The organism is Rhodococcus mengyinensis (assembly GCF_048381435.1).
GTDB classification, from domain to species: Bacteria; Actinomycetota; Actinomycetes; order Mycobacteriales; family Mycobacteriaceae; genus Rhodococcus_F; species Rhodococcus_F opacus_D.
The window spans coordinates 113,460-160,043 of sequence record NZ_JBLWIT010000116.1; the positions used below are offsets into that span (position 1 = coordinate 113,460).

46 protein-coding genes and 1 tRNA gene (1 of these 47 cut by a window edge) are annotated in these 46,584 nt (G+C 68.2%); 23 read left to right on the top strand and 24 right to left on the bottom strand.

All coding sequences use genetic code 11. The features are described 5' to 3' along the window. The 7 genes from pknB to ACNJ7E_RS26040 form a co-directional block, all read right to left on the bottom strand. On the bottom strand, positions 1–597 hold the 5' portion of the coding sequence (gene pknB / locus ACNJ7E_RS26010; RefSeq protein ID WP_280783097.1) for a Stk1 family PASTA domain-containing Ser/Thr kinase. It extends 1,323 nt beyond the left edge of the window; only the first 597 of its 1,920 coding nucleotides appear in the window; its start codon is at positions 595–597; the stop codon falls past the left edge of the window. Next, positions 594–1,982 (bottom strand): protein kinase domain-containing protein, encoded by a 1,389-nt coding sequence (locus ACNJ7E_RS26015; protein WP_418341272.1) that lies wholly within the window; start codon positions 1,980–1,982, stop codon positions 594–596. Before ACNJ7E_RS26015 ends, pknB begins: the two co-directional genes overlap by 4 nt. A 2-nt stretch (positions 1,983–1,984) precedes the next feature. Further along, on the bottom strand, positions 1,985–3,472 hold the full coding sequence (locus ACNJ7E_RS26020; RefSeq protein WP_280783099.1) for a penicillin-binding transpeptidase domain-containing protein: 1,488 nt from the start codon (positions 3,470–3,472) through the stop codon (positions 1,985–1,987). Continuing rightward, positions 3,469–4,923 (bottom strand): FtsW/RodA/SpoVE family cell cycle protein, encoded by a 1,455-nt coding sequence (locus tag ACNJ7E_RS26025; RefSeq protein ID WP_009476773.1) that lies wholly within the window; start codon positions 4,921–4,923, stop codon positions 3,469–3,471. The genes ACNJ7E_RS26020 and ACNJ7E_RS26025 overlap by 4 nt, the downstream gene beginning before the upstream one ends. After that, positions 4,923–6,389, bottom strand: coding sequence for a PP2C family protein-serine/threonine phosphatase (locus ACNJ7E_RS26030; protein ID WP_418341273.1), 1,467 nt, complete (start codon positions 6,387–6,389; stop codon positions 4,923–4,925). The genes ACNJ7E_RS26025 and ACNJ7E_RS26030 overlap by 1 nt, the downstream gene beginning before the upstream one ends. Further along, a complete protein-coding gene (locus ACNJ7E_RS26035; RefSeq protein ID WP_005249074.1) occupies positions 6,386–6,850 on the bottom strand; it encodes an FHA domain-containing protein FhaB/FipA in 465 nt (154 codons plus the stop codon). Before ACNJ7E_RS26035 ends, ACNJ7E_RS26030 begins: the two co-directional genes overlap by 4 nt. A 256-nt stretch (positions 6,851–7,106) precedes the next feature. Next, positions 7,107–8,411, bottom strand: a complete 1,305-nt coding sequence (locus ACNJ7E_RS26040; RefSeq protein ID WP_283334706.1) for an FHA domain-containing protein — start codon at positions 8,409–8,411, stop codon at positions 7,107–7,109. A gap of 253 nt (positions 8,412–8,664) precedes the next feature. Here ACNJ7E_RS26040 and ACNJ7E_RS26045 point away from each other — a divergent pair. The 5 genes from ACNJ7E_RS26045 (at position 8,665) to ACNJ7E_RS26065 (ending at position 11,296) form a co-directional block, all read left to right on the top strand. After that, a tRNA-Leu gene (locus ACNJ7E_RS26045) sits at positions 8,665–8,750 on the top strand. A 280-nt stretch (positions 8,751–9,030) separates the two neighbouring features. Next, a complete protein-coding gene (locus ACNJ7E_RS26050) occupies positions 9,031–9,426 on the top strand; it encodes a DUF6292 family protein (protein WP_280783102.1) in 396 nt (131 codons plus the stop codon). Between the two features lie 54 nt (positions 9,427–9,480). Beyond that, positions 9,481–10,134 carry a hypothetical protein gene (locus ACNJ7E_RS26055; RefSeq protein ID WP_280783103.1) on the top strand — a complete coding sequence of 218 codons (654 nt, stop codon included), beginning with the start codon at positions 9,481–9,483 and terminating at the stop codon, positions 10,132–10,134. Next, entirely contained in the window at positions 10,131–10,592 is a 462-nt protein-coding gene (locus ACNJ7E_RS26060) for an RDD family protein (protein ID WP_280783104.1), read from the top strand. The genes ACNJ7E_RS26055 and ACNJ7E_RS26060 overlap by 4 nt, the downstream gene beginning before the upstream one ends. A 20-nt stretch (positions 10,593–10,612) precedes the next feature. Further along, positions 10,613–11,296 (top strand): AraC family transcriptional regulator, encoded by a 684-nt coding sequence (locus tag ACNJ7E_RS26065; protein WP_418341274.1) that lies wholly within the window; start codon positions 10,613–10,615, stop codon positions 11,294–11,296. Here the strand turns inward: ACNJ7E_RS26065 and ACNJ7E_RS26070 are convergent. Then, positions 11,286–11,681, bottom strand: coding sequence for a VOC family protein (locus ACNJ7E_RS26070; RefSeq protein ID WP_418341275.1), 396 nt, complete (start codon positions 11,679–11,681; stop codon positions 11,286–11,288). The genes ACNJ7E_RS26065 and ACNJ7E_RS26070 overlap by 11 nt on opposite strands. Before the next feature lie 111 nt (positions 11,682–11,792). Here ACNJ7E_RS26070 and ACNJ7E_RS26075 point away from each other — a divergent pair, with 111 nt between their 5' ends. Then, positions 11,793–12,188 (top strand): SRPBCC family protein, encoded by a 396-nt coding sequence (locus tag ACNJ7E_RS26075; RefSeq protein WP_198602106.1) that lies wholly within the window; start codon positions 11,793–11,795, stop codon positions 12,186–12,188. Between the two features lie 100 nt (positions 12,189–12,288). Here ACNJ7E_RS26075 and ACNJ7E_RS26080 read toward each other — a convergent pair whose 3' ends face one another. The 4 genes from ACNJ7E_RS26080 to ACNJ7E_RS26095 all read right to left on the bottom strand — a co-directional run bounded on the left by ACNJ7E_RS26080 (position 12,289) and on the right by ACNJ7E_RS26095 (position 15,961). Further along, complete coding sequence (locus tag ACNJ7E_RS26080) at positions 12,289–13,056, bottom strand: hypothetical protein (RefSeq protein ID WP_283334712.1); 768 nt, start codon at positions 13,054–13,056, stop codon at positions 12,289–12,291. Next, positions 13,053–13,721 carry a DUF8176 domain-containing protein gene (locus tag ACNJ7E_RS26085; RefSeq protein WP_280783108.1) on the bottom strand — a complete coding sequence of 223 codons (669 nt, stop codon included), beginning with the start codon at positions 13,719–13,721 and terminating at the stop codon, positions 13,053–13,055. Before ACNJ7E_RS26085 ends, ACNJ7E_RS26080 begins: the two co-directional genes overlap by 4 nt. Positions 13,722–13,792: 71 nt before the next feature. Then, on the bottom strand, positions 13,793–14,638 hold the full coding sequence (locus tag ACNJ7E_RS26090) for a glycoprotein (RefSeq protein ID WP_418341276.1): 846 nt from the start codon (positions 14,636–14,638) through the stop codon (positions 13,793–13,795). Between the two features lie 300 nt (positions 14,639–14,938). Continuing rightward, the gene (locus ACNJ7E_RS26095; protein ID WP_418341277.1) at positions 14,939–15,961 is read right to left on the bottom strand and encodes an FAD-dependent oxidoreductase; all 1,023 of its coding nucleotides are present in this window, start codon (positions 15,959–15,961) and stop codon (positions 14,939–14,941) included. A gap of 54 nt (positions 15,962–16,015) precedes the next feature. Between ACNJ7E_RS26095 and ACNJ7E_RS26100 the strand changes: the two genes are divergently transcribed. The 5 genes from ACNJ7E_RS26100 to ACNJ7E_RS26120 all read left to right on the top strand — a co-directional run bounded on the left by ACNJ7E_RS26100 (position 16,016) and on the right by ACNJ7E_RS26120 (position 24,480). Next, entirely contained in the window at positions 16,016–16,564 is a 549-nt protein-coding gene (locus ACNJ7E_RS26100) for a TetR/AcrR family transcriptional regulator (protein WP_280783111.1), read from the top strand. 306 nt (positions 16,565–16,870) lie between these two features. Then, entirely contained in the window at positions 16,871–21,469 is a 4,599-nt protein-coding gene (gene gltB / locus ACNJ7E_RS26105; RefSeq protein WP_418341278.1) for a glutamate synthase large subunit, read from the top strand. Continuing rightward, the gene (locus tag ACNJ7E_RS26110; protein WP_061040728.1) at positions 21,462–22,913 is read left to right on the top strand and encodes a glutamate synthase subunit beta; all 1,452 of its coding nucleotides are present in this window, start codon (positions 21,462–21,464) and stop codon (positions 22,911–22,913) included. The genes gltB and ACNJ7E_RS26110 overlap by 8 nt, the downstream gene beginning before the upstream one ends. Positions 22,914–23,093: 180 nt before the next feature. Beyond that, the gene (locus tag ACNJ7E_RS26115) at positions 23,094–24,008 is read left to right on the top strand and encodes a cutinase family protein (RefSeq protein WP_280783138.1); all 915 of its coding nucleotides are present in this window, start codon (positions 23,094–23,096) and stop codon (positions 24,006–24,008) included. Between the two features lie 22 nt (positions 24,009–24,030). Beyond that, on the top strand, positions 24,031–24,480 hold the full coding sequence (locus ACNJ7E_RS26120) for an acyl-CoA thioesterase (RefSeq protein WP_083849797.1): 450 nt from the start codon (positions 24,031–24,033) through the stop codon (positions 24,478–24,480). A gap of 32 nt (positions 24,481–24,512) precedes the next feature. Here ACNJ7E_RS26120 and ACNJ7E_RS26125 read toward each other — a convergent pair whose 3' ends face one another. After that, complete coding sequence (locus tag ACNJ7E_RS26125; protein ID WP_280783114.1) at positions 24,513–25,178, bottom strand: TetR/AcrR family transcriptional regulator; 666 nt, start codon at positions 25,176–25,178, stop codon at positions 24,513–24,515. A gap of 116 nt (positions 25,179–25,294) precedes the next feature. On the opposite strand from ACNJ7E_RS26125, the gene ACNJ7E_RS26130 reads away from it, so the two are divergent. Together ACNJ7E_RS26130 and ACNJ7E_RS26135 are read left to right on the top strand one after the other, a co-directional pair. Further along, positions 25,295–25,738: an SRPBCC family protein gene (locus ACNJ7E_RS26130; protein ID WP_280783115.1), complete on the top strand. Its 444-nt coding sequence runs from the start codon at positions 25,295–25,297 to the stop codon at positions 25,736–25,738. A 1-nt stretch (position 25,739) separates the two neighbouring features. After that, entirely contained in the window at positions 25,740–26,579 is an 840-nt protein-coding gene (locus ACNJ7E_RS26135; RefSeq protein ID WP_280783116.1) for an SDR family oxidoreductase, read from the top strand. A gap of 9 nt (positions 26,580–26,588) precedes the next feature. On the opposite strand, the gene ACNJ7E_RS26140 is transcribed toward ACNJ7E_RS26135, so the two are convergent. After that, entirely contained in the window at positions 26,589–27,497 is a 909-nt protein-coding gene (locus ACNJ7E_RS26140; protein ID WP_280783117.1) for an SDR family NAD(P)-dependent oxidoreductase, read from the bottom strand. A 31-nt stretch (positions 27,498–27,528) separates the two neighbouring features. Between ACNJ7E_RS26140 and ACNJ7E_RS26145 the strand changes: the two genes are divergently transcribed. The 3 genes from ACNJ7E_RS26145 (at position 27,529) to ACNJ7E_RS26155 (ending at position 29,088) form a co-directional block, all read left to right on the top strand. Then, entirely contained in the window at positions 27,529–28,026 is a 498-nt protein-coding gene (locus ACNJ7E_RS26145; protein ID WP_348539652.1) for a hypothetical protein, read from the top strand. A 61-nt stretch (positions 28,027–28,087) separates the two neighbouring features. Beyond that, the gene (locus ACNJ7E_RS26150; protein ID WP_005249047.1) at positions 28,088–28,381 is read left to right on the top strand and encodes a putative quinol monooxygenase; all 294 of its coding nucleotides are present in this window, start codon (positions 28,088–28,090) and stop codon (positions 28,379–28,381) included. 11 nt (positions 28,382–28,392) lie between these two features. Next, a complete protein-coding gene (locus tag ACNJ7E_RS26155) occupies positions 28,393–29,088 on the top strand; it encodes a dienelactone hydrolase family protein (protein WP_418341279.1) in 696 nt (231 codons plus the stop codon). Here the strand turns inward: ACNJ7E_RS26155 and ACNJ7E_RS26160 are convergent. After that, on the bottom strand, positions 29,003–29,635 hold the full coding sequence (locus tag ACNJ7E_RS26160) for a dihydrofolate reductase family protein (RefSeq protein WP_418341280.1): 633 nt from the start codon (positions 29,633–29,635) through the stop codon (positions 29,003–29,005). The two genes, ACNJ7E_RS26155 and ACNJ7E_RS26160, sit on opposite strands and share 86 nt — an antisense overlap. A 92-nt stretch (positions 29,636–29,727) precedes the next feature. On the opposite strand from ACNJ7E_RS26160, the gene ACNJ7E_RS26165 reads away from it, so the two are divergent. The 3 genes from ACNJ7E_RS26165 (at position 29,728) to ACNJ7E_RS26175 (ending at position 33,026) form a co-directional block, all read left to right on the top strand. After that, positions 29,728–30,087: a class I SAM-dependent methyltransferase gene (locus ACNJ7E_RS26165; protein WP_418341281.1), complete on the top strand. Its 360-nt coding sequence runs from the start codon at positions 29,728–29,730 to the stop codon at positions 30,085–30,087. Positions 30,088–30,264: 177 nt separating this feature from the next. After that, on the top strand, positions 30,265–31,728 hold the full coding sequence (locus ACNJ7E_RS26170) for a DUF7159 family protein (protein ID WP_418341282.1): 1,464 nt from the start codon (positions 30,265–30,267) through the stop codon (positions 31,726–31,728). Between the two features lie 71 nt (positions 31,729–31,799). Further along, positions 31,800–33,026, top strand: coding sequence for a DUF7159 family protein (locus ACNJ7E_RS26175; protein ID WP_418341283.1), 1,227 nt, complete (start codon positions 31,800–31,802; stop codon positions 33,024–33,026). Between the two features lie 7 nt (positions 33,027–33,033). Here ACNJ7E_RS26175 and ACNJ7E_RS26180 read toward each other — a convergent pair whose 3' ends face one another. The 4 genes from ACNJ7E_RS26180 to lysX are packed head-to-tail and all read right to left on the bottom strand — an operon-like array spanning position 33,034 to position 38,493. Further along, on the bottom strand, positions 33,034–33,633 hold the full coding sequence (locus ACNJ7E_RS26180; RefSeq protein WP_280783124.1) for a histidine phosphatase family protein: 600 nt from the start codon (positions 33,631–33,633) through the stop codon (positions 33,034–33,036). A 5-nt stretch (positions 33,634–33,638) separates the two neighbouring features. Beyond that, positions 33,639–34,457, bottom strand: coding sequence for an alpha/beta fold hydrolase (locus ACNJ7E_RS26185; protein ID WP_418341293.1), 819 nt, complete (start codon positions 34,455–34,457; stop codon positions 33,639–33,641). A gap of 14 nt (positions 34,458–34,471) precedes the next feature. Then, positions 34,472–35,152, bottom strand: a complete 681-nt coding sequence (locus tag ACNJ7E_RS26190) for a DUF998 domain-containing protein (RefSeq protein WP_418341284.1) — start codon at positions 35,150–35,152, stop codon at positions 34,472–34,474. After that, the gene (lysX, locus tag ACNJ7E_RS26195) at positions 35,149–38,493 is read right to left on the bottom strand and encodes a bifunctional lysylphosphatidylglycerol synthetase/lysine--tRNA ligase LysX (protein WP_418341285.1); all 3,345 of its coding nucleotides are present in this window, start codon (positions 38,491–38,493) and stop codon (positions 35,149–35,151) included. The genes ACNJ7E_RS26190 and lysX overlap by 4 nt, the downstream gene beginning before the upstream one ends. 110 nt (positions 38,494–38,603) lie before the next feature. Here lysX and ACNJ7E_RS26200 point away from each other — a divergent pair, with 110 nt between their 5' ends. Next, positions 38,604–38,831: an RNA-binding S4 domain-containing protein gene (locus ACNJ7E_RS26200; protein WP_005263380.1), complete on the top strand. Its 228-nt coding sequence runs from the start codon at positions 38,604–38,606 to the stop codon at positions 38,829–38,831. Here ACNJ7E_RS26200 and ACNJ7E_RS26205 read toward each other — a convergent pair. Both ACNJ7E_RS26205 and rraA read right to left on the bottom strand, forming a co-directional pair. Then, positions 38,822–40,177, bottom strand: coding sequence for a dipeptidase (locus tag ACNJ7E_RS26205; protein ID WP_418341286.1), 1,356 nt, complete (start codon positions 40,175–40,177; stop codon positions 38,822–38,824). The genes ACNJ7E_RS26200 and ACNJ7E_RS26205 overlap by 10 nt on opposite strands. Before the next feature lie 36 nt (positions 40,178–40,213). Next, entirely contained in the window at positions 40,214–40,684 is a 471-nt protein-coding gene (rraA, locus tag ACNJ7E_RS26210; RefSeq protein WP_005563989.1) for a ribonuclease E activity regulator RraA, read from the bottom strand. A 41-nt stretch (positions 40,685–40,725) separates the two neighbouring features. Between rraA and ACNJ7E_RS26215 the strand changes: the two genes are divergently transcribed. Continuing rightward, positions 40,726–41,571 (top strand): SDR family oxidoreductase, encoded by an 846-nt coding sequence (locus tag ACNJ7E_RS26215; protein WP_418341287.1) that lies wholly within the window; start codon positions 40,726–40,728, stop codon positions 41,569–41,571. Positions 41,572–41,607: 36 nt separating this feature from the next. Further along, entirely contained in the window at positions 41,608–42,285 is a 678-nt protein-coding gene (locus ACNJ7E_RS26220) for a TetR/AcrR family transcriptional regulator (RefSeq protein ID WP_005263375.1), read from the top strand. Positions 42,286–42,316: 31 nt separating this feature from the next. Here ACNJ7E_RS26220 and ACNJ7E_RS26225 read toward each other — a convergent pair whose 3' ends face one another. Then, positions 42,317–42,721 (bottom strand): hypothetical protein, encoded by a 405-nt coding sequence (locus tag ACNJ7E_RS26225; RefSeq protein ID WP_105417032.1) that lies wholly within the window; start codon positions 42,719–42,721, stop codon positions 42,317–42,319. A gap of 134 nt (positions 42,722–42,855) precedes the next feature. Then, positions 42,856–43,761 carry an oxygenase MpaB family protein gene (locus ACNJ7E_RS26230; RefSeq protein ID WP_283354711.1) on the bottom strand — a complete coding sequence of 302 codons (906 nt, stop codon included), beginning with the start codon at positions 43,759–43,761 and terminating at the stop codon, positions 42,856–42,858. A 115-nt stretch (positions 43,762–43,876) separates the two neighbouring features. Between ACNJ7E_RS26230 and ACNJ7E_RS26235 the strand changes: the two genes are divergently transcribed. Next, a complete protein-coding gene (locus tag ACNJ7E_RS26235) occupies positions 43,877–44,782 on the top strand; it encodes an IclR family transcriptional regulator (RefSeq protein ID WP_280783131.1) in 906 nt (301 codons plus the stop codon). Between the two features lie 41 nt (positions 44,783–44,823). On the opposite strand, the gene ACNJ7E_RS26240 is transcribed toward ACNJ7E_RS26235, so the two are convergent. Next, positions 44,824–46,584 (bottom strand): acetyl/propionyl/methylcrotonyl-CoA carboxylase subunit alpha (locus tag ACNJ7E_RS26240; RefSeq protein ID WP_418341288.1); only part of this gene is annotated, 1,761 nt, incomplete at its 5' end.

Below are 46,584 nucleotides of genomic sequence, written 5' to 3' on the forward strand. Positions count from 1 at the left end.
CACGTCGGAGCGGGCGTCGACCTGCTCGCCACGGGCCTGCTCGGGCGACAGATACTGGGCGGTGCCGATGACGGCGGCCGTCTGCGTCATGGGGCTGGACGCGTCGGAGATCGCTCGCGCGATGCCGAAGTCCATCACCTTCACCGCACCCGCACGGTTGATCATCACGTTGGCGGGCTTCACGTCGCGGTGCACGATGCCGTTGCGGTGGCTGAAGTCGAGCGCCGCGCACACGTCCGAGATGACTTCCATCGCGCGGCGCGGTGCCATCGGGCCCTCGCTGCGCACGATGTCTCGCAACGTGTCGCCGTCGACGTACTCCATCACGATGTATGGCAGCGGTCCCGCTTCGGTTTCCGCCTCGCCGGTGTCGTAGACGGCCACGATCGCCGGATGGTTCAGCGCCGCCGCGTTCTGCGCCTCGCGACGGAATCGCAGGTAGAACGTGGGGTCGCGGGCCAGGTCGGCGCGCAGGACCTTGATCGCGACGTCACGGCTGAGTCGGACGTCGCGGGCGAGGTGGACCTCGGACATGCCACCGAAGCCGAGAATCTCACCCAGCTCGTAGCGTGAGGAGAGGTTGCGCGGTGTCGTCATGGCAGTCCTTGTGGGGTCGGAGTAGTTGACTCCTCCGACGTGGTCGTCGTGGTCGTCGTCGTGGGGGCGGTGGTGGTCGTGGTGGTGGTGGTAGTCGTCGTCGGCTCTGTCGTCGTCGTGGTCGGCGGCGGGGTGGTGGTCGTCGTGTACGGCTGGGTGGTGGTCGTCGTGTACGGCGGCTCGGTGGTGGTCGTCTGTTCCTCGGTCGTGGTGGTGGTCGTCGGCCGCGGTGTCGTCGTGATCGTCCGCAGCGACGACGTAATCGCCGGCGACGTCGGTTCCTTCGTGCCACCACCGTCGAACAGGACGAGCGCGAGCCCGATGATCGCCGCCAGCAGGAGCAGACCACCCGCACCCCAGGCCACGGCCTTCTGGCCGCTGGTCAGCCCGCCCTTCTTGCCGTCACCGTTCGAGTCGTCCGGCGGCACCTGCCCGGTGACCGGTCCCGCGTACGCGGTCTGCGAGGGCGGCATCATCTGGGTTGCACCGGTCATCGGCGGCGGCAGAACCCGCGCCGCCCCGGTACCCGACACGCCGGGCGGCGGGGGACGCCTGCCCGCCCGGACCGCCGCGACCGCGTCGGCGAACTCTCCGCCACTGGCGTAGCGAGTGCTCGGATCCTTCGCGATCGTGATGTCGATGAGTTCGCGGATGTTCGGCGGCAGGTCGCTCGGCAACGGTGCCGGCGCCTCTTGGACGTGCTTCATCGCGACGGTGATCGCGCCGTCGCCGACGAACGGGCGACGTCCGGACAGCGCCTCGTAGCCGACGATGCCGAGGGAGTACACGTCGCTCGCCGCGGTCGCGTCCTGGCCGAGCGCCTGCTCGGGGGCGATGTACTGCGCGGTGCCCATCACCATGCCGGTCCGCGTGATCGGCGAGTTCTCCACGGCCTTCGCGATGCCGAAGTCGGTGATCTTCACCTGGCCGGTGGGGGTGATCAGGATATTGCCGGGCTTCACGTCGCGGTGCACGACTCCGGCGTCGTGCGCCACCTGCAGCGCCCGGCCGGTCTGCTCGAGCATGTCCAGGGCGTGCGGCACCGCGAGGCGGCCCACCCGCGAGAGGACGGCGTTGAGCGGCTCACCGTTGACGAGTTCCATCACCAGGTAGGCGGTGGAATCGCCGGTGGCGTCGCGGACCTCGCCGTAGTCGTAGATTCCGGCGATGCCGGAATGGTTCAGCTGCGCGGTGGTACGCGCCTCGAAACGGAACCGTTCGACGAACTCCGGGTCGGACGAGAACTCGGACTTCAGCACCTTCACCGCGACACGACGGTTGAGCCTGTTGTCCGTCGCTTCCCAGACCTGTCCCATTCCGCCCGTGGCGATGAGCCGGATCAGGCGGTATCGATTGGCGATCAGCGCGCCGTTGTTCAGTGCCACAATCAGCCCCCTTGTAGTCCGGCTGCGATGACGGCACGGCCGATAGGTGCAGCCACCGAGCCGCCGGTTGCGGCCAGTGCACGATCTCCGCCGTCCTCGACGATGACCGCAATGGCCACGGTCGGGTTCTGGGCGGGTGCGAATCCGATGTACCAGGCGTGGGGCGGGGTGTTCCGAGGGTCGGTCCCGTGCTCGGCGGTGCCCGTCTTGGACGCGATCTGGACGCCCGGGATCTTGCCTTCGCCGCTGGTGTTGTTCTCGGAACCGATCATCAGGTCGGTCAGGGTGGCCGCCACCTGGGACGACATCGCCTGGCCTTCGGACACCGGGTTGGTGGTCGCGAGGTTGGACAGGTCCGGCCCCTGCAGTTCGGACACCAGTTGCGGTTGCATCCGCACCCCACCGTTGGCGACGGTAGCCGCGATCATCGCGTTCTGCAGCGGAGTGAGCGCGACGTCACGCTGGCCGATGCTGCTCTGACCGAGTGCGGCGTCGTCGGGGATCGACCCGATCGTGCTGTCCGCGACGGGGAACGGGACGCCGGGCATCTGCCCACCGATGCCGAGCCCGCTTGACTGGTCGCTGACGGCGTCGGCACCGGTCTTCACACCGAGTTCGACGAACGCCGTGTTGCAGGACCGCGCGAACGCCTCACGCAGCGACGCGGTGGGGGCGCCGCCACACGTGGAGCCGTTGTAGTTCTCGAGCGTCGTCGACGTGCCGGGAAGGGTGATCTGCGGGGCCGCGGTCAGCTGGGTGTCGGGGGTGGTTCCGGCGGCGAGCGCCGCCGCGGTCACCACCACCTTGAACGTGGAGCCCGGCGGGTACGTCTGCGACACCGCACGGTTGATCAGCGGCTTCTCCGGGTCGGCGTTGAGGGCCTCCCACGCCTGGGTGGTCTCGGTGCCGTCGTGGCTGGCGAGCGAGTTGGGGTCGTAGCTCGGGGTGCTGACCATCGTGAGGATGCGTCCGGTGCTCGGTTCGATCGCGACGACCGAACCGGTGTAGCCCTTCGCCGTCAGCTCGTCGTACGCCACCTGCTGCATGACCGGGTTGATCGTGGTCACCACGTTGCCGCCGCGCGGGTCGCGCCCGGACACCAGGTCGAAGAAGCGACGCCCGAACAGCCGGTTGTCGGAGCCGTTGAGGACCGGGTCCTCGGCCCGCTCGAGACCGGTGCTGCCGTACTGCATCGAGTAGAAACCGGTGACCGGTGCGTTGGCCAGCGGGCTGGACGGTGCCGCCGGGTTCGGCGGGTAGGTGCGCAGATACTTGTAGCGGTCGTCGGTCGGGACGGACGCCGCGAGCACCTGGCCGGCCGCCGAGATCTGGCCGCGCTGACGCGAGTACTCGTCGAGCAGCACGCGCGAGTTCCGCGGATCGGCCCGCAGGTTGTCCGCCTTGATGACCTGAACGTAGGTGGCGTTGGCGAGGAGGGCGACCACCATCACCATGACGGCGATCGCGACGCGACGCAGAGGTGTGTTCATGAGCGCGGCACCATCTCGGTCGGGGCGTCGGCGATGGGTGCGGGGCCCTTCTTCTTCGGGACGGCCGGCTCACGGGCGGCGTCGGAGATCTTGATCAGGATCGCGAGCAGGAGATAGTTGGCGAGCAGCGACGACCCACCGTAGGACATGAACGGCGTGGTCAGACCGGTGAGGGGGATCAGCTTGGTGACGCCGCCGACCACCACGAACACCTGCACCGCGATCGTGAACGACAGCCCGGCCGCGAGAAGCTTGCCGAAACTGTCGCGGACGGCCAGCGCGGTGCGCAGACCGCGGATGACGAGGATGAGGAACAGCATCAGGACGGCGGCGAGCCCGATCAGACCGAGCTCCTCACCGATCGTGGCGACGATGAAGTCGGTCTTCGCGAACGGCACCTGGGCGGGTCGTCCGCTGCCGAGTCCCGTTCCGGCCACACCACCGGTCGCGAGCCCGAACAGCGACTGCGAGATCTGGTAGCCGGTGTTGTTGTAGTCGGCCAGCGGGTCGAGCCAGGTGCTGACCCGGACCCGGACGTGGCCGAACAGCTGGTAGGCGAAGAAGAAGCCGATTCCGAGCAGTCCGACGCCGATCAACAGCCACCCGACGCGCTCGGTGGCGATGTAGAGCATCACCAGCACGGTGCTGAACAGCAGCAGCGACGTGCCGAGGTCCTTCTCCAGCACGAGCACACCCACCGACACCATCCACGCGACGAGGATGGGGCCGAGGTCGCGGGCGCGGGGGAGGTCGATGCCGAACACGTGCTTGCCTGCGGTGGTGAACAGGTCGCGCTTCGCGACCAGCACCGACGCGAAGAAGATGATCAGAAGGATCTTCGCGAACTCGCCGGGCTGAATGCTGAAGCCGGGGAGGCGGATCCAGATCTTCGCGCCGTTCACCTCGGAGAAGCTGGACGGCAGGATCGCCGGGATGGCGAGGAACACCAGTCCGGCCAGGCCCAGCGTGTAGCTGTAGCGGGCCAGGAGGCGGTAGTCCTTGAGCAGCACCAGCACGGCCACGAAACCGGCGATGGCCAGCGTCGTCCACAGCACCTGCTGGTTGGCATCCGGCGAGGGGACGGGCAGCCCGAAGTAGGCGGCGGACTGTGCGTCGGCGAGGTCGAGTCGGTGGATCAGCACCAGCCCGAGGCCGTTGAGCAGCGCGACGATCGGCAGGATCAGCGGGTCGGCGTACGGCGCGAACCGGCGCACCGCGAGGTGCGCGATCAGAAACAGCGCCGAGTAGGCGGCGGCGTACTTGGCGAGGTCCCAGGTGATGCTCTGTTCCTGGCTGGCCTCGACCAGCACCAGCGAGATCGTCGTGATCAGGATCGCGAAACCGATCAGGATCAGCTCGGTGCCCCGGCGCGTCGACTGGACGGGGGCTGGCGCGAACCCGCCGGGGGGACTGGGAAACTGCGCCCCCGGTGATGCACTTGCGACCGACATCAGCTAGCCGTCCTGCAGTTCTGACCGGGAACCTGGGTCACGGTCGGCGCCGGGGTGGCGGTCGGAGTCTGGGGTGTGCTCGGCGCCGGTGCGGGCGGCACCTCGGCCGGGGGAACAGGCGCGGGCGGCGGCGTGGTCTCCGGGACGGGAGCCGGAGTCGGTGCCGGAGTGGTCGTCGTGGTGGTGGTGGACGACGCCGACTCGCAGACCGGAAGCAGATCGTTCTGAGCGAGCCGCGTCATCTGGTTGCGGACGTCGTCGAGCTTGCCCGAGGGCAGCCCGGCACGCACCTGCTCGCGGGCGGACGGCTGGAGGTCGTCGACCTCGAGGATGGTGCACCCGTTCGGTGATTCGGTCGGCGACATCAACGTCAGGTCGCCGGCATCGCTGACACAGCCGACGAGATTCGCTTCCTGCAGCGAGTAACCCAGCACCGAGCCGGGAACTCCGCGCAGCACGGTGACGCGTTCGCCGTCGGCGCCGACGTAGTAGTTGTTGCGGACCAGAGCCCGCCCCACGAAGGCAGCGACGGCGACCACGACGATCAGACCGAGCGCGAGCGCAGCCCACCACATGCGGTGACGCTTCTTCTTCGTCGGCGGTTCCTCGACCTGCGGGACCACCCGCTTCGGGGTGGCCCGCGGCGGCCGCATCGCGGCGGCGCGGCCCGCGGCCGTGTTGGGCGGCGGTGTGTCCTCTTCGTCGTCGGCGGAGGCGGCACCGGCGACGATGGGGTGGCTCTGCCCGTAATCGAGGTCGATGACGTCGGCGACGACGACCGTCACGTTGTCCGGGCCGCCGCTGCGCAGGGCGAGTTCGATGAGCCGGTCGGCGCACTCGTCCTGCGAGCCCTCACGCATCGTGTTCTCGATGGTCTCGTCGCTGACCACGTCCGACAGTCCGTCGGAGCACAGCAGGTAACGGTCGCCTGCGCGCGCCTCGCGGACCGTCAGCGTCGGCTCGATCTCGTTGCCGGTGAGGGCGCGCATGATGAGCGACCGCTGCGGGTGGGTATGCGCCTGCTCGGCGGTGATCCGTCCCTCGTCGACGAGGGACTGCACGAACGTGTCGTCCCGGGTGATCTGCGCGAGGGAGTCGTCGCGGAGCAGGTAGGCGCGGGAGTCGCCGATGTGGACCAGCCCGAGCTTGTTGCCGGAGAACAGGATTGCGGTGAGCGTGGTGCCCATGCCGTCGAGTTCGGGATCCTCCTCGACGTGGTCGGCGATGGAGTCGTTGCCCTCCCGGGTGGCGGCCTCGAGCTTGCCGAGAAGGTCTTCGCCGGGCTCGTCGTCGTCGAGATGCGCGAGGGCCGCGATCATCAACTGCGACGCGACCTCACCGGCCGCGTGACCGCCCATGCCGTCCGCGAGCGCCAGCAGGCGGGCACCGGCGTAGACGGAATCTTCGTTGTTGGAACGGACGAGGCCACGGTCACTGCGGGCGGCATAGCGGAGTACGAGGGTCACGGGCGCAACTCGATTACCGTTTTGCCGACCCGTACGGGGGTACCGAGCGGCACGCGGACAGATGTGGTGACCTTGGCGCGATCCAGGTACGTGCCGTTGGTCGAGCCGAGGTCTTCGACGTACCAGTCGGCGCCTCGCGGGGAGAGCCGAGCGTGGCGGGTGGAGGCGTAGTCGTCGGTGAGGACGAGGGTGGAGTCGTCGGCCCGGCCGATGAGGACGGGCTGGGTGCCGAGAGTGATGCGCGTGCCGGCGAGGCCGCCCTGCGTCACCACCAGATACTTGGCCGTCTTGGTCTTACCCAGCGACGGCAGCACGTTGCCGCTGCGCGAATATCGGGGCGGCACACGGACGCCGGATCCCGCGTAGATGTCGCCGCGCAACGCCCGCAGAACGGTCCACACGAAAAGCCACAGCAGAAGCAGGAAACCTGCTCGTGTGAGTTGCAGAATCAAACCTTGCACGGCAGTCCACCTCCTTCTGTGGCGGGAACGTTCGAGGTTCCAGCGTCTTTTTCTCGCAGCATCATATGGGCAACCCGCACCCTGGGATCAGGATACGGACAGCCCACAACGATACGGAGTCCCCACCGTGTTACGTCCGACACGGGCTCCGACGCGATGTCGGTCGAGTATCGAAGCCGTCTCGGTTGGGTCTCGGTGAGGCAGTTCGGGGTCGGGTATCGGCGGAACCTACTCGGAGTCCTAACTCGGTGGTGCCTCAGAGGATTCGGACCAGAATCTCCGAATGACCCGCCCGGATGATGTCTCCGTCGGCCAGCTGCCAATCCTGCACGGGGGCACCGTTGACGGTGGTGCCGTTGGTGGAGCCGAGGTCGGACAGCATCGCGACCTGGCCGTCCCAGCGAATGTCGATGTGGCGGCGCGACACACCGGTGTCGGGCAGGCGGAACTGTGCCTCCTGGCCGCGGCCGATGATGTTGTTGCCCTCACGGAGCTGGAAGTGGCGTCCACTGCCGTCCTCGAGCTGCAGCGTCGCCGTGAACGTGTGGCCGTCGGGCGCGTAGGCCTGCTGCCCGTAGCCGCCCTGGTCGTAGTCGGCGTAGCCCTGCTGGTCGTACGCCTGCTGGTCGTAACCGCCCTGCTGGTAGCCGCCGCGGTCGTAACCCTGGTCGTAGCCCTGCGGCTGCTGGTACCCGGCCTCCGCGTAGGAACCGTCCGGGTAGCGGGCGGGAGCCGCCTGCTGGTCGTACGCCTGCGGGTCGTAACCCTGCTGGTAGCCGCCCTGCTGGTAGTCGTAGCCGGCGTCCGCGGGCTGCTCGTAGCCGGGAGCCTGCGCACCCTGGTCGTATGCCTGGCCGTACGCGGCATCCTGGGGGTACCCGCCGCGCTGGTCGTCGGGGTACTGCTGCTGGTCGTAGCCGCCCTGCTGGTAGCCGCCGCGGTCGTAACCGTTCTGGTAGCCCTGCGGGTACCGCTGGTCCTGACCCGCATGGGCATGACCGTTGCGCGCGTACTGCGGGTCGGGATTGCGGTTGCCCGCTGGTTCGCGGCTGGGGTCGTAGCCTGAGTTCTGCGTCATGGGGCCAGCTCCTGGATTCGACGTGACGGGTACAAACGGTGCCTGTGGTCGCGGTGCGGGACCGCCTGGCGGTTCGGGTCGCCCCGGCGTGGCCGCCCCTGGGCGGCCGGCATCCGGATCCACCGAACCCCGGGTGCGGAACTGCCCGGTGTGCAGTGAAGGCGACGGTTCGAACGCGACATGAATGGGACCATACGTCTGCCAGCCCTGGTCGCGAATGAAGTCTTCGAGGTGTCGGGCGAAGGCCTTGACCGTCAAGTCTCTGTCGGCGGCAAGTTCTTCGTGGTCCGAGTTGTTGATGGCGATGACATAGCTGTTCGGCGCGAGCAGGTGCCCACCGTCCAACTGCTGGATTCGGTCGGAGGCTTCCTGCTGAAGAGCGGCCTCCACCTCCTGTGGCACCACGCCGCCGCCGAAGACCCGGGCGAACGCGTCACCAACGGCTCCCTGGAGCTTCCGCTCGAAACGTTGAACTATCCCCATCGGAACCTCCTCACGGTGCCTGGCTGTCGGGCCTACTGTCCTCGGTGCGGTGGCTGTGACGAGACATGTCCGTGTCGCGCCACTGCCGTGCGCGTATCCCACGGTACTGTCATTGCCTCGGGCCACGACACGGGTCTACGCCATTGCATGATATCGGTCTTTGCCTGGACGGGTGTTTTTGTGGCCTTTTCGGGTCCTGACCTGTACGAATCGTGATTTCTGGCGACCTCGTGTTAATGTTTCCGGGTCGCTCGGGCGAGTGGCGGAATGGCAGACGCGCTGGCTTCAGGTGCCAGTGTCCTTCGGGACGTGGGGGTTCAAGTCCCCCTTCGCCCACCACAAGCGGTTCTTCGGAATCGCGACATCGAGGCCACGAACTCATGAGTTCGTGGCCTTCGTGTTTTCCCCACAAAGGTGCGTGGGGTGGTGTATCCCCACCCCAGGGTGGCTACCGGGCGCCCCGTCGCAGCCCGACGATGGAGTAGAAGCCTCGTCGCGAACCACCGGCCCTTCGGACCCGCACCCGTCCTCCCGGCGGTCCGTGACGAATGACTCGAGTGTGAACCTGCCGTCCGGCTTCTTCCGCTGGGTTTCTGCGAACGTCGAGAGTGGGTTGTGTATGAGCATCAGCCAGGTCCGGGCCACCAGCTCGGCGAATGTCGGTGAGTACGTCGGTTCCGTCGCGACAACGGTGGGCGCCCAGTCGGTCGACTGGTGGTGCACCCCCGCTTTCGACGCGGTCGTGACCCTTTCCTGCGAGATCCCCTACTACCGTGGCCGGAAGGCCGTACTGGCCTGGAACCGCCACTTCGGGTGGTCGCTCGGGGTCCACGGACTCTCCCAGGGGAACGTGCTGGTCGTCGAGGGACTCGGGTTGGGACCGGCACCGGATCCCGCGCACTGCTCGGATCGGGTCGCCGAGTTGCTCACCGAACTCGCCGACTGGGCGCCCCGTCCGGCGTCCGGACAGCCCGCCCCGCGAATCGTGCACGGCCCTGGCGCTCCCCACGCCTGAGCTATAAATCTGGAACCCGTGCGTCGCGGGCGCCGACCGGCTTGGATATCGAGTATGGACGGCAGGAGAGCCCCTGATCCGCTGCGCCTCGCGGCCGGCGTCGCCGCGACCGCCGGCGGTGCGTTGCAGCGTGTGATCGGATTCGGCGTCGACACGGCGCGACTCCTGCCGGGAGTCGACCCGCTGCTGGTCACCCTCGAGGAACGCGGCACCCAGACGCTCCGCAGTGCCGACGAACTCGCGGATCGGGTGCTGCACGCAGTGCTGCGAAGAGTCGTGCAAGTCGCTCTTCAGGAGGTGGACCTCACCACGATCGTGCGTGATCACGTCGACCTGGACGTGGTCGCCGAAGGCATCGACATCCAGCGCATCATCGACCGCGTCGACGTGGATGCCATCGCCGCCCGGGTGGACATCCCGCAGATTCTCGATCGCGTCGACATCGACGCCGTCGCCGCGCGGATAAACGTGGATGCGATCGTCGACCGCGTAGACGTGGACTCCGTCATCGGGCGGGTCGATCTGGTGGTGCTCGCCGATACCGTGATCGAGGGCGTGGACCTGCCGCGCATCATCCGCGAGTCGACGGACTCGATGTCCAACGAGGCGGTCCGCGGGGTGCGGACCCAGGGCATGCAGGCCGACGACGCCGTCGCCGGGTTCGTGGGCAAGCTGTTCGGGCGCGGGCACGAACCGGACGATGCATGAGCACCCCGGCGCATCGCGCGGCCGGGATCGTCACCCGCGGTCTGGCAGCCGGCATCGACCTGGCAGTCGTGCTGGCCGTGATGGGCGGCATCTATGTCGGAGTGTTGTTCCTCCGGTTGCTGTTCTCGCCGCAGGAATTCTCGTTCCCCGATGCCAATGCCGTGCTCTCCGTGACCTTGTTCATCGGCGTGTCGGTGCTGTACCTGACGGCGTGCTGGGCCGTGAGCGGCCGCACCGTCGGTGCCGTGACGATGGGGCTGCGGGTGGTCAGCCGCAACGGTGAACTGATCGGCTGGCTGCGGGCCCTTCTCCGGGCGGTGCTGTGCGTGATGTTCGGGTTCGGATTGTTCTGGGCGGCAGTCGACGGCCGGCGCCGGTCCCTGCAGGACATCCTGCTGCGGACCGCAGTCGTCTACGACTGGGATCCGGATCTGCACGCCGTCGAGCCGGGCACCTGACGTCTGCCTAGCATGGGGTCATGTACGCGGAGCGGCGGTCGGTGTTCCCCGGCGCTGTGGTGTGGCAGAAGACCGCAGCCGGCGGTGAGGCGGCCATCCTGCCCGACGGCTGCATGGACCTCATCTGGATGAACGGTGGCGTCGTCGTGGCCGGCCCCGACTCCCGGCCGTATCTGAACCGCAGCCGCGAGGGCGACCGCTACGTCGGATTACGTTGTTCCCCAGGCACTCTCCCGGATCTTCTGGCGACGCCGGCGGAGGAGCTGGCCAACCTTCGGGTGCCGCTCGCCGAGGTGCTGACGGACCGCGCCACCACGGAATTCCTCGGCAGGATCGCCGACGCCGCCGACCCCGGCCGGGCGCTCGAGGAGTTCGCGAGGTCTCGCCGGCTCCTCGGGCCGCCGCCGGATGGCAGGATCCCCGCGATCGTGCGGCTTCTGGAGCAGCAGACATCCGTTAGCGAGGTGGCGGACCGGATCGGTGTCGGCGAGCGCCAACTGCACCGCCTGTGCCGACGGCAGTTCGGTTACGGGCCGAAGATGCTGGCCCGGATCCTTCGATTGCAGTCGGCGCTGGGGTTGGCGGGTTCGTCCATCCCCGCAGCTCAGGCGGCCGGCATGGCGGGTTTCGCCGATCAGGCCCACCTAATCCGTGAGGCACACGAGTTGACCGGCCGCACGTTCGGTCAGCTGGTCACGGTGTGAGCGTGGCAAAGAGGTCGACGGGGTTGCCGTCGGGATCGTCGACGGTGGCGTAACGCTGCCCCCACGGTGCGTCCCACGGCTTCTTCCGACCGTTGTAGCCGCATCCCGTGAACTCGTCGAACAGCGTGTCGACGTCTGCGGCGGTGCCGCAGTCGAAAGCGAGGGCGAGGCGATGCCCGCCGGTGGGTTCGGTCCAGTCGGCTGTGAACGAGCGGATGGTCTCGACCGTGTCCCACAGCACGCGGATCCCACCGGGAAACTCGAATTCGACGTGCGGTGCCTGATCGGCGTCGGCGGGAATGTCGAGTCCGAGCCGCCGGTAGAACGCGAGCGACGTGGGCAGGTCGTGGACGACCAGTTCGATGGCACTGAATGTTGCGGTCATACCGAGAACGCTAACGACCTCAGACTGACCCGCATTGAAGGTTTCGGACATCGAGCACCGGAGTCCGATTTCTTCAATCACCTGTGCCGTGGAGCGGGGATGCTGGGAGTCATGACCACCGAATCAACTCATGTGAGTGTGTTCATCGCTCGGACCGCCGCCGACGTGTACGCCTACGCGAGCGACCCCGCCAACCTCCCCGCCTGGGCGGCCGGCCTGAGCACCAACATCACCCGGGACGGCGACCGTTGGCTCGCGGACTCCCCGATGGGACAGGTCGCCGTGACCTTCGCACCCGCCAACGACTACGGCGTCCTCGACCACGACGTCACCCTCCCCAGCGGCGACACCGTCTACAACCCCGTGCGCGTCATCCCCGATGGCGACCACAGCGAAGTCGTCTTCACCATCCGGCGACGCGACGGCGTCACCGCCGAAGAATTCGCGCAGGACGCAGCAGCCGTCACCGCCGACCTGCAGAGGTTGAAGGGGTTGCTGGAGGCGTGAGGGGGCGCGGGCCTTCGCGTTTGCACACCGATTGGTCAAACGCGCTGCAATTGCGTGTGAAGCTGACTAAACCGTGGGCGGATGTGGGTAAGTGCCTCGCTCAGACCCGTTCCGGACGACCTTCGGCCACGGCCGACGCCGCCGCGGACACCCGCTCGTACGCGGCCCGGGTGTCCGATGCCAGCCGGCTGTGATCGATGACGATTCCCATGCCCAGATGTTCGTCGTAGGGGATGGTCTCGACGCCCCACACCTGTCCGCCCAAGTACTCGCGGAGAAGGTCGACGTCCACCTGCCAGCCGGTGGCGTCCTGATTCGACACGGTGACGACGGTGCGGGCGAGCCCGGGTTCGCCGAGCGTGTCACCGATCGACTGCAACGCGGAGCGCAGGCGGTTGAACGCGTCCGCCCGGCACGGCACGACGAGAACGATCGGTGACGGGGTGGCCAGCAGCGGCGCGAGGTATGCGGCGCGCAACCGGTGACCCAGGTCGTGGACGGCACTCACTCCGCGAGCGCGCAGTAACCCTGTGAGAGTGTGGAATTCGCCGTCCGACGCGGTCTGGTCCCCCAGGCGGTTCAGGATGCGGGTCCCGGCACTCGTGCGGGAGCAGTACCCGTCGAACACGTCGTCCGCGACGGGGCCGGCGGCCACCAGTTGCTCGAGGCCGCTCACGGAGAGCGCAGCGTCGGCGCCACGTTCGGCGACGTCGCCGCCCGCGGGTGTCGCGTCGACGGCCACGACCGCGCCGCCGCGAGCTGCCGCGGTGTTGGCGAGCCCCAGCGTCGTCGTGGTTGCGCCGGCTCCTCCGCAGGCCCCGAGGACGAGGGTCGACACCGGAAGTGGGTGCAGCAGTTGGTCGGTCACTTCGCGTCTCCAATGGATGTGATGTACGTGCGACCGTCGCGGCCGGCGGTGGTCACGACCTGCTCGTACTTCTTCGTCGACCCGTCCGGACGTAGTTCCGACAGCGTCACCGCGTAGCGGCCGGGTTCGGTTTCGGTGATGGCGAGGCAGTGATCGGTGCCCTCGGGCACCGAGTCGATGCCGCCCTGGATGGACTCGGCGGACCCCAGCGGCGCGTCGGGGGCGACCACCTCGCGGGCCTTCGTGCCACTGCGTGCGACGTAGTACGCGTGGTCGAAGGCCAGGATCGCGGCGACGCCGTCGGACGTCCCGCCGGGACCGTTACCGACAACCGTCGCGCCATCGCGGGATTCGACGCACCAGCCGGAATCGGTAGCGGCGACGGGAGTTCCGCTCGCATCACCGGACGTCGAGGCGAACACGGCGACCACACCGGCGGCGACGGCGATCACCGCGGTGGCGGCGCCGGCGACCACGAGCCTCTGATTACCGCGAGCAGGTGGTGCGGGATCGGGCTCGTCGCCCGCGGTCAGCCACGTCGGAGCCGGGGGTTGCTGCTCGGGTTCCGCGGCGGGAGCCGTCGACCCCGGTGCCGGGGCCGACGCGAACGGCGGGAACCAGTGCGAGAAGCGGTCGAGGGGTGCCCTGTTCGGCGGTTCTGTCACAGTTGAATCCTCCACACCTCATTCCCTCGCGCGGAGCCGACCCCGGGCGGGCTCCGCGCGAGGGAATCGGATCACACGTGCAGCGTCGTCTGGCTGCGCACGTTCACGCCGCCGATCGTGGTGGTGGCCGGCCCGCTGTCGGTCGACTGCAGCTGCGGCAGTTGCGGTGCGGGCAGGGACGCGATCGTCCGAACCAGCTCCCCGAATGCCGGGTTCTGGTGGGCCGCATCCGTGATCGCGGCGGCGACGCGGGTGACGTCGACGGGCGCAGACCAATTGGTGGGGTGCTCGGCGCGGGAATCGGCCGAGAATGCGGAGACGGTGGCTGCCGTCGGCGAGGACGGGTCGACGGCGATGCCCGCGGTGCCGGTGGCGTCGCCGACGCGCCAGCCGATGGTGCCGACGTATCCCTCGGGGTTGCCGTACTGGCGTCCGTTGACGGCCACGGGCACGGCGCCGACCAGTGTGTCGACGGCCGCGTTCACCTCGACGACCGGCTTCGGCACCGGAACTACGGGGGCGACGGGTGCCTGATGTGCCTTCGGCATGTCGTCGGGGTCGATCCACACGGTCGCCGGCTGGGCGGCCGGTGCCTCGTCCACGACACCCTCGGCGGCGGGCGCTGCCAGGTCGGGAGCAGCAGGCACGTCCGTCTCGGCACCCGGCACCGCCAGCGGAGCCTGCGGGGGAGCGGGCGTCGTCGCGGCCGGAGCCGCCGGGTCGGTGACGCCCGGCTGGGACGTGGTGGGCGGCGTCGTCGGGACCGTCACGCCGGGCTGCGACGTGGTGGGCGCGGCCGAGGGGTCGGTGACGCCCGGCTGCGACGTGGACGGCGGGGTGGTCGGAGCGGCGTGCGCCGTCGCGGCGCCGAGCAGTGCTGCGGCGGACACCGAAACAGCGGCTGCCAGAGCGTGCATGCGGATTCTCAAGTCTTTGACTCCTGAAGTCGAACGGACATGGTGATCGAACGGACTGGTGCTGACGAAGCAAACGCAAGAGTGGTGCAGTTCAGAGGCACCGAAAGAGGGAAGCGAGCACAGCAGAATGCGTCCACCGACCAGGTGGATGTGTTGTTTCCCCGATGAGATACGTCCGTGCTGCCGGCACACTGCCGCAGCCGTCGTCCACCGCCCCCATGACCGCCCCCGGTTCTTTCTTGTCCCCCTACCGCGGCAAAGTACCAGACGGGCAACCGTTCCCGCGCCCCAACATTCCGGTCAGGCCAGGCCCGCGGCCAGTTTCACCGACAGATCGCGCAGCGGACGAAGACGGCCGGTCATCGCGACGGAGGACATGGCGCGCGATCCACGCACCAGCCGCCGCGTCGCTGGCCGCCGTGCGCGGTCGTACCGGCGCAGTGCGGTGTGAATGTCGGTGTCGGCGGTGAGGAATCGGCCGAGCGCGACGGCGTCGACGAGGGCCTCGCAGGCGCCCCGGCCGAGGTTCGGCGCCATCGCGTGGGCCGCGTCGCCGAGCAGGGCCGCGTTGCCCGACACGTACGACGGCAGCGCGGGCGACTCGTACAGGTCGTGGTGGAGCATCGCGTCGGGGGTGGCGGCATCCAGTACTGCCCGGACATCGGCGTGCCAGTTCCCGAACCGTGACCGGAGGTAGTGGAGGCCGCCGGGGTGGCCAGCGTCGGTGCGGACGCACGCGAACCAGTTGACGAGATCGCCGTCGCGCGGGGTGATGCCGAAAAGTGCGTCCGTGTCCCAGGTTTCGCTGACGGTGTCGCGATGTCCGGGCACCCACCCGCGCCAGGCGGTCGCGCCTACGTACCGTGGCTCGAACTTCTCGCCGAACAGTTGTCGGCGGGTCGGGCTGCGCAGACCGTCCGCACCGATCACGACGTCGTGGTCCGTCAGCGCATCGAGGGCGGGTGCCGGTGTGCCGAACGAGATCATGCCGTCGGGCAGGGCCTCGGCCAGTGTGGCCAGCAGGGCGGGCCGCGACAGCAGGTAGGCGGTGCGGTTGCGGTTGTCGATGGTGCCGATCACGGATCCGTCGGGGCGCAGGAGCGAACCGCGGTGCTGGGGTGATCCCAGTGTGCGTACCCGATCACCTGCGCCGATCGCGTCCAGCGCGTCGAGGGCCTGCGGCCACATGCCGAGTGCGGTGCCCGACGTGGGCAGGGTGTCGGCACGCTCGAAGACCTCGACGTGCCAGCCGGCGCGGGACAGGTAGCGGGCGACGGCGAGTCCGCCGATGCCGCCGCCGAGGACTGCTGCGGAGTGCGTCATGACCACCACGCTACTACGGGTGTAGTGAATTTACTACCGTTGTAGTGTCGGGGTATGGCAGACAAACGGGAGCAGGTGCTCGACGCCGCCATCGCGCTACTCGGCACGAAAGGCGTCCGGGCTCTCACACACCGGGGCGTCGACGAGCTGGTCGGAATGCCGCAGGGGTCCACGTCCAACTATTTCCGTAGCCGGGGCGCGCTGCTCGAGGGGATCGTCACACGGCTCGTCGAACGTGACCGGGAGGACTGGCAGAAGTTCGCGCACCTCCGGCCCGACAGCAGAGACGCACTGGTCGAGGCGCTGGTCGCCTTTGTGAGTTTCTCCACTGGTCCGGACCGCGTGCGCACGAGTGCCCGCTACGCACTCTTCGTCGAGGCGTCCGTGACACCGGGCTTGGACGCGAAGATCGGGTCGGCACGCCGAGCGCTCGTAGAATGGGGCGCGGACATGCTGGAACTCGTGGGATCGCGGAACCCGGCTTCCGACGCAGTGGTGATCACCGACTACCTGGACGGTGTAATCCTTCATCAACTCACCGTCCCGGATCCCGATTTCGATCCGACTGCGGGAATTAGAGCGGTGCTCGGCGCGCTCACTTAACATGTACTCAGTGCAGTCGGACGAGGTCCGCCCTCGACAATGCCCAGTTCAGAGGGTAAATAGGCCAACCTAAGTTGTGTTTCGTCGGGGGTTCTGAATTATCGTTTTCGTTACACGTTGGACCCACGAAAGTCCGACCCGACCGAAAAGCCACGTCGCCCGGTGCGAGGACCACACCCAGCGTGCTGCAAAAGGGCGATAGCCGATCGGTGGTGCCGATCACGTCGTGACGGCACCTGCTTTGCAAGTTGATGGCCATCAGCGCTGCTGGTCGTCGGTGCATCTTTTGGCATACGAAGGCTAGGTATGAAGCAACTTCCAGGCCCCCAGGGGCTGTATCACCCGTCGAACGAGCACGATTCCTGTGGTGTCGCGTTCGTCGTGGACATGAAGGGCCGCCGCAGCAGGGACATCGTCGAGAAGGCGATCACCGCGCTGGTGAACCTCGAGCACCGTGGTGCCGCGGGCTCCGAACCCAACACGGGTGACGGCGCCGGCATCCTCCTCCAGGTCCCGGACAAGTTCTTCCGCGCCGTGGTCGACTTCCCGCTGCCCGCGGAAGGCACGTACGCCACCGGCATCGCGTTCCTGCCGCAGAGCAAGGCCGACGCGCAGCGCGCAGCCGACGCCGTCGAGAAGATCGTCGAGAGCGAGGGCCTGAAGGTCCTCGGCTGGCGTGAGGTCGCGACCGACGACTCGTCGCTCGGCGCCCTGGCCCGCGACGCCATGCCGACGTTCCGGCAGATCTTCATCGGCAGCGAGAACGACGCCCTCACCGGACTCGACCTCGAGCGTCGCGCCTACGTGGTCCGTAAGCGCACCGAGCACGAGCTGGGCAGCGAAGGCGCAGGCAAGGACGGCCCCGGTCGCGAGACCGTGTACTTCCCGAGCCTGTCGAGCCAGACGTTCGTCTACAAGGGCATGCTGACCACCCCGCAGCTCAAGGGTTTCTACCTGGACCTGCAGGACGAGCGACTCGAGTCGGCCCTCGGCCTCGTGCACTCGCGCTTTTCCACAAACACGTTCCCGTCGTGGCCGCTGGCCCACCCGTTCCGGCGCGTGGCCCACAACGGTGAGATCAACACCGTCACCGGCAACGAGAACTGGATGCGTGCCCGTGAGGCGCTCATCGACAGCGACATCTTCGGTGGCCGCGAGCAGCTGGAGAAGATCTTCCCGGTCTGCACGAACGGCGCCAGCGACACCGCGCGGTTCGACGAGGTGCTCGAGATGCTGCACCTCGGTGGCCGCAGCCTGCCGCACGCCGTGCTGATGATGATCCCGGAAGCTTGGGAACGGCACGAGAGCATGGACCCCGCACGCCGGGCGTTCTACCAGTACCACTCGTCGCTCATGGAGCCGTGGGACGGACCGGCGTCGGTGTGCTTCACCGACGGCACCGTCATCGGCGCCGTCCTGGACCGCAACGGCCTGCGCCCCTCGCGCCTCTGGGTGACCGACGACGACCTCGTCGTCATGGCCTCCGAGGTCGGCGTCCTGCCGATCGACCCCGCCACCGTCGTGAAGAAGATCCGGCTGCAGCCCGGCCGCATGTTCCTCGTCGACACCGCCGAGGGTCGCATCATCAGCGACGACGAGATCAAGTCGGAACTGGCCGCCGAGCACCCCTACCAGGAGTGGCTCGACCAGGGTCTGACCCACATGGACGACCTGCCGGACCGCCCGTACACGTACATGTCGCACGAACGCGTCGTGCTGCGTCAGCTGATGTTCGGGTACACCAACGAAGAGGTCAACCTCCTCGTCAAGCCGATGGCGCTGTCCGGTGCCGAGGCGCTCGGCTCCATGGGTACCGACACCCCGATCGCCGTGCTGTCCTCGCGGTCGCGGATGCTGTTCGACTACTTCTCGCAGCTGTTCGCGCAGGTCACGAACCCGCCGCTCGACGCCATCCGCGAGGAGGTCGTCACCAGCCTCGGCGGCACCATCGGCCCCGAGCACGACCTGCTGCACCCCACCGCGGAGTCCTGCCGGCAGATCTTCCTGCCGCAGCCGATCCTGCACAACGACGACCTGTCGAAGCTCATTCACGTCAACGACGACGGCGAATTCCCGAACTTCCGCAGCGTCATCGTCCGCGGTCTGTACCCGGTTGCCGAGGGCGGCGCGGGTCTGCGCAAGGCCCTCGACGACGTCCGCTACCAGGTGTCGGAGGCCATCGCCGGCGGTGCGCGCCTCGTCGTCCTGTCCGACCGTGAGTCGAACGAGACGTACGCGCCCATCCCGTCGCTGCTGCTGACGTCGGCCGTGCACCACCACCTGGTGCGTGAGAAGACCCGCACCAAGGTCGGCCTCATCGTCGAGGCCGGCGACGCCCGCGAGGTGCACCACATGGCGCTCCTCATCGGCTTCGGTGCGGCAGCGGTCAACCCGTACATGGCGTTCGAGACCGTCGACGAGGCGGTGCAGAACAACGAACTGCAGGGCATCAGCCTCGACAAGGCCATCCAGAACTACATCAAGGCCGCGGGCAAGGGTGTGCTCAAGGTGATGTCCAAGATGGGCATCTCCACCCTGGCGTCCTACACCGGCGCCCAGCTGTTCCAGGTCATCGGCCTGTCGCAGGAACTGGTCGACGAGTACTTCACCGGTTTGCAGTCCAGCCTCGGCGGCATCGGTCTCGACCAGATCGCCGCCGACGTCGCGGTCCGCCACTCCAACGCGTACCTGGACCGTCCCGAGGAGCGCGCGCACCGCGAGCTCGAGGTGGGCGGCGAGTACCAGTGGCGTCGTGAGGGCGAGTACCACCTGTTCAACCCGGACACGGTGTTCAAGCTGCAGCACTCCACGCGCACCGGGCAGTACGAGGTGTTCAAGGAGTACACGAAGCTGGTCGACGACCAGTCCGAGCGCCTCGCAGCGTTGCGCGGCCTTTTCGAGTTCAAGAAGGGCGTGCGCGAGCCCGTCCCGCTGGACGAGGTCGAGCCCGCCACCGAGATCGTCAAGCGCTTCTCGACGGGTGCGATGAGCTACGGCTCCATCTCCGCCGAGGCGCACGAGACCCTCGCCATCGCCATGAACCGCCTCGGCGGCCGGTCCAACTCCGGTGAGGGCGGCGAGAGCCCGGCCCGCTTCACCCCGGACGAGAACGGCGACTGGCGGCGGTCCGCGATCAAGCAGGTCGCGTCGGGACGCTTCGGTGTCACGTCGCACTACCTGACCAACTGCACCGACATCCAGATCAAGATGGCGCAGGGAGCGAAGCCCGGTGAGGGCGGCCAGCTGCCGGCGCACAAGGTGTACCCGTGGGTGGCCGAGGTCCGGCACTCCACGCCCGGCGTCGGGCTGATCTCGCCGCCGCCGCACCACGACATCTACTCGATCGAGGATCTCGCGCAGCTGATCCACGACCTGAAGAACGCCAACCCGCAGGCCCGGATCCACGTGAAGCTGGTGTCCGAGGTCGGTGTCGGCACCGTCGCCGCGGGTGTGTCCAAGGCACACGCGGACGTCGTGCTGATCTCCGGTCACGACGGTGGCACCGGCGCCACCCCGCTGACGTCGATGAAGCACGCGGGCGCCCCGTGGGAGCTCGGCCTCGCCGAAACCCAGCAGACGCTGCTCCTCAACGGTCTGCGCGACCGCATCGTCGTGCAGGTCGACGGCCAGCTCAAGACCGGCCGCGACGTGATGGTCGCCGCGCTGCTCGGTGGCGAGGAGTTCGGTTTCGCGACCGCCCCGCTGGTGGTGTCGGGCTGCATCATGATGCGGGTCTGCCACCTCGACACCTGCCCCGTCGGTGTCGCCACGCAGAACCCCGTTCTGCGCAAGCGGTTCAACGGCAAGCCGGAGTTCGTGGAGAACTTCTTCCTCTTCATCGCCGAAGAGGTGCGCGAACTCCTCGCCGAGCTCGGCTTCCGCACCCTCGACGAGGCCGTCGGACAGGTCGACGTCCTCGACACCACGAAGGCGCTCGAGCACTGGAAGGGCAGCAAGGCCGGCAACCTCGACCTGTCGCCGATCCTGCACGAGACCGAGTCGGCGTTCATGGACCAGGACCTGTACTGCACGGGCACCCAGGACCACGGCCTCGACAAGGCACTGGACCAGCAGCTGATCGTCCAGAGCCGCAACGCTCTCGACAAGGGCCAGAAGGTCACGTTCGAGTCGCCGATCACCAACGTCAACCGCACGGTCGGCACCATGCTCGGCCACGAGGTGACGAAGGCGTACGGCGGCGAGGGCCTGCCGGACAACACGATCGACATCACGTTCACCGGTTCGGCCGGTAACAGCTTCGGTGCGTTCGTCCCCAAGGGCATGACCCTGCGCCTGCACGGCGATGCCAACGACTTCGTCGGCAAGGGCCTGTCCGGTGGACGCCTCGTGGTGCGTCCGCCGCTGGAGACCGCGCCCGGCTTCGTCGCCGAGGACAACATCATCGGCGGCAACGTGATCCTGTTCGGTGCCACGAGCGGTGAGGCTCTGCTCCGCGGTGTCGTGGGTGAGCGATTCGCGGTCCGTAACTCCGGCGCCACCGCGGTGGTCGAGGGCGTCGGCGACCACGGTTGCGAGTACATGACCGGCGGAAAGGTCGTCATCCTCGGTGCGACGGGACGTAACTTCGGTGCCGGCATGTCCGGTGGCGTCGCGTACGTCTACAACCCGGACAAGGTGTTCGAGGACAACCTCAACACGGAACTGGTGGATCTCGAGGACCTGACGGGTGACGACTTCACCTGGCTGAAGTCCGCCATCGAGCGTCACCGCGACGAGACGGGCTCGGCGGTTGCCGCGCGCATCCTGTCCGACTGGTCGCAGCAGGTCAACCATTTCGCGAAGGTGATGCCCCGCGATTACAAGAAGGTGCTCTTGGCCATCGAGGCCGCGAAGAAGGATGGAAAGAACGTGGACGAGGCAGTGATGGAGGCAGCTCGTGGGTGATCCAAGCGGCTTCCTGAAGCACACGTCACGCGAACTTCCGGTTCGCCGGCCGGTGCCGTTGCGCCTGCTCGACTGGAACGAGGTCTACGAGGAGTTCTCGCCGGACACCCTGAAGACTCAGGCCAGCCGGTGCATGGACTGCGGTATCCCGTTCTGCCACAACGGCTGTCCGCTGGGGAACCTGATTCCCGAGTGGAACGACTTGGTCTACAAGGACCGGTGGCACGACGGCATCGAGCGTCTGCACGCGACCAACAACTTCCCGGAGTTCACCGGGCGGCTGTGCCCCGCACCCTGTGAGGCGTCGTGCGTCCTGGGCATCAACCAGGACCCCGTCACCATCAAGCAGGTCGAGGTCGAGCTCATCGACCGCGCCTTCGACGAAGGCTGGGTCAAGCCGGTGCACCCGACGCGTTCGACGGGCAAGAAGGTCGCCGTCGTCGGTTCCGGTCCCGCGGGTCTCGCTGCAGCGCAGCAGCTGACGCGCGCCGGGCACATGGTCACCGTGTTCGAGCGGGCCGACCGCATCGGTGGGCTCCTGCGGTACGGCATCCCCGAGTTCAAGATGGAGAAGCGGCACATCGACCGCCGCCTCGACCAGATGAACTCCGAGGGCACCGTCTTCAAGACGGGTGTCAACGTGGGCGTCGACATCACCGCGGACGCACTGCGCGAGCAGTTCGACGCCGTGGTGCTGGCCGGCGGTGCCACCGAGGCCCGCGACCTGCCGATCCCCGGCCGCGAGCTGGACGGCATCCATCAGGCGATGGAGTTCCTGCCGATCGCCAACCGCGTGCAGCTCGGCGACCTGGAGAAGCCGACCATCACCGCGGAGGGCAAGAAGGTCGTCATCATCGGCGGCGGCGACACCGGCGCGGACTGCCTGGGCACCTCGCACCGTCAGGGTGCCGAGAGCGTTCACCAGTTCGAGATCATGCCGAGACCGCCCGAGACCCGCGCCGAGCACACCCCGTGGCCGACGTACCCACTGATGTACCGGGTCGCGTCCGCGCACGAGGAGGGCGGCGAACGCCTCTTCTCCGTGAACACGGAACGGTTCGTCGGTGCCGACGGCAAGGTGACCGCACTGAAGGCCCACGAGGTCGAGATGAAGTCGGGCCGCTTCGAGAAGGTGGAGGGCTCGGACTTCGAGCTCGAGGCCGACCTCGTGCTGCTGGCGATGGGCTTCGTCGGACCCGAGAAGCCGGGCCTGCTCACCGATCTCGGCGTCGACCTCAACGAGCGCGGCAACGTCGCCCGCTCCGCGAAGTGGGCCACCAACGTCGACGGCGTCTTCGTGGCCGGCGACATGGGACGGGGTCAGTCGCTGATCGTGTGGGCCATCGCCGAGGGTCGCTCCGCGGCCGCCGCGGTCGATGCGTACCTCGAGGGCGAGTCGGCGCTGCCGTCTCCGATCGAGACCACCACCGCCCCGCAGCGGTAGCTGTAACTGCTCGTACAACCGCACCCCGGTAGGTTTTCCTACCGGGGTGTCGGTTTATCGTGCGGGGGTCACGTTCGGTCGGTAACGTTCATTTACCGATCGTGCATCTTTAGGTCACGTCGCCCTGGCAGCATCCCGTCTGCAGGACGGCGAAGGGGAGAACAGGTTGAGGCCATGGCTATGAAACGGGTTATTGCACTTCTGACCGCAGCGGCTGCTGCGGCAGCCATCCCGGTGGTATCGGGTGTGGTGGGCACGAGCGCAGTAGCGAACGCGGACCCCTGCCCGAGTCTGTACGTGGTCGCGATTCCGGGGACCTGGGAAACGTCCACCAAGGACAATGTCAGGCCGACGCCGGGTCTGCTGTCCGCGGTGACGAACGGTCTGCCGTCGTCGATCCGCACCGACTACGTCACGTACGCCGCCACGGCCTTCCCGTGGGAGTCCGAGGTGTACGGGCGCTCGAAGGCGCAGGCGGTCAGCAATGCCAAGGGCATGCTGTCGTCGATGTCGCAGCAGTGCCCCGACACCAAGCTGTCGATCATCGGATACAGCCAGGGCGCCGACGCCGCAGGTGATCTCGCTGCGGAGATCGGCACCGGACTCGGTGTCGTCCCCGCCGACAAGATCGCGGCCGTCGGACTCGTCTCCGATCCGCGGCGGTCGCCGACCGACGCCCTCGTCGGACCTCCCGTCGCCGGCAGCGGCGCCGGTGGTCCCCGCATCGGCGGGTTCGGCTGGGTCAGCCAGAACACGCGGACCTTCTGCGCGTACGGCGACCTGTACTGCTCCACGCCGAAGGAAGACTTCGTGACCAGGCTCGCCGGATTCCTCGCGCAGACGTCGGATCCGACGCCGACGCTGTTCGGCCGCTACCAGCAGGAAGCGCTCGCGATCTGGAACGACATCCTCGCCGTCGGCGGTGTGCCGGCCCTGATGGCTCAGCTGGACGAGCAGTCCAACGAGAAGCGCATCGACGAGCTGGAGCAGTTCTACAAGTCGCAGGCTCACCAGGACTACACCCGCTACGCCGTCGACGGGTCGGGCACGCCCGCCACGGCGTGGCTGAGGAACTGGTTGCGCGACATCGCGTGAGTTCGGCCGACGGCGGCAGGGGATGATGTCCGACGTGACTGACACCCCTGCCGCCGTCGTCGGCTACGACGCCTTCGTGACCGTCCGGTGGTCCGACATGGACGCCTTCCAGCACATCAACCACGCGCGGATGGTGACGTTGCTCGAGGAGGCCCGGATCGATTGGCTGCTCAGCGAGGGCAGTGAGAACTCGTCGCTCATCACGAGCGCATTCATCGCCGACATCCACGTGAAGTACCGGGGACAGTTGCGGCACTCCGACAGTCCCCTGCGAATCACGATGTGGATCGCGAAACACCGGGCGGTCGACTTCACGATCGGTTACGAGGTGCGGGGTGCGCGTACCCCGATCACCGATCCGCCCGCCGTCACCGCCACCACTCAGATGGCCGTGGCGGATGTCGATGCCCAGCGGCTACGCCGCATCACCGCCACCGAGCGGGAGTACCTGACCCGCTGGTCCCGCACGTGAGTGGGAAAGTGTGTTCCGGCACGCTTTCCCACTCACGTGCGGAGGTCGCCGGGCGCCGGTAGGGGACTGTCCGGGTCGAGGACCGCGCCGCGGCTGCGCATCGTGGTGTCGACCAGCGCCCACGCCCACGCGGCCAGCTGTTCGGTCAACGCGCCGACGTCGGTGCCGCCTGGGCGGTCGATCCACTCGGCGGACACCGACTCGACCATCCCGATCAGCGCGTTGGCCAGTGGTGTCGCGGTGGCGGGGGCGCCGAGGGCGTCCAGGTAGGGGTGGAGCATGTCGGAGACCGCGGTGCTGATGGCCCGCCGCACCTCTCCGGCGGCGGGGGAGAACGACATCAGGTAGCGGTACAGGTTGGCGTGTTCGGTCACCCAGTCGAGGTGGGTGCGGGCCGCGCGGGTGAGGATGGCGTGCGGTGCGCCGTCGACGGTGATCACGGGCGCGTATTCGAGGAGCATCATCGCCGCGACCCGCCGGGCGACAGCGTTCTTGAGGTCGGTGCTGTCGTCGAAGTGCCGGTAGATGCGGGTTCGCGCGACCTCGGCGTAGACGGCCATCGTCGCGACCGACACGTCGGGGCCTTCTTCGTCGATGGCGACGAGTGCCCGTTCGACGAACTCCGAGCGCCGCTTCTCGCGTTGGCCGCGCCACCGGGCAGCGCGCCCGTCACCGGCGTCTTGCTGGGGTTTCGTCATCGAATCGAATCGTAGTCTTCCCTGTTGCTGCGTTTCCGTATACCGTCGGCAGTATGCGGTACATCGATGTACCACACACTCTCCGCCTCGGACGTCGACACGTTGGGATACCCGTCTTGTCCATTCAGCTCTGCCTGTCCGGCCCCCGCAGCCCCGGGTGTTCGCCGATCGGCTTACGCAGCACCACGGTGATCGTCGTTCCGCCCGCGATGGCTTTCGAGTACCTCGGTGATTCGGACACCGTGGTCGCTGCGATCACGCTGCCGTCCCGCGCCCGGGTCGTCGCGTCGGATCCGGGTCGCCGGCTCGTCGTCGAGGCCGATCACGGCGTGCACGGATCGGTCTGGACGTTCGACGCGCTCAGCCCGGACGAAACGGAGCTCACCGTCGACTTCCGCTACCACCGACCCGGCAGACCGGCCGGACAACTGATCGGCGGTGTGGCCGCACCGGTGGTGTGGCAGGCACTGCGGCGCGCACAGGTGACGTTGAAGGCCCGGATCGAAACCCTCTACCACGAGCCCGCCGACCCGGCCGGTGTCGACCGAAGGAGAGCATGACGTGGAATTCTCGGCAGCGGGCAAGACGGTTCTGATCACCGGGGCGGCAATGGGGATGGGACGTCTGTTCGCCCGCCTCGCCGCCGCCGACCACGCGGGCACGGTGGTGTTGTGGGACATCGACGCCGACGCGCTCGAACGCACGGCGCAGGAACTGCGCGAATCGGGGTGCACCGTCAGCGCACACGTCGTCGACGTCGCCGACCTCGACTCCGTCCGCACGGCGGCCGCCGAGGTGCGGGGTGCGTTCGGTCGTCCCGACGTGCTCGTCAACAACGCCGGTGTGGTGCGAGGCAAGTACTTCTGGGATCACGACCACGAGTCGGACACGAAATTCGTGATGGACGTCAACACGCTTGCACCGATGTACGTCACCAACGAGTTCCTGCCCGCCATGATCGAGGATCGCGGCCGGGACTGCCGCATCGTGAACATCGCCTCGGCCGCCGGGACCGTGGCGACACCGAGGATGGCCGTCTATGCGGCGTCGAAGTGGGCTGTCCTGGGCTGGAGCGATTCGCTGCGACTCGAACTGGTCCAGGCGGGTCACGGGCACGTCAAGGTCACCACCGTGTGCCCGAGCTACATCTCCACCGGCATGTTCGACGGTGTGAAGAATCCCCTGTTCGCTCCGATCCTCAGCCCGGAGGACGTCACGGCCCGGTCGTGGAGGGCGATGAAACAGGGGAAGCCGCTGCTGATGCTGCCGCGGTCGCTGTATCTGTCGCGAGTGGCGAAAGCCGTCCTGCCCGTACGTGCCTGGGACCGTCTGGCCGACCGGCTCGGTGTGTACCACAGCATGGACGCCTACACCGGCCGGATGCAGGCCCCCACCCCCTGACGGTTCGGATCAGCCGAGGTCGAAGCGGGCGCCGAGCCGCATGCTGCCCGGGGCCAGGCGGCTCAGCACCCGCCCGAACTTGGCCTCGGGCGTGACGGGGACGACGGCCTTGTTGTGCTTGACGGCCCTCACGATCTGCGTCGCCACCCGGTCCGGGGTGAAACCGCGTCTGCGGTAGAGCTTGTCGGCCCGGTCCCGCATCTTCGCCTGCTCCTCCGGTGTTACGCCGGCGAAGTCGGTGGCCTTGACGATGTTGGTGTGGACCAGTCCGGGACAGATGGCGCTGACGCCGATGCCGTGGTTCACCAATTCCGCACGGAGACAGTCCGACAGCATGAACACCGCGGCCTTGCTCGTCGCGTACGCGGTGAGCCGCTTCTGCGGCGTGAACGCCGCGGCGGACGACAGGTTGACGATGTGCCCACCGGTTCCGCGGTCGATCATCTGCTGGGAGAACACGCGAGAGCCGTAGACGACACCCCAGAAATTCACGTCCATCACCCGCTCGAAATCCTTCTGCGGGGTCTTCGTGAACGTGCCCGAGTATCCGATCCCGGCGTTGTTGACCACGATGTCGGGGGTGCCGTGCTCGGCCTGCACCTTCTCCGCGAAGAGTTGCACCTCGTCCTCCACCGCGACGTCCACCTGATACGCGTGGGAGCCGCCACCGAAGATGGCCACCGCACCACCGCCCTTCATCTGGGCGGAGTTGATGAGATCGGAGGTCTGCTGCGCGGATTCGAGATCGCGGTCGGCGACCACCACGACGGCACCCTCGGACGCGAACGCCAGCGCCGTCTCGCGGCCGATCCCGCTGCCGCCGCCGGTGATCACGACGAGGGTGCCGTCGAGGTCCCGCAGGCGGTGATGCTTCCGCGAACCGCTGCGCCAGCCCCTGACTTCGCCGAGAAGATTCATGTGACCATCTTGTCCGAGTACGGTCGTTTGTGTGCTGATCTGGTACGTCAGCTATGGATCGAACATGGCGACGACGCGTCTGACCTGCTACCTGCGTGGTGGTTGCCCGGCCGGGGGCAACCTCGTGCACGCGGGCGCCCGCGACGGGAGCGCCCCGCGCGAGTCGATACCGGTGGTGATACCCGGCACGGTGTTCTTCGCGGGAGAGTCGCGGATCTGGGGCGGCGGCCGCGCGTTCTACGACCCCGACGCGCCCGGCTCCGTCGCGGCCCGCGCATTCCTGGTGACACAGGAACAGTTCGAGGACATCCACGCGCAGGAACCCGCCTGCTACGACCGCCTCGTCACTCTCGGCTCCCGCAACGGTGTTCCCATGTGCACGTTCACCACCCGGGCCCGCGGTGACGTCGTCGCCCGGAACGCACCGGCGCCCGCCTATCTCGCGACCATCGCGGACGGTCTCCGTGAAGCGCACGGCTGGGACGAACCGAAGGTCGCCGATTATTTGACGCGACTTCGGGTTTCCTAGCCGACCCAACTGTGCTTACGTGAGACGGGCCACACGAGGTGGCGTTCACGAAAGGGAGTCGATGTCCGATCTGCATGTCGTAGCGACCATTCCTGCCAAGCCCGGTTCCGAGGACACCGTCCGCGACGGACTGTCCGCGCTGGCGGCGGAGAGCCGCAAAGAAGAGGGCTGCATCTCGTACGAGGTGTTCGAATCAGCCGCGGTCGCGGGAACCTTCGTCACCGTCGAGGTGTGGACCGGTCAGGAGGCGGTCGACGCGCACATGAAGTCGCCGCACTTCCAGGCCGCGCTCGGGACGTTCGGTGAGCACCTCGCCGGGGCACCGGCGATCCACCCGTTGAAGCCGGTTTCCTAGAGTCGTAGTTCGTGACCACACCACTCACCAGCATTACCCCCGAAGGTCCTGTCCGCGGCGGTGTCGTCGTGATCCAGGAGGCGTTCGGCGTCACCGGGCACATCGTCGACGTCTGCCGTCGTTTCGCCGCCGCCGGATACCACGCGGTCGCGCCGCATCTGTTCCACCGGAGCGGCGATCCGGTGCTGGAGTACGACGACATGCCGTCGGCGATGTCGTTGATCGGTGAGCTCACCGCTGCGCACATCGACGAGGACGTCGACGGGGCCGTCGCGGCTCTGTCGGCGGCCTCGATCGACCCGCGGAATACCGCGATCGTCGGATTCTGCATGGGCGGAACGGTCGCGTTCCACACGGCGGCGCGCCTCGACCTCGGGGCGGCGGTGAGTTTCTACGGCGGTGGCGTCGCGAAGGGACGCTTCGGATATCCGTCGCAACTCGACGTCGCCGGGCAGCTCGGAACGCCGTGGCTCGGCCTGTTCGGCGACCGCGACAAGGGGATTCCGACCGAGGAAGTCGAGGAGCTGCGTGTCGCGGTCGCGCACGCCCCGGTGGACACCGAGGTCGTCCGCTACGCCGAAGCCGAACACGGCTTCCATTGCGACGACCGTCCTGCCGTGTTCAACGAGGCGGCCGCCCGGGACGGTTGGGCTCTAACGCTGCAGTGGTTCGGCACCCACGTAGACGTTGCCGCCGGAACCGACTGACCGCGGCCCCGCTCGGGTAAACCTCCCGGTGGACGACATCGAAGTGGGTGGGCTGAAAGGTGCCGCCGAACATCGGAGTTCCACGGCCGGCCACCACCGGATAGTGCTTGACGATCAGTTCGTCGATCTCGGGCAGGAGGGTGCCCGCGAGCTCGCCGCCGCCCGCCACCCAGACGCCCAGCGCGCTGTCCTCGGCCTTGAGCTTCCGGACCTTCGCGAGCGGGTCGGCGACGACCTCGACGGCGGGATCGGGGCTTTCGGTCAGAGTGCGGGAAGCGACGTACTGACGCAGGTGCGCGTACGGGCTCGTGATGCCGACGGCCAGGGCGGGCTCGTACGTTGCGCGGCCCTGGATCACGGTGTCGAACTGCTTGTTGGCGCCATCCACGCCGAACTGCTCCCGCAGGTGTGTCGGAATCGTCTCCGGGTATTCCTGCGCCATGAATCCGAGGATGTCGTCGAGCATCGGGAAGAAACCGATGTCGCCGTCCGTGCCGGCGATGAAGCCGTCGATGGTGATGCCGACGAAGTAGGTGAGGTCCCGCATGGTGTCCTTACTGGGGCGCTTCGGATAGGTGGTGTGTCGTGAGGGCTGCGGGCATTCCCTGCCGGGTGCTCTGGGCGGTCGATCGTCTCGACGTGAATCCTCGCGATCGGATCCTAGAGGTGGGCTGCGGGCCGGGTGTAGCGATTTCTCTCGTCGCCGAGAAACTCGACGGCGGACGGATCACCGCGATCGACCGATCGACGACGGCGATCGAACGGGCGGCGCGGCGCAACGACGCCCACGTCTCGACGGGGACGGTGGTGCTCCGGAACACCGACCTTGCCGGATTTCGTTGCGATCAGGCCTCCTTCGACAAGGCGTTCGCGGTCAACGTCAACGTGTTCTGGGTGCGTGACGCGACCGCTGAGATACGCGTCCTGTGGGAGGCGCTCCGACCCGGGCGGAATCCTGCACCTCGTGTACGGCGGAGCGGTGTCCGTACACGACCGTGACAAGTTGCGGCGTGTTGCGGATACCGCCGCGCGGGCTTTGGTTTCCGCAGGTTTCGACGTGGATGTCACGAACGGGAACCCGATGTGCGTCACTGGGGTACGGCAAAAAAGCGCCTGACGTGCCGTCCGGTCTGCTTCATGCGCGAGACCCGTGACCGAACCGTTATAGTCGGCGTCATGACTTCAGTTCTCGGTGTATCGGTAGGCGCCAGCGCGGTGCGCTTCGCGTGCCACGACGCCGTGACTCTCGAAACGCCGATCTTCCAATCGCGCTCGGTGACCGCAACACTCGAACGGCCGGAGGAACTGGCTGCCGAGTCCATCGGGACGGTCCTCGCCGAGCGCGACGAAGCCGACGAGGTGCAGGCCATCGGTGTCGCGTACCAGGACGAGGCGCAGGCCGGTGCCGTGCAGGCCGCGATGTCGCGGCTGCAGATCGGCAACTTCCAGTTGGTCCCCGAAGTGACGGCCGCGCTCCAGATGCTGGAGATGTCCGGAGAACTCGGCGACCACTCGACGCTCGTGTTCTATGACCTCGGCAGTTCGGGTCTCACCGTCACCGTGGTCGACCGGGACACCGGCATGGTGCTGAGCAGTGCGCGTTCGGACCAGATCAGCGGCGATCTCGTCGACCGGTTGATCTGTGACAATCAACTCGAGCTGCGCCGCTTCGCGCACCCTGCCGACGCGGCAGCCGCGCTTGCGCTGGCCGCGCGGTGCCGCGATGCGAAGGAGCAGCTGTCCACGAACGGCGCCGTGTGCATGCCGGGCGAGGGCGGGCTTCTTCTCCTGTCGCAGGACGGTTTCGATTCGCTCATCGTGGGCCCGGTCGAGACGTCGGCGCGCCTGACCCGCGAGGTTATTCGCCGCTCGGGACGCCTTCCTGACGCTGCGGTGCTGATCGGCGGCGGCGCGCATATTCCGTTGGTCACATCCGTGATGGAGTCCTGGCTCGACCTTCCGGTGATCGTCCCCGCGCAGCCCGAACTGGTGGCGGCCGAGGGTGCGGCCCTGCTGGCGCGCCCGACGTCCGACGAGTTCGTCGGGGCGGCGGCGCCGGAGCACCGGTTCGAGCCCGAGCCCGAGCCGGAGCCCGAGCCGGAGTTGGAGCTCGAGTCCGAGCTGGAGCCCGAGCCCGAGGCGCTGCTCGAGGAGCACGCGCCGGTTCGGAAGCGTCGTGGCCTCGTCCTCGCCGGCAGTGTGGTCGCCGTGGTCGCGGCGGTGGGTCTCGGACTCGGCGTCGGCACCGACCTCCTGCAGGGTTCCGAGCAGGACGCACAGCCGGCCGCCACGCAGTCGAACACGCAGGCACCGGCAGCGCGGCAGGTGATACCGCCACAACCCACGACGACCACGGATGTGGCCCCACCTTCGGAGGCCGCCCCGTCGGTGGTCGACGAGCAGCCGGTGATCCCGCCGCAGACCGAGGTGCGCACCACGTACCAGCCGCAGGCTCAGAGTTCGACTCAGGCGCCGGCCGCCCCCGGGAGCCAGAGTGTCGTGCCGTCCGACACGTCGGCGCCGCCGACCACACCCGAACCCGCTCCGCTCATTCCGGGTCTGCCGCAGATTCAGCTGCCGACCATTCCGCCGCCGGCACCGCTCCCTATGCCGGAGTTTCCCCGGATCCCCGGGCTCTGAGCCCATATAACGAAGCCGGGGGCCGCGAGGCCCCGACACGCGTTCCGTGATCAAACCGTTATAGTCGTTCCATGGTTTCAGTTCTCGGTGTATCGGTGGGTGCCAGCGCGGTACGCGTGGCGTATCCGGACGACGAGGGGGCCGTCATCCGGTCGTTTCCGGTGGACGCCGCCCTCGAGCACCCGGAACACCTGGTTGCCGATGCCATCGGAACGGTGATGGCCGAGCGCCCCGACGACGACGTGCAGGTGTTCGGTGTCGCGTACCGGGACGAGGCGCAGGCCGCCGCCGTGCGGGCCGCGATCGACTGCCGGCTGGTCCCGGAAGTGACGGCCGCGCTCCGGATGCTCGAGCAGTCGGGGCAGCTCGGCGACCATTCGACGCTCGTGTTCTGCGACCTCGGCAGCTCCGGCCTCACCGTCACCGTCGTCGACCGACTCACCGGCGTGGTGCTCGCGACGGCCCGTACCGACGAGATCAGCGGTGATCTCGTCGACCGGTTGATCCGCGACCACCAGCTGGGCGAGAAGCGCATCGCGCCACCGGCCGACGAGGCCGCGGAGTCGGCGCTCGACGCCCGGTGCCGCCGCGCCAAGGAAGAGCTGTCCACCAACACCGCGGTGTGTGTGCCCGGCGACGGCGGTCTACTCCTGCTCTCGCAGGACATTCTCGACTCGCTGATCGTGCGCCACGTCGAAGCGTCGGCGCGTCTGGCCCGCGAGGTGATCGAATCGTCCGGGCGTGCTGCGGACGCGGTGATTCTGATCGGGGGCGGCGCGCATATTCCGCTGGTCGCGTCTCTGATGGAATCGTGGCTCGCGCTCCCGGTGATCGTGCCGGCGCAGCCGGAACTGGTGGCCGCGGAGGGCGCTGCGCTGCTGGCGCAGGAACGCTCGGATACTTCGGACCGCGCAGGCACCGCGAGGTTCACGACACCCGTCATCCGCGGTGGCGCGCTGGCGGGCGGTGCGCTGGCCGTCGTCGCCGTGATCGGTCTCGGCCTCGGCGTCGGTGGCAGCCACCTGCAGAGCTCCGACGGTGACGCACGTCCGGTCGCAACTCAGCCGAGTGACGTGGACGTCTCTCCGTCGCCTGCGCCGGCACCGGTGTCGACGCCACCGCCGTCGGCCGCGGTGTCGGTTCCGGGCCCGGTCGAGGAGGAGGCGAGCGTGCCGGAACCCGCTCCCGCGCCTGCCCCCGCCCCGCATCCCCTCATTCCCGGTCTGCCGCAGATTCAGCTGCCGACCCTCCCGCCGCCGCCTCCGCTCCCTCCGCTGCCCCGGATTCCGGGCCTCTAGCGGCCGCTCACCGACGCAGCATGTCCCTGACGTGACCGGTCTCGTTGACCGACGCCACTCGCCGCTCTCCGCTGCGGGAGACGAGCACCCGGGTCACGGAGACGTACTCGATCGGGAAGACGAGGGGTCGGTCGAGCCCGAGCAGTTGCTGGAGGAACACGTTGATGACGCCGCCGTGGGCGAACACGGCGACGGTGTCCTCGTGGCCGGACTCGTCGACGATGCGGCCGAGGGTCTCGAAGACCCGGGTCCGGAATGCGTCGGCGTCGACGGACTTCGGGAACTCGCCGGCCCGAATCCGGGCGAAGGCCTCGGGTGCCCGCGCCTCCGCCTCGTGGAACGGGATGTAGTGGTCGAGGTCGTAGTCGTACTCCGCGAGGCCGACGTACTCGGTGACGGGCAGGTTGAGGGCCTCGGCGACCGGCGCAGCCGTCTCGAGTGCGCGGCGCTGCGGGCTGCTCACGATCCGGGCGATGCGGTACGGGGCCAGCGCGGCAGGCAGCCGCTTGGCCTGGGCGTGACCTTCCTCGGTCAGTGCGGGGTCCGCGCGCCCGTCGGACGCGGTGACGAGCTCGGGCAGCGCGTGGCGGATCAGTAGCAGTTGCACGTCGATCAGCTTGCCAGCTCCCGTACCAGTGCCGCGATCTGGCCGGGCTGATCGATCATGGATTGGTGGTGCGCGGGACGCACGACGCGGAACGCGGCACCGAGGAACTCCGCGAATTGTCGCTGCATGCGGATCCACGCCGACCCCCACGGTGTCGGACGTCCGGTGTGGGCGGCGGCCACGACGACGGGTGCCGTCATCGTCGTGGTCTCGCGCAGCGCGGCCAGCTCCTGCGCCAGCGCCGGGTACGACGCGTTCTCGACGATCGAGGATTCGAGGTACGCCGGCTCACGGTAGATCCGTTCGACCCACCGGCGGGTGCCCGGCGCGATCCCGTCGGGGGGTGTCGAGTGGTTCAGGATCCGGCGGACCGTGGGGCCGAGGAGTCGTTGCAGCCCCACCCTGCTGGCCGTTCGGGCCACCCGTCTGCCCATCGTGACGCGCCATCGGGTCGGGATCACGCGGTGCGGATGGGCCGTGACGGTGGCGTCCAGCAGGATCACGCCGCCGGTTCGGTCGGGGTACAGCCGGGCGAAGGCCTCGACGTAGATGCCGCCGAGTGAGTGGCCGACGAGCACCGCGGGGGTGGTCACGGACAGCGCGTCGAGAACCTCGGCGATTCTCCCGGCCTCGCCGCGGGCGAACGGCCGCTCGGCGGACGGGGGACTGAAGCCGTACCCGGGGCGATCGATCCGCACCACGAGGCAGCTCCCGGACAGCAGCTCGGTCACCTCGTCCCAGTCGAACCAGTTTCCGCCCAGGCCGCCGTAGAGGACGACGGGTGGACCCTCACCGTCGACCACTACGTGCACTCCCGCGACCATTTCCCCAGGACGTTTCACGTGGAACCATCCCTTTCGGGGGTGACGTGAATCACGCTGAGTGCCACGAAGATCAGCCATCCACAGAAGGCGAGTAGCTGGACACGCTGGCCGAGCCCGAGCCAGGCGTCCTGTTCGCCGCGCAATCCCGCGGCCGTCAGCGTCCATATCGTGCCCCCGACGAACACCGTCGCCACGGCCACGCCGGTAATTTTCAACCAGGCCGGCCAGCCGTAGCGGAACGCGGCCAACAGGAACGCGAGGGACGACACCACGCCTCCCGTCGAGGCGGACGCGCTGGTCACGGCGTGCAGATCATGGGTGACGGGCAGGTGTCCGGCGGCCTCACGCGCGGCGCAGGCGGGGTTGTTGGTGGCCGCGCAACTCAATGGCAGGCGCGAATCCGCAATGGTCGCGAGTGCGAACACGATCAGCGCGATCCACCCGACCGCCGTCGCCCAGCCCTGCGAGTACCGCGACAGTCCGAGCACCCCGGCCACGGCGACGATGCATCCGGTCACCAGGTCGCCGGTCCGGAACCAGATTCCGTACGGCTGGTCCGCGGCGGCGAGTTCGCTCGCGTACCCCCGCAGCGGATCGATGCCGGTGTCGAGGACGAATTCGAGCAGCCACGACGCGTAGCCGACGGCGCCGAGGATCAGCAACGCCGCGACGGCCACCCGGCCACGGGAGGTCATTGCCTCGGCTTGGCCAGGGGGAACGCGAGGGTTTCACGGATGCTGCCGCCGGTGATGAGCATGACCACCCGGTCGACGCCCATGCCGAGCCCACCGGTCGGGGGCATGGCATGTTCGAGGGCCTGCAGGAAGTCCTCGTCGAGTTCCATCGCCTCCTCGTCACCGCCGGCGGCGAGCATCGACTGCTCGGTGAGCCGGTTCCGCTGATCCACCGGGTCGGTGAGTTCGCTGTACGCGGTGCCGAGTTCGACGCCCCACGCGACGAGGTCCCACTTCGCGGCGACCCCCGGAATCGTGGGGTGCGGCCGGGTGAGCGGTGACATCGACGTCGGGAAGTTGGTGTAGAACGTGGGGAATTCGGTGTAGTCCTCCACCAGGTGCTCGTACATTTCCTGCGCGACGGCGCCGGCGTCCCAGGTGGACTGGTACGGGATCTCGTGCTCGTCGCAGAGCCGTTGCAGTTCCGCGAGCGGCGTCTCGGGTGAGACGTCGACGCCGAGCTTCTCGGCGACCGCCTGGTGCATCGTCTTGACGGGCCATTCGCCGGAGATGTCGACTTCCACCAGCACGCCGTCGGGGCCTGGCCGCATGATGATCTCGCGTCCGTACGCCGCGATCGCCGCGGTCTGGATGAGCTCCCGGCACAGCACCATCATCTTCTCGTAGTCGCTGTGCGCCTCGTACGCCTCGAGGATCGTGAACTCGGGATTGTGTTTGAAATCGACGCCCTCGTTTCGGAAGACGCGGCCGATCTCGAACACCTTCTCCATGCCGGCTACGCACAGCCGCTTGAGGTACAGCTCCGGCGCGATCCGCAGGTACAGGTCCAGGTTGTAGGCGTTGATGTGGGTGAGGAACGGGGCCGCGTTGGCGCCGCCGTGCACCTGCTGCAGGATCGGTGTCTCCACCTCGAGGAAGCCGCGCCCGCCGAGCGAATCGCGCAGCGACTTCACGACGGCGCTGCGGGCCTCGAGCAGTCGGCGGGCATCGGAGTTGATGGCCAGGTCGACGTACCGCTGCCGGACGCGGGTCTCCGGGTCGGACAGGCCCTTCCACTTGTCCGGCAGGGGGTGCAGGCACTTGCCGGTCATGCGCCATTCGTTCGCGAGCAGCGACAGCGCGCCACGGCGGCTGTATCCGATGACGCCGGCGACCTCGACGAGGTCACCGAGGTCGAACTCGGCGGCGAACGCCCGGATGCGGTCGGTGCCCACCCGGGCCTCGTCGACGAGGATCTGGATGTCGCCGGACCAGTCCCGGACCACCGCGAACACGACGCCGCCGTAGTCGCGGATCCGGAGCAGGCGGCCCGCGATACGGACCGTCGTTCCCTCCGGCGACTCCACGGCCTCGGTCACCGTGTGGCTGGGCGGATACGCGACGGGATAGGGGTCGATGCCCTGTTCGGCGAGGCCGGCCAGTTTGTCGAGGCGGACGCGGACCTGCTCGGGACGTTTCGGGCCGGTCGCCGTCGGTGCGAGGCCTTCGCCCGGTGCGCTGCCGTCGGAGTGCAGTCCTTCGGCGGCGACGAGTGCGGCGGGGACCGCGGCGTGGGTGCCGGTGTGCTCGAGGGCGTCCCGGGTTCCGGAGCGGCCGAACCGGGGCAAAGTCACGAATCCTTCCGCGACGGCCGACGCGAATCCGACGCGCAGCAGTTCCCGGTTGTCCTCGAAGCAGAGGAACCGCGGCACCCATTCCGGCTGGTACTTCACGTTCGACCGGTACAGCGCCTCGAGCTGCCACCAACGGGAGAAGAAGACGAGGATCGAACGCCAGATCCGCAGGATGGGTCCGGCCCCGATGCGGGAGCCTTCCTCGAAGACGGAGCGGAACACCGCGAAGTTCAGCGACACCTTGGTGATGCCGAATTGATCCGAGGTGGTGGCCAATTCGGACACCATCAGCTCCACCACCCCGTTGGGGGACGTCGGCTTGCGTCGCATCAGGTCGAGGGAGACACCGGTCGGCCCCCACGGCACCAGCGACAGGATGCCGTCGATCTCGCCGTCCTCGGCGACCGCCTCCACCAGCAGGCAGTCGCCGTCGAGGCGGTCACCGAGCCGGCCGAGGGCCATGGAGAAACCGCGCTCGGTCTCGGTGTCGCGCCACGCGTCCGCGAGCCGGATGGTCTCGGCCATCTCCTCCGCTGGGACGTCCCGGTGTCTGCGGATCCGGACGGTGACGCCCTGACGCCGGACGCGGGTGACGGCTTGGCGGACCTGCCGCATGTCGCGTCCGCTGAGGTTGAATTCGCGGGTGCGGAGGATGGCTTCGTCGCCGAGCTGGAGCACGGTGAGACCGGCCTTGTTGTAGGCGGTGGCGCCGGTTTCGCTGGCGCCCATCACGGCGGTGGCCCAGCCGTATTGGGACGCGAGCGCCTGCCACGCCTCGATCGCGTGCGGCCACGCTTCCGGGTCGCCGATCGGGTCGCCGCTCGCCAGGCACACGCCTAGCTCGACGCGGTAGGTGATCGCCGCCTTCCCGCTGGGTGCGAACACGACGGCCTTGTCGCGGCGGGTGGCGAAGTAGCCGAGGGAGTCGTCCGCGCCGTACTGCAGCAGGAGCCCGCGCAACGCCGATTCGTCGTTGCCGGTGAGCGCGTTGTGGGAGCGCTGGGCACGGAACAGGGTGATGACGGCGGCGAGCAGTGCGATCGCACCGAACAGGCCGAGGAGGGTGTTGACGAATCCGTGTGGCCGCCCGGTGAATTGTTCGTTGTCGGCGGCGGCGAGCGCGGTCACGCGATTCAGCGCCCACAGGAAGCGTTCATTCGGCGGCAGGGTGCCGGGGAACAGTTCGACGAGTCCCCAGCCGAGGAGGGTGCCGATGGCGAGCCCGACGATGAGTACGCCGAGGGCTTTCCAGCCGGCGCCGCGCCGGACTCGGGTGTAGAACTCCGGGCGGGCAGCGATGAGGATGCCGATCAGCACCACCTGGACCACGGCGGCGACCATCGCATTCACGTTCTTGTCCGTGATGCTCACGATCACGTTGGTGATCAGGATCAGAACGAGATAGATCGTGAGCAGCCACCAGGCGATCCGCTTGCGGCTCGCGAGCGCCGCCGCGAGCAGCGCGACCACCAGAGCCCAGGACAGGCTGGTGTCGGGGGCGTCGAAGTAGTAGGTGTCGACGTATTCCCGTGGCACGTGCACGTAGTAGCGCAGCACCGGCGAGATGCTCCACAGGAACACGAGCACCGAGAAGACGCCCAGGATCAGTCCCGCGATGTGGGGAACCTTGTGCAGGCGCCCGTTCTTCGAGCCGAGGCCGGGGCGGGGCCGTGGTGCGGTGGGGACCGCCGCCTCGGACGCGTGGTGTGTCTCGGTGCTAGCTGACATCGAGCGTTTCCTTCCCGGCGAGAGATACGTACCGATCACGGGAGACAGGTGTTCCAGTGTTCAGTGTGAGCCGTCGGGCCGCGATTTGGGTCAAGAGGGAAGATAGAGGCATGTCCGACATCCACGACGCCGTCCCGATCCGCGACGAATCCATCCGTCTCGGCCAATTCCTCAAGCTCGCCAACCTCATCGAGTCGGGTGCCGAGGCGAAGGAAGTGATCGCCGACGGACTCGTGTCGGTGAACGGTGAGGTCGAGGTGCGGCGGGGGCGGCAGTTGCGGGACGGGGACGTCGTGGAGATCGGTGGGATGACGGCTCGGGTGAGTTCTCAGTCCTGACGGTGTGCGGTCGCGAACCTCTGCAGGAACAGCGCTTCGGCGACGGCGAGGTTCTCGATTTCGCTGGGATCCACACTTTCGTTGGGGGCGTGGATGAGGCAGCGCGGTTCCTCCACCCCGATCAGGGCGATCTCCGCTGTGGGGACGGCGGCGGCGAAGACGTTGCACAGCGGGATGGAGCCGCCCTGCCCGACGGTTCCCAGTTCCTTCCCGAACGCCTCCTCCATTGCCGCACCGAGGGCTGCGTAGCCGGGACCGTCGGTGGTGGCGCGGAACGGGGAGCCCACCGCTTCGCGTTCCACCGTCACCCGCGCATTCCACGGGGCGGCGTTCTCGAGGTGCGCGGCGAGGGCGTCCTGCGCCTTCTGCGGGTCCATTCCGGGTGGTACCCGCAGGTTGAGGCGCGCCGATGCGCGCGGCGAGATGGCGGCGGCCGAGCCGACCACCGGCGGGCAGTCGATGCCGAGGATCGTCAGGGCCGGCCGTGCCCACACGGCGTCGGCGACGGAACTCGAACCGGCGAGACCCACACCGTCGAGCACGCCGGCGTCGGTGCGGAACTGCGCCTCGGGGTAGTCGACCCCCGTCCACTTCTGGTCCGACTCGAGCCCGTCGACGACGGTGTTGCCGTCCGCGTCACGCAGGGTGGCGAGCATCTGGACGAGGGCGGCCAGCGCGTCGGGGGCGGGCCCGCCGAACATGCCCGAATGCACCTCCCCGGCCAGGGTCTCGACGTGGACCACGACGTTCGCGATGCCGCGCAGCGTTGTGGTGACGGTCGGGCGGCCGACCGCGGCGTTTCCGGTGTCGACGACGAGGATCATGTCGGCGTCGAAGAGTTCGGGCCTGGCCTCGACGAGGTTCTCGAGCCCGCCGGTGCCCATCTCCTCGGATCCCTCGGCGACGATTCTGATGCCGACGGGGAACGGGGTGCCGAGCGCGCGCAGCGCCAGCAGGTGCATCACGATATTGCCCTTGCAGTCGGCAGCGCCGCGCCCGTACCAGCGGCCGTCCCGCTCGGTGAGGGTGAAGGGGTCGGTGTGCCACAGCTTCTCGTCGCCGGGCGGTTGAACGTCGTAGTGGCAGTACAGCAGTACCGTCGGGGCCCCGTCGGGCGCGGGCTGATGTCCGACGACGGCGTGTGAACCGTCGGACGTCTCGAGCAGTTCGACCTGGCCGATTCCGGCCCCGATGAAGGCGTCCCGGACCCATTCGGCGGCGCGAACGCATTCCTCCGGCGGGAACTGCCGCGGATCGGCCACCGACCGCATCGCCACCAGTTCGGCGAGTTCGTCACGGGCCGCGGGCATCAGCCCGGCTACCTTGGAACGGATTTCGTCGGACATCGACGCCTCCTCGGGGTTCGCTCGGTTCTCGCCGGATCAGCGGACGACGACGCCGTCCTGATCGCTGTAGACGGTCTCGCCGGGATTGAACGTGACGCCGCCGATCTCGATCGGGACGTTCTTCTCACCGGAGCCGGTCTGGGTGCTCTTGCGGGGGTTGGTACCCAGTGCCTTGACGCCGATGTCGAGGGTCTTCAGGATCGCCGAGTCGCGGACCGCGCCGTTGACGATCACACCGGCCCAGCCGTTGTCGACGCCGCGTCCGGCGATGATGTCGCCGACCAGGGCGGTGTGGATGCTGGCGTCGCCGTCGACCACCAGGACGCCGCCGTTGCCGGGCTCGCCGAGGGTCTGCTTGACCAGCAGGTTGTCCTGGAAGCACTTGATGGTGGTGATGGGGCCGGAGAACACTTCACGGCCGCCGAACTGGATGAACTGCGTGTCGCAGCTCCGGATGTCGGGTCCGATCTCGTCTGCCAGGTCAGCGGTTGCCACGGGTTCAGTCATACGCGTCAGGATAGAGGGCCGGCGCTGGGAGAATGCGGGGCATGACCATTGCAGTGACAGGAGCCACGGGGTCGATCGGCGGCAAGGTGCTCAAGCGGCTCGGCGGCGGCGCCGGGGTCCGGCTGATCGGGCGGAACGCGCAGCGGCTCGAGCCGCTGGCCGAGCATTTCGACTCCGCGTTCGCGGTGGCCACGTATGCCGACGGTCCGGCGATGACCGCCGCGCTGGACGGCGTCCGGTTGCTGTTCCTGGTCTCGGGACACGAGAGCGCCACCCGCCGCGAGGAGCACCGCATCGCCGTGGACGCCGCCCGTGCCGCCGGGGTGGAGCGGATCGTCTACCTGTCGTTTCTCGGCGCGGCGCCCGAGTGCACGTTCACGTTCGGGCGCGACCACTACTTCACGGAGCAGCACATCCGGGAGACCGGGCTGAAGTACACGTTCCTGCAGGACAGCTGGTACCAGTCGATGATCCCGCTGATGGCCGACGATCAGGGCGTCATCCGGGGTCCCGCCGGGGACGGCCGGGTGAGCGCGGTCGCGCCCGACGACGTCGCCGATGCGGTGACGGCGGTCCTCACCACCGGCAACGGCGACCACGACGGCGTCACCTATCGGCTGACCGGGCCGGAGGCGTCCACCCTCGCGGAGGCCGCCGAGACGATCACGAGGGTGACCGGACGTTCGGTGCGGTTCGAGAACGAGACGCTGGACGAGGCGTACGCGTCCCGCGCCCACTTCGGGGCGCCGGATTTCGAGGTCGCAGGGTGGGTGACCTCGTACGCAGCGATCGCGGCCGGTGAGTTGGCGGTGGTGACGGGGGACGTCGAGACGCTCACCGGGCGGCCGCCGCAGACCTTCGCCGACTACCTGAACAGCTACACTTGACCCGTCCTGGCATAGCGAGCGGTAGATAGGTCTTTGATGGTCAGCTCATCCAAGGGTGCGACGCCCACCGAGGTCGGCAACGCAGCGGACTGGCGCCGCCTCGAACCCACGAAGTTGACGCCGATCCTCAGCGCCTCCCTCGACGCGTTCTACGAACACGGTTTCCACGGCACGTCGGTGCGTGACATCGCCCGCCGAGTCGGTGTCACGGTACCCGCTCTCTATTACCACCACGAGAACAAGGAGGCCGTTCTCCTGGCGCTCCTGGAGCTCTCCACCAGCGACGTCCTCGAGCGCGCCCACGCCGCGAGCGCCGACGGCGGCGACGATCCGGTGCAGCGACTCGCGAACGTCATCGAGGCGATCGTGCTGCGGATGACCATGCGATCCCGTCTGGCGGCGCTCGAGAGCGAGGTGCGCTACCTGAGCCCGGAGAACCGGCAGCGTTACCGCACGGTCCGCAAGGGTGTGGAGGAACTGGTCCTCGAGATCGTCAAGGAAGGCAAGAAGCGGGAGCTCTTCGACGTGTCGGATGCCGCGGAGACGACGCGGGCGCTTCTCGGTATGTGCCAGTCGATTCCGCGCTGGTATCACGCCGAGGGCAAGCTGACCCCGGACGCGGTGGCCCGCAAGTATGTCGAGATCGCGATGAAGACCGTGGGGTCCACCGAGGCTCCCGTCAAGCCGAAGAAGAGGCGCACCGCCGGCGTCTGACCGGCGATGCGTCTCGGCATGGTTTCGGTTGTCAGCTACCCAGGCCCAGCCCCGGTGACGCGACGGCGTCGAACTGCGTCGTCGTCTCGGCGGGTGTGCCGTTCGGTGGGGCGAAGGTGAACACGACGGTGTAGCGGCCGGCCTCGTGCGTCCGGATCGCTGCCGTCCCGGCACCGAGGGTGAGTGGGATGGTTCGCGTGTTCACGTCGCCGTCGGGCTCGGTGATTTCGAGTTCGACCGGAGTGGATCCGTCCGTGCCGGTCGGGGTGGGGGTGACCAGCGCGCCGAGCGTCACCAGGTTGTTGGCGTAGACGGTCCCGAGCGGCGGAACGACGGAGATCTGATAGGTGGTTGCGGCGGTTGCCGTGGGCGCCAGAGCAAGTGCGGCTGCTCCTGCCAATGCGGCAACGGTCAAGGTCCCTCGCGAGAAGTTCACACAATCCCTTCCTGTCGACGGTCTCTACGCGCAGCCACGTTACGGCAGAACCAGGTGATACCCGCCCCCATTCACCGTGTGTCCGAGAATAGTTCGAACACACGGCTTTCCGTCGATCACGCTGCCAAAGCGGTTCAGGATGCGGTGTTTTCCCGCGCGACCGTACCGTTGGTGTGCTGCACGGGGCAGGTTCTGGGGAAGGTGCCCAGTTTCTCCACTTCGTACCCGGTCGGGTAGCTGCGAATGTTCGGCAGGTCGCGCGCGAACTTGGGCACCGTGCGCACGGGATAGAACCGGACGAGGCGGGCGCGGGCCTTCAACGCACCCCGCGACAGAGTTCGCGCGAGGCGGGACGGCCTGCGGTAGGCGAACGCGTCGAGCAGCGGATCGTCCATGAGCGCCCAGGAGAATCGCTTGATCAGGGCGGCGGGCGCGAGGTTGTTCGGCGGGAACGTGCAGAGGAGTTCGAGCGTCGAGTCGGCGACGGCGCGGCCTCCCTCGTCGAAGAGGAAGTGTTCACGCTCGTAGTCGTCGAGGAATTTCTCGAACGCCTCGAACGTCTCGGGAATCTGCTTGATGCCCATGTACTTGCCGAGTGCACGGTAGTAGTTGGTGGACCCGACGATCTCGTTGCGGGTGAGTTTCCGCCAGCCGAAGTCGTCGATCCAGCGCACCGGGGTCACCACGAACGTCGACAGCACGTACCGCATGTCGTCATTGGAGATGTCGTAGGAGCCGTGCATCTGGTTCATCCGGCGGATCCCGGCGCGACCGGGATCGCTGGTGAGGCCGTGTTCGAGGACGGCGTCGAGGATCAGGCCGGTGTCGTCGTAGCGTTTCTGCACGCGCTCGGTGAATTCACCCGTCTCGAACAGCAACCGCCCGATGGTCGGCACGGCGTACGTCCGGAACAGCGCGAAGCTGAGGGCCTGGTTGATGTCCCAGGGAAATTCCTGCGTGCCGAGAATGCGAGCGATCTCTTCGTACTGCGTCTCGGGATCGAGTCGGTCGGTCCGGCGACGTAGATCGAAGCGTTTCATGGGTTTCACTTCCTGCAGCGGCTGTGACGGAGGTCCACGTGATTTAGCGATCGTTCAGACGACTCGACTGTAACGCCGTTCACAGTGCGACGCCAGAGTGGCATTATGCAAACACATGGCACGAAATTCACCGCAGACCGAACGCATCGTGATGCTCACGGAACTCCTGGCAGACGAGCCGGAGACGCCCCGGAGCCTCGCCGACATCGCCCGGCACCTCGGCGTCGCGAAGGCCACCTGCTATCCGATGGTCGTGGCCCTGACCGAGGCGGGCTGGCTCATCCGGCACCCCACCCGCAAGACCTACCGTCTCGGGCCCGCGCTGATCCCGGTCGGCCGCGCCGCCGAGACGGCCACGGACGTCGTCGACCTCGCGCGGTCGGTGATGCACGAACTGGCCGACGCGTCCGACATGGCGTCCATCGCGTTCGTGCAATCGGGCAGCGACGTGGTGGTCGCGGAGGTGGTCCAGCCGGTGGGGGGTCGCCGCGGAACCCTGGGCCTGCGGCTCGGTGACAAGGTGCTGCTCGCGCCGCCCATCGGTTCGGGGATCGCGGCCTGGTATCCGCCGGAGCAGCGCGAGGAATGGTATGCCCTCGGCGGGCAGAATCTCGGAGTCGAGGTGGACGTGCTGCGGGCGACGTACGAGCCGGCCCTCACGCGCGTCCGGGAGCGCGGATACGCGATGGAATGCATGGAGCAGCAACAGCATTCGCTCGCGGATGCCGTGTCGGAACTCCGCGGTCGCGGTGTGGGCGGGCACCGCTCGACCGTCGCGCTGCGGGAGGCGCGCAAATTGTTGTCGGCGGATGCGGTGGTCGGTGACATCGACCCGGAGGGCAGCTATCAGCCGCTGTCGATCAATGCGGCGGCCTTCGACCGTGACGGTGAACCCGCGGTCGTGCTGTGCGTCGCCGACGCGTCCCGGCCGATGTCGGGTGTGCGCACGGCGGAGATCGGTGAATTGGTCCGCGACGCCGCGGCGCGGGTGACGGCCGCCATGCACGGCCGCCACCCGTGAGTACTTGGTCAACCGGGGGCGGTTGACCAAGTACTCACAAGCTATTTCAGTTCGGCGAGGACGGTGCCCTGGGTGATGGCGGCGCCGGGTTCGACGGCGAGGCCGGTGACGACGCCGGCCTTGTGGGCGTTGACGGGGTTTTCCATCTTCATGGCCTCGAGGACGGCGATGAGGTCGCCCTCGGCGACTTGTTGGCCTTCTTCGACGGCGACCTTGACGACGGTGCCCTGCATGGGGGCGGTGACGGCGTCACCGGAGGCGGCGCCGCCGTGAGCGCCGCCGCGGGTGCGGGCCTTGGGCTTCTTGCGGACCGCCCCGGCCGCGGCACCGGCGCCGGTGCCGAGGGTGAACTGGCCGGGCAGGGACACCTCGACGCGGCGGCCGCCGACCTCGACGACGACGTTCTGCCGGGGCCCGGTCTCGTCCTCGTCGATCGGCTGGGTGCCGGTGAACGGTTCGATCTGGTTGTCCCATTCGGTTTCGATCCACTTGGTGTAGACGTCGAATGAGGTGCCGTCGCCGATGAAGGCGGGGTCGGAGACGATGGCCCGGTGGAACGGGATGACCGTGGCCAGTCCTTCGACCTGGAATTCGGCGAGGGCGCGGCGGGCGCGGGCCAGGGCCTCGTCGCGGGTGGCGCCGGTGACGATGAGTTTGGCGAGCATGGAGTCGAACTGGCCGCCGATCACCGAGCCGGTTTCGACGCCGGAGTCCATCCGGACGCCGGGGCCGGTGGGGGGCACGAACTTGGTGACCGGGCCGGGGGCGGGCAGGAAGCCGCGGCCGGCGTCCTCGCCGTTGATGCGGAATTCGAAGGCGTGGCCGCGGGGGGTGGGGTCCTCGGTGAGGTCGAGGTGTTCGCCGTTGGCGATCTTGAACTGTTGCAGGACCAGGTCGATGCCGGCGGTTTCCTCGGTGACGGGGTGTTCGACCTGCAGGCGGGTGTTGACCTCGAGGAAGGAGACGGTGTCGCCCTGGACGAGGTATTCGACGGTGCCGGCGCCGTAGTAGCCGGCCTCTTTGCAGATGGCCTTGGCGGAGGTGTGGATGCGGTGGCGTTGGTCGTCGGTGAGGAACGGGGCGGGGGCCTCCTCGACGAGTTTCTGGAAGCGGCGTTGCAGGGAGCAGTCGCGGGTGCCGGCGACGATGACGTTGCCGTGCTGGTCGGCGATGACCTGGGCTTCGACGTGGCGGGCCTTGTCCAGATACTGTTCGACGAAGCATTCGCCGCGGCCGAACGCGGCGACGGCCTCGCGGGTGGCGGAGTCGAACAGTTCGGGGATTTCCTCGATGGTGTGGGCGACCTTCATGCCGCGCCCGCCCCCGCCGAACGCGGCCTTGATGGCGACGGGGACCCCGTATTCCTTGGCGAAGGCGACGACCTCGTCGGCGTTCTTGACGGGGTCCTTGGTGCCGGCGGCCATCGGGGCCTTGGCCTTTTCGGCGATGTGGCGGGCGGTGACCTTGTCGCCGAGGTCGCGGATCGATTGCGGGGAGGGGCCGATCCAGATCAGGCCGGCGTCGATCACGGCCTGCGCGAAGTCGGCGTTCTCGGAGAGGAAGCCGTAGCCGGGGTGGATGGCGTCGGCGCCGGACTTGGCGGCGGCGTCCAAAATTTTGTCGAACACCAGGTAGGACTCGGCGGAGGTCTGCCCGCCGAGGGCGAATGCTTCGTCGGCCAGGCGCACGAACGGGGCGTCGGCGTCGGGTTCGGCGTAGACGGCGACGCTGGCCAGGCCGGCATCGGCTGCGGCCCGGATCACCCGCACTGCAATCTCACCGCGGTTCGCGACGAGCACCTT

Excerpts from the sequence above, each read along its gene's own strand:
- ACNJ7E_RS26020 (WP_280783099.1), bottom strand. The coding sequence starts at position 3,472 with ATGAACACACCTCTGCGTCGCGTCGCGATCGCCGTCATGGTGATGGTG.
- ACNJ7E_RS26025 (WP_009476773.1), bottom strand. The coding sequence starts at position 4,923 with ATGTCGGTCGCAAGTGCATCACCGGGGGCGCAGTTTCCCAGTCCCCCC.
- ACNJ7E_RS26040 (WP_283334706.1), bottom strand. The coding sequence starts at position 8,411 with ATGGGGATAGTTCAACGTTTCGAGCGGAAGCTCCAGGGAGCCGTTGGT.
- ACNJ7E_RS26050 (WP_280783102.1), top strand. The coding sequence starts at position 9,031 with ATGAGCATCAGCCAGGTCCGGGCCACCAGCTCGGCGAATGTCGGTGAG.
- ACNJ7E_RS26055 (WP_280783103.1), top strand. The coding sequence starts at position 9,481 with ATGGACGGCAGGAGAGCCCCTGATCCGCTGCGCCTCGCGGCCGGCGTC.
- ACNJ7E_RS26060 (WP_280783104.1), top strand. The coding sequence starts at position 10,131 with ATGAGCACCCCGGCGCATCGCGCGGCCGGGATCGTCACCCGCGGTCTG.
- ACNJ7E_RS26065 (WP_418341274.1), top strand. The coding sequence starts at position 10,613 with ATGTACGCGGAGCGGCGGTCGGTGTTCCCCGGCGCTGTGGTGTGGCAG.
- ACNJ7E_RS26070 (WP_418341275.1), bottom strand. The coding sequence starts at position 11,681 with ATGACCGCAACATTCAGTGCCATCGAACTGGTCGTCCACGACCTGCCC.
- ACNJ7E_RS26075 (WP_198602106.1), top strand. The coding sequence starts at position 11,793 with ATGACCACCGAATCAACTCATGTGAGTGTGTTCATCGCTCGGACCGCC.
- ACNJ7E_RS26090 (WP_418341276.1), bottom strand. The coding sequence starts at position 14,638 with ATGCACGCTCTGGCAGCCGCTGTTTCGGTGTCCGCCGCAGCACTGCTC.
- ACNJ7E_RS26095 (WP_418341277.1), bottom strand. The coding sequence starts at position 15,961 with ATGACGCACTCCGCAGCAGTCCTCGGCGGCGGCATCGGCGGACTCGCC.
- ACNJ7E_RS26100 (WP_280783111.1), top strand. The coding sequence starts at position 16,016 with ATGGCAGACAAACGGGAGCAGGTGCTCGACGCCGCCATCGCGCTACTC.
- gltB (WP_418341278.1), top strand. The coding sequence starts at position 16,871 with ATGAAGCAACTTCCAGGCCCCCAGGGGCTGTATCACCCGTCGAACGAG.
- ACNJ7E_RS26115 (WP_280783138.1), top strand. The coding sequence starts at position 23,094 with ATGAAACGGGTTATTGCACTTCTGACCGCAGCGGCTGCTGCGGCAGCC.
- ACNJ7E_RS26120 (WP_083849797.1), top strand. The coding sequence starts at position 24,031 with ATGATGTCCGACGTGACTGACACCCCTGCCGCCGTCGTCGGCTACGAC.
- ACNJ7E_RS26125 (WP_280783114.1), bottom strand. The coding sequence starts at position 25,178 with ATGACGAAACCCCAGCAAGACGCCGGTGACGGGCGCGCTGCCCGGTGG.
- ACNJ7E_RS26140 (WP_280783117.1), bottom strand. The coding sequence starts at position 27,497 with ATGAATCTTCTCGGCGAAGTCAGGGGCTGGCGCAGCGGTTCGCGGAAG.
- ACNJ7E_RS26150 (WP_005249047.1), top strand. The coding sequence starts at position 28,088 with ATGTCCGATCTGCATGTCGTAGCGACCATTCCTGCCAAGCCCGGTTCC.
- ACNJ7E_RS26160 (WP_418341280.1), bottom strand. The coding sequence starts at position 29,635 with ATGCGGGACCTCACCTACTTCGTCGGCATCACCATCGACGGCTTCATC.
- ACNJ7E_RS26170 (WP_418341282.1), top strand. The coding sequence starts at position 30,265 with ATGACTTCAGTTCTCGGTGTATCGGTAGGCGCCAGCGCGGTGCGCTTC.
- ACNJ7E_RS26175 (WP_418341283.1), top strand. The coding sequence starts at position 31,800 with ATGGTTTCAGTTCTCGGTGTATCGGTGGGTGCCAGCGCGGTACGCGTG.
- ACNJ7E_RS26185 (WP_418341293.1), bottom strand. The coding sequence starts at position 34,457 with ATGGTCGCGGGAGTGCACGTAGTGGTCGACGGTGAGGGTCCACCCGTC.
- ACNJ7E_RS26190 (WP_418341284.1), bottom strand. The coding sequence starts at position 35,152 with ATGACCTCCCGTGGCCGGGTGGCCGTCGCGGCGTTGCTGATCCTCGGC.
- lysX (WP_418341285.1), bottom strand. The coding sequence starts at position 38,493 with ATGTCAGCTAGCACCGAGACACACCACGCGTCCGAGGCGGCGGTCCCC.
- ACNJ7E_RS26200 (WP_005263380.1), top strand. The coding sequence starts at position 38,604 with ATGTCCGACATCCACGACGCCGTCCCGATCCGCGACGAATCCATCCGT.
- ACNJ7E_RS26205 (WP_418341286.1), bottom strand. The coding sequence starts at position 40,177 with ATGTCCGACGAAATCCGTTCCAAGGTAGCCGGGCTGATGCCCGCGGCC.
- rraA (WP_005563989.1), bottom strand. The coding sequence starts at position 40,684 with ATGACTGAACCCGTGGCAACCGCTGACCTGGCAGACGAGATCGGACCC.
- ACNJ7E_RS26215 (WP_418341287.1), top strand. The coding sequence starts at position 40,726 with ATGACCATTGCAGTGACAGGAGCCACGGGGTCGATCGGCGGCAAGGTG.
- ACNJ7E_RS26220 (WP_005263375.1), top strand. The coding sequence starts at position 41,608 with ATGGTCAGCTCATCCAAGGGTGCGACGCCCACCGAGGTCGGCAACGCA.
- ACNJ7E_RS26230 (WP_283354711.1), bottom strand. The coding sequence starts at position 43,761 with ATGAAACGCTTCGATCTACGTCGCCGGACCGACCGACTCGATCCCGAG.
- ACNJ7E_RS26235 (WP_280783131.1), top strand. The coding sequence starts at position 43,877 with ATGGCACGAAATTCACCGCAGACCGAACGCATCGTGATGCTCACGGAA.